Below are 56823 nucleotides of genomic sequence, written 5' to 3'. Positions count from 1 at the left end.
CCACGGCCGCGACGAAGCTGACCGTCCTCACCGACATCGACACCAAGGCCGACGCGATGCACCGCATCGTCGCGCCGTTCCTGATCATCTGGCTCTCGACGATGGTGCTGGCCCTGCTCGCGCTCTGGTGGAGCGTGCGGCGGGCCCGGCCGTGGAACCAACGCCTGACCCGTCAGCGCGGGCTCCGGCTCGTGCGCCTCGTCAGCATCACCGGCGCCGCGATGCCGGCCGCGACCTTCCTGGCCAACCTCGTGCCGTGGTGGCGCTGGTCGGAGAACACGATCGTGCTCACCGTCATGCTCCTCGGGCTCGTGCTCGTCATGAGCGCGGGGCTGGCGTTCATCTCCCTGAGCGGACCGTGGAGCAGCTCGGCGCTCGGCCCCCTCGCGACGATGTCGGCGCTCACGGCGGCCGTCATCGGCATCGACCTCATCACCGGCTCCCGGCTGCAGATCTCCTCGATCTTCGGGCTGCAGCCGCTCGTCGGCGGCCGCTTCTACGGCATGGGCAACGTCGCCTTCGCCCTCTACGCCTCGGCGGTACTCCTGCTCTGCGCCTCGATGGCGCACGCGCTCGTGCGGCGCGAGGCTCCCCGGCTAGCGGTCTTCGCCGTCGTCGTCATCGGCGGTGCGGCGCTCGCCGTCGACGTGCTGCCCGCCTGGGGCGCCGACTTCGGTGGCCCGATCGCCCTCGTCCCGGCGCTCGGCTTCCTCCTCATGGGCGTCCTCGGCTGGAAGACCTCGCTGCGCAACGTCGTGCTCGTGCTCGTCGTGGCCGGGCTCGTCGTCGGCGGCGTCTCCTACCTCGACTGGCGCCGCCCCGAGTCCGAGCGCTCGCACCCCGGCCGGTTCCTGCAGACCGTCATCGACGGCGGCGCGTGGGACGTCATGTCGCGCAAGCTGTGGGCCAACGTCGACCTCGCGATCCACCTGCCGCTGCTGCTCGTCGTCGTCGTGGCGATCACCGCCCTCGGCGTCTACGTCCTGGCTCGGCCGGGCGCGTTCGGCACCGAACCGCTGCGCCGCCTGCTCGAGGAGGCCCCCCTGCTGCACCGCGGCCTGTGGTCGATCGTCGTCATGGCCGTCATCGGCTTCCTCACCAACGACTCCGGCGCGGCCATCCCGCCCGTGGCCACGATCTTCACGGTGCCGCTCGTCATCTCGGCCGTCATGCACTTCCTGTCGATCGAGGCACGCAACGCCCCGGTCCGCCGACGCCGCGACCGCCACCACCTGTAGTTTTGGGCTCGCTCTGAGTTGTCTGGGCTCGCTCCGCTCGCCCGTGTTCGGCGCGCCTCTTCGTCACGCCTTCCCTCCTCGGCTCACTCGCTTCGCTCTGAGTTGTCTGGGCTCGCTCCGCTCGCCCGGGTTCGGCGCGCCTCTACGTCACGCCTTCCCTCCTCGGCTCACTCGCTTCGCTCGTTTCGCTCGTCAGTCCAGGCGCGACGCGCGCCGAACCTTCTCTCCGCCCGACCGACTGCTCTGTGCCCGGCCGAATGCCCTGGGACGCGTCGACTGCCCTGCTGTGCCGCCTAAGTCGGCACGTGACAGAGCAGTCACGGCCTCGGCGGGCCGTCAGTCGGTGCCGAGGCGGCGACGGAGGCGGCGGACGCCGATCGCGAGCGCGACGTCGCGGTACTGCGCGGCCCGGTGCACCTGCGAGCGCCAGTCGTGGCCGGTGACGCGGTGGTAGAGCTCGCACGGCACCTCGACGACGGTGAGGCCGGCGTCGATGACGTCGATCGTCATGCCGACCTCGACGCCCCAGCCCCGCGCGAACGGGGTGGCAGCGGCGATCGCGGCCGGTGACAGGCAGCGCATCCCCGACAGCGGCTGCTTCGGCTCCCAGCCGGTCAGCTCCTCGATGCCACGACGCGCCAGCCCGACGACGAGCCCGTGCCCGCCGCCGGACTGCTGCTGCTCGGGCAGCGTCGCGATGGTGAGGTCGGCCTCGCCGCGCGCCACCGGACCGACGAGGGCGCCGACGGCCTGCGCGGACGCCTCGAGGTCGGCGTCGACGAAGAGCACCGACGCTGAGGCGTCGACGCGTCCGACGCGGCGCAGCCCGGCGAGACGGCCCAGGCCGCTCATCATCGCGTCGGCCTTGCCGTGGTTGCGCACCAGCCGGACGACCTCGGCGCCCTCCTGGCTCGCCAGGACGGCGGTGCGGTCGGTCGATCCGTCGTCGACGACGATGACCGACACGACGCCGGGGATGGTGCGCACGCCGCGGATCGTCTCGACGATCCGGGCCGACTCGTCACGTGCCGGGATGACGACGACGACGGGCGGCTCGCCCGTGGGTCGCTGCGCGGTCACCGTCGGGGAGGCGCTCAGCGGAGGGTGACCTGACGGTTCGTCAGGCCCGCCTTGGCGCCCCGCTCCTCGGCGGTGAGCGGCTCGGTGGACGCGGCAGCGGCGTCGATCCGCTCCTTCATCGCCGCGACGGCGTCCTCGAACGCGGCGGCCTCGGCCGACGGGTCGACCTCCCACACGGGGATGAGCAGGCCGCTGGAGCGGAAGCAGCCGAGCAGCCGGCCCTCGCCGCCGAGCAGGCTGTCGCCGGCCGCGTGCAGGCGGGCCAGGGCGGTGGTGGCGGCGTCCTCGTCGAAGGGCAGCACCCAGCGGACGTAGGTGCGCTCGCCGATGCGGCACCAGTAGCAGGACGGGGCCGAGGTGAGCTTGACGGTCGGGATGGCCGACTCGTTGGCGCGCTGGAGCGACTCCTGGCCGTCGGCGTCGAGCTCGGCGTCGGCGACCCAGAAGTCGAAGCCGTCGTGCAGGTCGATCTCGAACGGGGCGTCGAGGTCGAGGAGGTCCTGCAGGCGGGCGGTGTCGACCGAGGAGACCGGGAGGGTCTGCACGGGCGTGCCGGCGTCGGCCTCGACGGCGAGCGCGATGGCCTGGGCGATGTCGCGGCTCGTGTCGCCGCTGGCGTTGCCGGACTGGATGCCGACGAGGACCTCGCCGTTCTCGCGGTGCAGGCCCGGCCACGCGAGCGGCAGGACCGTGGCGATGGTGACCTCGTCGGGCGCGCCCTCGGGGGCCTTGCCCTTGGCGAACCGCACGGTGGCCGTGGCCGCCGGGACGATCTCGCGCATCGCGACCCAGTCGGTCTCGCCGGGCAGGCCCTCGAAGGGCCGGGCGACGAAGGGGGCCGGTGCGGGACGAGTGGTGCGGTCGGCGCGGGCGCCGCGCGGACGACGAGATGCCTTACCCATGCGCGCCACCTTAGTGGCCGCACGCGCCGGGTCACGCCAGCGCGGTCGCGAGCGGGGCGAGGGCGAGCACGTCGTCCGGGCCCCGGAGGTCGAGCGGGGCGAGGAAGACGGTCGTGATGCCGGCGTCGGCGAGGCGGGCCAGACGCTCGCGGTGCGCCTCGGGCGGGCCGGCGTGGTGGCGCTCGGCGAAGGCCGCCGCCGGGGTGCGGCCGCGGTGGCGCTCGACCGCGGACCACGCGGCGTCGCGGTCGGCGCCGACGACGGGCAGGTCGAGGACCGTCGCGAGCGCGGCGTCGCGGTCGCGGCCGGCCGCGGCGACGTGGTTGAGGTAGCGCCCGACCTTCGCGAGCCCGGCCGCGTCGGAGGGCACGTTGCAGCCGTCGCCGAGGCGGGCCGCGACGCGCAGGGTGCGCTCGCCGCCCCCGCCGACGAGGACGGGCAGCTCGCCGACGGGCCGCGGGTAGAGCGTCGTCTCGGGCAGCGAGACACGGCGTCCGGCATACGGCTTGGTGCCCGGCGCCCAGAGGGCGCGCATCGTCTCGAGGCCTGCCTCGAGCAGGTCGACCCGTTGCGCCGCCGACGGGAACGGGAGCCCGTACGCGGCGTGCTCGCGCTCCCACCAGCCCGCGCCGACGCCGACGAACGCGCGGCCGCCGCTCAGCGCGTCGAGCGTCGCCGCGGCCTTGGCTGTGATCCCGGCCGGCCGGAACGTCACCGGCGAGACCAGGGTGCCCAGGTGCAGCCGGGTCGTCGACGCGGCGAGCGCACCGAGCGTCACCCACGGCTCGGGGATCGGGTCCCACGCCCGCCCGACCTGCGGGATCTGGATCAGGTGGTCCATGAGCGCGAGGCCGGCGAACCCGGCGTCCTCGGCGGCACCCGCGACGCCCCGCAACCAGTCGAGCAGGTCGGTGTCGGCGGGGAACCGCGACACCTGCAGCACGACACCGCGGCGCAGTCCCGCAGACCGTGCGGCAGCGGCGTCGGGCTCGCCGACGGGGCGGCGGTCTGCGTCGGCGCGCTCGCCAGGGGCGGCCGGTGTGACGACGTGGACGGCGTCCCAGCCCTCGGCGGCGAGGGTGTCGCGGACCGACGCCACGGCGGCGAGCTGCCCGGTGAGGACGCGTGCCGGCACGGCGCGCTCGCGGGCGCGGTTGCGCTCACGGCACAGTGCCGCCGGGCTGTCGAGGACGACGGCAACGGCAGGCAGCCCGGCGGCGCGGGCCGCGGCGAGCCAGCGGCTGCGGCGGGACGCGTCGGTGCCGAGGGTGTCGACGACGGTGGTGAGCCGGCGCCGCAGGCGGGCGTCGACGACCGCCTCGAGCACGGCGAAGGCGTCGGTCGATGCGTCGAGGTCGTGCTCACCGCTGCCGACGACGGCGCGCAGGGCGTCGGAGGAGACGACCTCGGCCGCCCGGTAGCGGGTCAGCGCCCACGTCGACTTGCCCGAGCCGGAGGCCCCGACGAGGACGACGAGGGCGGGGTCGGGCAGCGGCGCCGTCGGCTTCATGCCGACGCGTCGCTCAGTGCGAGCGGCGGCGGGAGGGTCCGCCGAGGGAGGCCCAGACCGTGCGGCCGTTGGGGTCGTCGATGACGCCCCACTCGTGGGCCAGGGAGCGCACGATGCGCAGGCCGCGGCCGCCGGGACCCCACGTGGTGGGCGGCGAGGGGCGCGGGACCGTCGGGCCCCCGCCGTCGGAGACCTCGACCTCGACGACGTTGTTCTTGACCTTCCAGTGGATCCGGATGGCGCCGTCGGTCATGGGCCGGGCGTGGCGCACGGCGTTGGCGACGAGCTCGCTGACGACGATCTCGGCCTCGTCGACGACCTCGGGGGTCACGCGGCGGGCGACGAGGTCGGCGACGATCTCGCGCCGGATCCGCGGGGCCGCGGACGGGGCCCACTGCAGGCGGATGGTGCGCTTCTCGCCCAGCGGCGCGGTAGCACCGTCCCCCATCGCGGGCCTCCTCGTGATCGGCGCGGGCCTGCCGGCCGTCATCGTCCTGCCGCTTGCTCCACCGTTCCTCTGGTTGGTCGCCACGTACAGCCTCCTCACGGCGAAGAAGTCACTCCGCCACCGTCGCACCGTAACCAAACCTGCTGCATACCTCAACGAACCATGAGAAATCTCCGACGACGAGCCGGTGACGACTCGGGGGTCCACGCGGGGCCCTGCCCGTCCAGAGACGCGTGCAGGGCCCCTGATACCCAGACGGCCGAAGATTCAACAGCCTCTCAGGAATTTCTCTTCTCTTCCGACCGTTCGCGATATATCGTCAACGTATCGCGACTGTTCGTGAGCCGCGATGGAAAGGAGAGTCCGATGCACGGACACCGACACACCCGACGCGAGTCCGGCTGGGACCAGGGCTGGGGCGGCTGGGGACCCGGTCCCGGCGGCCGAGGCCCGTGGGGCCCGCCCGGTGGGCCCGGCGGCCATGGCCGCGGACGCCCCGGCCCGCCCCCGTGGGTCGCCGACCTCGTCCGCCACTTCGGCGGGCCCGGCTTCGGTCCCGAGTTCGGCGGACGCCGCGGCCCCCGCGCCCGACGCGGCGACGTCCGCGCCGCCATCCTCGACGTCCTCGCGGGCGACGAGATGAACGGCTACCAGCTGATCCAGCAGATCTCCGAGCGCAGCGGCGGCGCGTGGAAGCCGAGCCCCGGCTCGGTCTACCCGACCGTCCAGCAGCTCGAGGACGAGGGCCTCGTCGAGGGCCGCGACGTCGAGGGCCGGCGGCTGCTGCGCCTCACCGACGCCGGGCGCGCCTACGTCGAGGAGAACGCCGAGGAGATGGCCGCCACCTGGCGCGCCTTCGAGGAGGCCGGCGACGAGGGACCCGAGGGCGGTCCGCGCGACCAGCGCTCCGGCACCGAGCTCATGCCGATCGTCGGCCAGGTCATGGGCGCCATGTGGCAGATCGTCACGACCGGCACTTCGCAGCAGCGGGCCGAGGCCGCGGAGATCCTCACGGAGACCCGCCGCAAGCTCTACCAGCTGCTCGCCGACGGCGACCCGGAGTAGACCGACGCCGGAGCCACCGTCCCGGCACCGCGCCGCACGAGTCGACGCCGGGCCACCCGCACACGGGTGGCCCGGCGTCATCGCGCTGGCTTCACGCCGACGCGGGTCCCGTCGGGCGCAGGACGAAGAAGCCGAGGTCGCGCCCGCCCGCGCGGTCCTCGTACACGGCATAGCCCGGGTAGATGGCGAGCGCGGCGCGGCGCACCCGCTCCCGGTCCGGACCGACGAGCTGCTCGGCGTGGACGGGGTGGGCGACCCCGGCCACCTCGAACGTCGCGCGTGGATCGGCGCGCAGGTTGAAGTACCAGGCCGGCGGCCGCTCGGACCCGAACCGCGAAGCGATGAGACCCCAGCCGTCCTCGAGTGGAACGGCGAGCAGCGGCACGGTGCGTGGCTGCCCGGACCTCGCTCCGGTGGTCGTGAGCAGGCCGACCGGGATGCCGGCGAGGACCGTGCTGACGGCCGGCCGGCCCGGTGCGACGCGGTGGCCGAGGAGGTCGAGGTGGTGCAGGACCCTCTTGAAGAACCACGATCCCGGCGCGGTCGCCGAGAACCGGCGCAGCCCCCGCTGGAGCACGTTCGCCTGGTCGAAGCTCGCGGCCATCCCCGCAGCGTAGGACCGTGTGCCCGCGACAGGGGCTGCTCCGGCAGGATGGGTAGGTGGTCGCCTCGCCCTCCCCGTCCCCGTCCGGCCTGCTCGTCGCCGGCACCTCCTCGGACGCCGGCAAGTCGGTGCTCGTCGCCGGCCTGTGCCGGGTGCTGGCGCGGCGTGGGCTGCGGGTGGCGCCGTTCAAGGCCCAGAACATGTCGAACAACTCGATGGTGTGCGCCGACGGCGGCGAGATCGGCCGGGCGCAGTACGTGCAGGCGCTGGCCGCCGGGCTCGTGCCGACGACGGCGATGAACCCGGTGCTGCTCAAGCCGGGCACCGACCGGCGCGCCTTCGTCGTCGTGCGCGGCGAGCCGGCCGGGACGCTCGAGGCCGGGCAGTACGCGACGGGGCGGGCCCACCTGCGCGAGGCCGCCTTCGCCGCCTACCGCGAGCTCGCCGACGCCTACGACCTCGTCGTCTGCGAGGGCGCCGGCTCCCCCGCCGAGGTCAACCTCCGCTCCGGCGACTACGTCAACATGGGCCTGGCGCGCGAGTTCGGCCTGCCCGTGGTCGTCGTCGGCGACATCGACCGCGGCGGCATCCTCGCGGCGCTCTACGGCACGTGGGCCCTGCTCGACGACGAGGACCGCGCGCTGCTGAAGTCGTTCGTCATCAACAAGTTCCGCGGCGACGTGTCGGTGCTCGAGCCGGGCCTCGAGGAGATCACCCGGCGCACCGGCGTACCGTTCCACGGCGTCGTGCCGTGGCTGCTCGACGTGTGGCTCGACAGCGAGGACACCCTCGAGGTCGGGCACTGGCGCGCCTCCACGGCGCTGTCCGCCCTGGCCCGCGACCGGCTCAAGGTGGCCGTCGTCCGACTGCCCCGCATCTCCAACGCCACCGACGTCGACGCCCTCGCGGCCGAGCCCGGGGTCGACGTCCTCGTCACCGTTGACCCGGCCGTCGTCGACGCCGCCGACCTCGTCGTGCTTCCCGGGTCCCGTTCCACCGCAAGCGATCTCGCCTGGCTCCGCGAGCGCGGCCTGGCCGACGTCGTGCTGCGCCGGGCGGCCGCCGGTCGACCCGTCCTCGGCATCTGCGGCGGTTACCAGATGCTCGCCCACGACATCGAGGACGACGTCGAGGGCCGGGTCGGCAGCGTCCCCGGGCTCGGACTGCTGCCGACGCAGGTCGTGTTCGGCGAGGCCAAGGTCCTGGCCCGCCCGACCGGTGCATGGGCGGGCCACCCCGTCGACGGTGCGTACGAGATCCACCACGGCGTCGCCTCGCGCCTGCCCGACGACGACCCCTCCCCCGGCGCCGAGCCCGAGCCGTTCCTCGACGGCTGGAGGTCCGGCTGCGTGTGGGGGACGATGTGGCACGGCGCCTTCGAGAGCGACGCGTTCCGACGCGCCTGGCTCTCCGGTGTCGCCCGGGCCGCCGGCTCGGAGTGGGAGCCCGACGCGTCGGCACCGGGGTTCGCCCAACGCCGTGAGCGGATGCTCGACACCCTCGCCGACGCGCTGGAGGAGCACGTCGACCTCGACGCGCTGCTGGCCCTGACGCGCGCCGGGGCCGACCTCGACGCCCACCTCGAGGAGGAGGTCTCGTGATCAAGCGGATCCGCATCATCGGCATCGGCATGGGCAGCCCCGGGCACGTGACGGGCGAGGCCGCCGAGGCGATCGCGTCGGTCGACGTCTTCCTCGTCGCCGACAAGGGCGACCGCGCCGCCGACCTCCTGGCGGCCCGACAGGGCGTCGTCGACGCGTTCGTGCCCGACCGGTCGTCCTACCGGTTCGTCCAGGTGTCCGACCCGAGTCGCGGCCCCGACGCCGAGCGCGACGCCGCCGGATACGACCGCGGTGTGCGCGACTGGCACGCGGCACGCGTCGACGCGTACGCGTCGGTGGTCGAGGGGCTCGGCGACGACGAGCAGACCGTCGGCTTCCTCGTGTGGGGCGACCCGGCGTTCTACGACTCGACGATCCGCGTCGTCGACGCCCTCGTCGCCCGGTGGTCCGCGCAGGGGGTGCACGTGGAGCACGACGTGCTGCCCGGCATCAGCGCCCCGCAGCTGCTCGCCGCGCGGCACCGGATCCCGTTGAACCGCATCGGCGCTCCCGTGCACGTCACGACCGGCCGGCGTCTCGTCGACGAGTACGACCCGTCGCTCGGTGACGTCGTCGTCATGCTCGACGGCGGTCTCGCGTGCGCCGGCCTGGTCGACCTCGCCCCCGACCTCGAGCTGTTCTGGGGCGCCTACCTCGGCACGCCCGACGAGCTGCTCGTGCGGGGCCGCCTCGCCGACGTCGTCGACGAGGTGCAGCGAGTGCGCGCCGAGGCCCGCGAGCGCCACGGCTGGGTCATGGACACCTACCTGCTGCGGGCCCCCGAGGGCACGCCGACGCCGGCGCACGCGGGCCCGGCCTTCCCGCCCTTCCCCGAGGTCGTGTCGCTGTCCGACGGCGAGCTGACCCTGCGGCCCATGACGGCCGCCGACTGGCCGGTCGTGCTCGGCGAGCACAACAACGACGAGCAGCTGCGCTGGGGCTTCACGAGCGACCGGCTGACCGAGGCCGACGCCCGGCGCAGCGCGGCCCAGGCGCCCCGCGACTGGCGTCGAGGGCGCGGCGCCCGGTTCGTCATGGTGGACGCCCCGACGGGCGAGGGGGCCGGGCTCATCGGCGTGCTCTCGCTCGGCCCGCCCGGGGTCGCGCTCATCGGCTACGGGGTGCTGCCGGAGTTCCGCGGCCGCGGGTTCACCACGCGGGCGCTCGTGCTCGTCACGGAGTGGGTCTTCGCCCAGACCGGGATCGCCCGCCTCGAGCTCGGCCATAAGGTCGGCAACGTCGCCTCGGGCCGTGCGGCCGAGAAGGCGGGGTTCACTCGTGAGGGTCTGCACGCCGCACGCCTCGTCAACCCCGACGGCTCGCGGTCCGACGAGTACTACTGGGCCAAGGTCCGCCCGACCTGACGGCGGGTGCGTAGCCTTCGCGCCATGGACGTGACAGGGGACGCCGTGGCGAGGCCGCTGGTGGGCGACGGCTACGTGGACGACCTGCCGTTCGCGCGGCAGCCTCGCGCGCTGCTCCGGCCCGCCGCCGTGGCCCTGACGGTCGGCGCGGTGTCGCTGCTGCCGGTGGCCGTGCGTGCCGGCAACGCCGCCGGCCTGCAGGCAGCGTGGGACGCGGCACCGCCCGCTCACGACCCGGGCCCGAGCCCGGTCCTCACCGTGGAGCAGGTGGCGGCCTGGCTCGGCCCGGCCACGTTCCTCCTCGCGGGCGTCTTCGCCTGCATCTGGCTCGTGCGCGTCCAACGCATCGTCGTGCGCGCCGACCTCGTCGACGTCTTCCACCCCGACAGCGCGCTCTGGATCATGTGGGCCGTCCCTCTCGCCAACCTCGTGCTGCCGGCGCGGCGCCTGGCGCGCTTCGACCGCGTGCTGCACGGGACCCGGCACGCGTCGTGGGCGGTGTTGGCGTGGACGGTCTGCTGGGTGCCCAACGCCAGCCCCGCACTCTGGCAGGCCCGCCTCACCCGTGACGACGTCAGCCCGCTCGTGCCGTTCGTCGACTGGCAGCCCGGCATCGTCGCGAGCGCCTGGTGGCGGCTCGGGGTGGGCGTCGTCGGGTTCGCCCTGTGGGCCGCGGTCGTCGTGCGCCTCACCCGCGCCGCCCGAAGCGTCGACGCCGACACCGCCTCCCGACTCGCTCGCAGCACCCCCGGTCTGCCGGCCGCCTCGTAGGTCGGCCGGGCACGGCGAGCCGTTCCGCGAAACGCCCGGGGCGGGGCCTCGTCCCGGCATACGCTCGTGCCCTTGCCGGAGCACGGAGGAGTCGCACATGAACGAGGGGCCTGCTGCGCCTGCGGGTTGGTACCCGGCGGGCGACGGGGAGCGGTACTGGGACGGGCAGGCCTGGACCCCGCACACGCGTCCGGCGATGGCGCCGCCCGTACCGACGGACTCCTACGGGCTCCCGCACCAGGGGGCGGGTCCCGGCCCGTTCCCCCGGCCGGCGTCGGGCCCGGCGCCGTGGGCCACCCCCGGCGCGCCGGTCTACCTCACCCAGGTCGCGCCGAAGAACCCGGCCCTGTCCGTGCTCGCATCGTTCTTCCTCCCGGGCCTGGGCAGCATGATCAACGGCGACGTCGGCAAGGGCGTCGGCATCCTCATCGGCTACTTCGTCAGCTGGGTCCTGACGATCGTGCTCGTCGGCTTCATCGGCATCCTCGGCTTCTGGGTCTGGGGGATGGTCGACGGCTACCAGGGCGCGCGCCTGTGGAACGCCCGGCACGGGATCGTCAGCTAGCGCCCGTCGCGTCGCGGCGCGCCAGGAATCACGCCTCGAGGTCGCCCTCGACGTCGAGGTAGACCTGCTGGAGGTCGGCGAGCAGCTGCGGGTCGGGCGACTCCCACAGGCCGCGGTCGACGGCCTCGTGGAGCCGCTCGACCATGCCGTTCAGCGCCCACGGGTTGGCGTGCCGGAGGAAGTCCTGGTTCTCCTTGTCGAGCACGTAGGTCTGCGCGAGCTGCTCGTACATCCAGTCGGTGACGACGCCGGCCGTCGCGTCGAACCCGAAGAGGTAGTCGACGGTGGCGGCCAGCTCGAAGGCGCCCTTGTAGCCGTGCCGTCGCATCGCCGCGATCCACCGCGGGTTGACGACGCGAGCACGGAAGACGCGCGCCGTCTCCTCGGTGAGGCTGCGGGTGCGGACGGCGTCGGGGGTCGTCGAGTCGCCGACGTACGCGCGGGGGGCCCGGCCGGTCAGCGCGCGGACGGTGGCGACCATGCCGCCGTGGTACTGGAAGTAGTCGTCGCTGTCGGCGATGTCGTGCTCGCGGGTGTCGACGTTCTTGGCGGCCACGTCGATGCGGCGGTATGAACGCTCCATGTCGCCGCGGGCCGGGGCGCCGTCGAGGTCGCGGCCGTAGGCGAACCCGCCCCACGTCGCGTACACCTCGGCGAGGTCGGCGTCGGTGCGCCAGCTGCCCGCCTCGATGAGGGGCAGGATGCCGGCGCCGTACGAGCCGGGCTTGCTGCCGAAGATGCGCGTCGTGGCCCGACGCTCGTCGCCGTGCTCGGCGAGGTCGGCCGACGCGTGGGCGCGGACGTAGTTGTCCGCGTCGGGCTCGTCGAGACCGGCGACGAGGCGCACGGCGTCGTCGAGCATCGCGATGACGTGCGGGAACGCGTCGCGGAAGAACCCGGAGATGCGCACGGTGACGTCGATGCGCGGGCGGCCGAGCTCGGCGAGCGGGATCGGGTCGAGGCCGACGACGCGGCGTGACATCTCGTCCCAGCGCGGCCGGACGCCGATCAGCGCGAGCACCTCGGCGACGTCGTCACCGGAGGTGCGCATCGCCGACGTGCCCCACACCGACAGCCCGACCGAGCGGGGCCACTCGCCGGTGTCGGCGCGGTGCCGCTCGAGGAGCGCGTCGGCGAGGGCCTGTCCGGTGTCCCAGGCGAGCCGGCTCGGGATCGCCTTGGGGTCGACGGAGTAGAAGTTGCGGCCGGTCGGCAGCACGTTGACGAGGCCACGCAGCGGGGAGCCGGACGGGCCGGCCGGCGTGTAGCCGCCGTCGAGGGCGTGGAGCACGGCGTCGATCTCGCCGCGCGTCGCGAGCAGGCGCGGCACGACCTCGCGGCAGGCGAACTCGAGCGACCGGCGCACGCCGTCGGAGTCGGCGACCTCCGCCGCGTCGAGCGTCGACGCCATCACGGCGGGCACTGCGTCGGCGTCCCAGCCGGCGTCGGCGAGAGCGTGCACGAGCGCGGAGGCCTGGGCCTCCACCCGGTCCACGGACGCACGGTCGGACTGCCCCTCACCCAGTCCGAGCGCGGTCCGCAGACCGGGCACCGCCCCCGTCGCCCCGGCGAACACCTGGTTGGCGCGCAGGATCGCGAGGGTGAGGTCGGCCAGGCCCTCCCCCGTGGGGGCCTGACCGAGAACGTGGAGGCCGTCCCTGATCTGGACGTCCTTGACCTCGCAGAGCCAGCCGTCGACGTGCATGACGAACTCGTCGAAGTCGTCGTCCTCGGGCCGGTCGGACAGGCCGAGGTCGTGGTGCATCTCGGCTGCCTTGATGAGCGACCAGATCTCGGCGCGCAGGGCCGGCGCCTTGGCCGGGTCCATGACCGAGACGTTGCCGTACTCGTCGAGCAGCTGCTCGAGCCGGGCGATGTCACCGTAGCTCTCGGCCCGCGCCATCGGCGGCACGAGGTGGTCGACGATCGTCGCGTGCGCGCGGCGCTTGGCCTGGGCGCCCTCGCCGGGGTCGTTGACGAGGAACGGGTAGACGAGCGGGATCGAGCCGATCGTCGCGTCCGGGCCGCATGCCGCAGAGAGGGCGAGGTTCTTGCCCGGCAGCCACTCGAGGTTGCCGTGCTTGCCCATGTGGACGATAGCGTGGGCGCCGAACTCCCTTGCGAGCCAGCCGTACACGGCGAGGTAGTGGTGCGTGGGCGGGAGGTCGGGGTCGTGGTAGATCGCGATCGGGTTCTCGCCGAAGCCGCGGGGCGGCTGGACGATGACGACGAGGTTGCCGGCGCGCAGGCTCGCGGCGACGATCTCGCCGTCGGGGTCGAGGTGGCGGTCGACGAAGACCTCGCCCGGCGCGTCGCCCCAGTGCGTCGTGACGGCCTCGCGCAGCTCGGCGGGCAGCTCGGCGAACCACTCGCGGTAGCGGGCGGTCGGGATGCGCACCGGCTGGCCGCTCAGCTGCTCCTGGGTGAGCCAGTCCTCGTCCTGCCCGCCGGCGGCGATGAGCGCGTGGATGAGGGCGTTGCCCGCGGTGGTGTCGGGCTCCTCGCCGTCGACGGGGTCGAGCGGGCCGGTGCCGGGGATCTCGCCCGGCGCGCCGAGGTCGTAGCCGGCCTCGCGCATCGCGCGAAGCAGCCGGATGACCGAGACCGGGGTGTCGAGGCCGACGGCGTTGCCGAGCCGCGAGTGCTTGCTCGGGTAGGCCGACAGGACGACAGCGACGCGGCGTCCGGCGGGCGGCACGTGACGCAGCCGGGCGTGGTTGACGACGAGGGCCGCGAGACGGGTGCACCGCTCGAGGTCGGGCGCGTAGTGCGGCAGGCCGTCGGCGTCGGTCTCCTTGAAGGAGAACACTCCCCCGATGATCCGGCCGTCGAACTCGGGCACCGCCACCTGCGTCGCGACATCGAGCGGGCTCATGCCGTCGTCGGAGGCCTCCCAGTCGGCACGGCTCCACGTCAGACACAGGCCCTGGACGATCGGCACGTCGAGGGCGGCGAGGGCCTGCACGTCCCACGCGTCGTCGTCCTCGCCCGCGCTCGCCGTCGCCGGACGCGTGCCGCCCGCGGCGAGGACCGTCGTGACGAGCGCGTCGTAACCGCGCAGGTGCTCGAGCAGGTCTGCGGGGGCGTCGCGCAGCGACGACACGAACACCGGGACGCCGACGCCGCCGGCCTCGTCCACCGCATCGGCGAGGGCGTGGACGTAGGCGGTGTTCTCGGCCGCGTGCTGGGCCCGGTAGAAGAGGATGCCGACGCGTGGGGCCGGCGCCCCCGGCGCCTCCGGCTTGGCCAGCCGGTCTAGGACACCCCACGTCGGCAGCGTGCGCGGCGGCTCGAAGGCCTCGCCCGTCAGCAGCAGCGTGTCGCCGAGGAACGCGTGCAGCTCGCGGAGGTTGTCGGCGCCACCCTCGGCGAGGTAGCGGTGCGCGTCGGCGACGATCCCCGGCGCGACGGTGGACAGCTCCATCAGCGCGGCGTTCGGCGTCTGCTCGCCGCCGAGCACGACGAGCGGGACACCGGTGGCGGCGATCCGGCGGAAGCCGTCGCAGAGGTCCTGCGGGCCGCCGAGGATGCGGGCCACGACGACGTCAGCACCCTCGATGGCCTCGGCCATCGACGTGTGGCCGGGCCGTGACGGGTTGGCCACGACGTAGTCGGCGCCGCTGCCGCGGGCGCAGAGCAGGTCGGTGTCAGACGTCGAGAGCAGCGCGATGCGCGTCACTGGAACTCCTCGGCGGGGTGTCCACGCCCCGCGGTCGAAAGGAAACGAAGCGCTGCCGGCAGTTCCTGACTCACCCTCCCCTCGCGGTTCGGGCTCACAGTGGCGGGACCGTCCCGGACTCTCACCGGGTTCCTGGTCGACGACGCTGGGGCCACCCTAGCCGCAGCCCGCCGGTCGCGCGCACCACGTCCGGCGGGCGCCGACCCCTGGCCTCGGGACATGCGCGTCCTCGACCTCACCGACCTGCCCCGACGTCCGGTCACCGACTTGGGCAGCGTCGGCGGCGTGACGGCCCTCGTCGCCGAGGGCGACCTCGAGGTCCCCTGAGCGCAGCCGGGCCCCTCCGGCGGCCCGGGACGGTGCGCTTGCCCGCTCGCGAGCCGGGCCTACGATGTGCCGCGTGACCGCCCCGGGGACCCGCGACCGACCGGCAGCCGACGCCTGCCCGGGCATCACGCGACCCTTCGCGGCGGCCGACGGCGCGATCGTGAGGGTCCGTCCGGGTGGTCGACCGGTGCCGGTTGCCGCCCTGCAAGGCCTGCTCGAAATCGTTGCAGGTCAAGAGGATCCGACACTTCAGCTGACCTCGCGCGCCGCCCTGCAGTTGCGCGGCCTGCCCGACCCCGTCCCGGCGGACGTGCGCGACGCGATCACGGCGACCGGCCTCGTGCCCTCACCGGCCCACGAGCTGGTCCGCAACGTCCTCGCCTCGCCGCTCAGCGGCCTGGACGGCGCCGGCCGGTGTGACGTGCGTCCCCTGGTCCGCGACCTCGACGCCGCGATCTGCGCCGACCCGGCCCTCGCCGCCCTGCCCGGACGCTTCCTCCTCGTCGTCGACGACGGGCGCGGCGACGTCGTGCGCGAGTCGTTCGACGTCGGCCTCCTGGCGCTCGACGCGGGTCGCGCGGCGCTGCTCGTCGGCTCGCCCGACCGGGGGTTCGTCGTCGACCTCGAGGACGCGGCGGCGGAGATGGTGGGCGTCGCGCGGCAGTTCCTCGCCGCCCGAGCGGCCTTGGCGCCCGCGGCCTGGCACGTCCGAGAAGTGCTCGAGCACCTCGACCCGCCGCGCCTCGACGTCACCCTCCCACCCGCGCCACCGCGACCTGTCGGGCCCGTCGCCGGCCACGCCGTGGTCGGCGTGCCGCTCGGGCTGCTGACGCGTCGGCACGTGGACACGCTGTCCCGACTGACGGACGAGGTCGTCGTGACGCCGTGGCGTTCGCTCGTCGTGCCGGGCGGGGCCGCCGCACTCGACCCGCTCGAGGACGCAGGGCTCGTCGTCGCGCCGGGCTCCCGGTGGCTGCGGCTGCACGCCTGCACCGGAGCACCCGGCTGCGCCCGCACCGCCGTCGACACCCGGAGGATCGCCCGGGCCCTCGCCCCGGCGCTCCCGCCGGGCACGCTCCCCGTTCACGTGAGCGGCTGCGAGCGACGCTGCGGCGCACCGGCGTCCGGCTTCGTCGACGTCCTCGCGCCCACCTCGGTCACGGAGGCGATCGCCGCCGCCAGCGACCCGACACCACCCTCGCCCGACCCCTCGGAGGACCGATGACCACCCCGACCCGCCCGACCCGGCGGTACGCCTACGTCGACGACGGCCAGGAGATCTACCGCCGGTCCTTCGCGACGATCCGCGCCGAGGCCCGGCTCGACCACCTCCCCGAGGACGCCCGCGTCGTGGCCGTGCGGATGGTCCACGCCAGCGGCGACGTCGACCTCACCGAGCACATCGCCGTGCACCACGACCTCGTGCGATCCGCCCGCGAGGCCCTCCGTGCCGGGGCGCCGATCCTCACCGACGCGCACATGATCGCCTCGGGCATCACCCGGGCCCGCCTGCCGCGCGACAACGAGGTCGTCTGCACGCTGCGCGACGAGCGCGTCCCGGCACTCGCCCGCGAGTGGGGGACGACGCGTTCCGCCGCCGCGGTCTCGCTCTGGGGCGACTGGCTCGAGGGGGCGGTCGTCGCGATCGGCAACGCGCCCACAGCCCTCTTCCACCTCCTCGAGCTCGTCGCCGACGGCGGGCCCCGCCCGGCCGCGGTCGTCGGCATCCCGGTTGGGTTCATCGGCTCGGCCGAGTCGAAGACGGCCCTGGCCGACAACCCGTACGGCATCCCGTGGCTCGTCGTCCACGGGCGGCGCGGAGGGTCCGCGCTCGCCGCGTCGGCCGTCAACGCCCTCGCCCGCGAGGAGGAGCTGTGACCGCGGGCCGGCTGCGCGGCGTCGGCGTCGGCCCCGGCGACCCGGAGCTCGTCACCGTCAAGGCCGCCCGGCTCATCGCGGAGGCGGACGTCGTCGCGTACCACAGCGGACCCCGGGGCGACTCGATCGCGCGACGCATCGCGACGCCGTACGTGCGTGACGGCGCCGTCGAGGAGCTGCTGGTCTACCCGGTGACGACGGGATCCACCGACCACCCGCTCGGCTACCACGGGCTCATGGCCGACTTCTACGACGCGTCAGCGGATCGCCTTGCGGCACATCTGGACTCGGGCTGCGACGTCGTCGTGCTCGCCGAGGGCGACCCGCTCTTCTACGGCACGTTCATGTACCTGCACGACCGCCTCGCCGACCGCTACGACACCGCGGTCGTGCCGGGCGTGACGTCGGTCAGCGGGTCGGCGGCGGCCGTCGCCACCGGCCTGTGCCGCCACGAGGACATCCTGACGATCCTGCCCGGCACCCTGCCCGTCCCCGAGCTCGCGCGTCGCCTCGCCGACACCGAGGCCGCCGTCGTCATGAAGCTCGGCCGCACCTTCGAGAACGTCCGCGAGGCGCTGCGCCAGGCCGGCCGCCTCGACGAGGCACGGTACGTGGAGCGGGCGAGCAGCGACGCAGAGCGCGTCCTGCCCGTCGCCGACGTCGACGCCTCGACCGTGCCGTACATGTCGATGGTCGTCGTCCCGGGCAAGGACCTCCGGGCCGACGCCGCCGGCCGGGCGGCATCATCGGCGGCGAAAGCGCTTGCGACGCAAACGATCCCGGCCGAACAGGCGGTCAACCAGCCGGCCGGAGAGGTCGTCGTCGTGGGCCTCGGACCAGGCCCCGAGCGGTGGCTCACGCCCGAGGCGTCCGCCGAGCTCGCCGGCGTCGGGCACGTCGTCGGCTACGCCCCGTACGTCGCGCGCGTGCCCCAGCGGGAGGGGCTGACGCGTCATGCGTCGGGCAACACCGTCGAGGTCGACCGCGCCCGGGACGCCCTCGAGCTGGCCCGCAAGGGCGAGCGCGTCGCCATGGTGTCCGGCGGTGACGCCGGCGTCTTCGGCATGGCCTCGGCCGTCTTCGAGGCCGCCGAGCAGCACGGGTACACCGACGTCCCGGTCCGCGTCGTCCCCGGCGTCACCGCCGCACAGGCCGTCGCGGCCCGCGCCGGTGCCCCGCTCGGCGGCGACTTCGCCGTCATCTCGCTGTCGGACCGGCTCAAGCCGTGGCACGTCGTCGCTGCGCGCCTGCGCGCCGCCGCCGAGGCCGACCTCGCCATCGCGATCTACAACCCGGCCTCGCGCAGCCGCACCGAGCAGGTGGCCCTCGCCCGCGACCTGCTGCTCGAGGTCCGCGGCGCCGACCAGGTCGTCGTCGTCGGGCGCGACGTCGGCCGGGCCGAGGAGTCGCTGACCGTCACGACCCTCGGCGACCTCGACCCGGCGTCGATCGACATGAAGTGCCTCGTGATGGTCGGCGCGACCCGCACCCGCGTGACGCCGTCCGGGCAGGTGTGGACGCCCCGCTTCGTCGACTGACGAGCGGGGCGGACCAGCCTGCGGCTCAGAGGAACTGGGTCGGGTCGAACTCGTCGATGGGGATGATCCTGACCCGCGGCAGGTGGGTGTTGAACGCCAGCACGTCGTACTCGAGGTCGAAGAGCTGCAGCCCGCGGTCGGTCAGGGCGTCAAAGCCCTTGTTGCGGAACTCGGTGAACCCGACCACCCCGGCCCGACGACCGTCGAGAACGTCACCGAGCTGCTCGAGGAAGTCGCCGTCGTTGCTGACGAGGACGACGTCGGACTCGCGGCTGCGCAGCTCGACGAGCGTGCGCTGGATGGCGATGTCGACGACCTTCTGGCCGGGCGCGCCCGACAGCGGCACGGGCCGGTACCCGATCGCGAGAAGGGCCTGGACGAACGCCATCGGCAGCTCGGTGTTGGCGGCGAGGAAGAAGAGGCCCTGTGCCGGCTGGCCCCACTCCTCCTCGGCGAACTGGAGCAGCCGCTCCCAGCGCGGGCGCTCCTCGGGGCGCGGACGCCGCCCGAGGATGGAGGTGCCGAGCGTGGCGTCGATGTTCTCACCGTCGACGAGCACGTACGTGGTGCGGGAGGCGTCCGTCATGGCCTCACCCTACGGCGCGGCCCGACGGTGGGGCTGCCACGATGGCCCGGTGCCGTCCTCGCCGATCGTCCTGCGCTCCACCGACCCCCGGGTGCCGACGCTGCTCGCGGAGGGCTGGGCCGTCAGCGCGCGGTCATGGGCGGCCCGGCTCGACCTCGCGGGACCCGACCACCTCGCGATGGAGGCGGCGGCCCGCCGCCTCGACGGACTGCTCGAGGTGAGACGCCTGGAGCAGGGCGACGTCCCGGCCGCCCTCGACCTCGACCGCGTGACGTGCGGCGACTACCCCGGCGACGTCGCCACCGCGCACCGCGCCCTCACGACCGGGACGGCGGCACCCTCGCCGGGTCGCCGGGCCTTCGGCGCCTTCGAGCCCGATGGGCGACTGGTGGGGATGACGTACGTCGACGTCGACGGCACCACGGCGGAGGTCGACTTCACGGTCGTGGCCGGGGAGCGCCGTGGCCGGGGCATCGGCACCGGGCTCAAGGCCGCGTCGATGCTCGCCCTCGCCCGAGACGGCGTCGCGACGGTCCGCACCGGCGGGTCGGACGACAACACCGCGATCGTCGCGGCCAACGAGGCCCTCGGGTTCGTCGTCGACGAGCGCTGGGTGACGCTGCGCCGGTGACCGTCGCGGGTCACGCCCCCGAGCCGACCGCCCCCAGGACCGCCACGGCCTCGACCGGGGCGTAGGTCACCGACAGGGCGTTCGGCGCGAACAGCGCCCCCGCGAGCTCCGCGGGCGGCGGCACAACTCCCGGACCCCCGCGGCGCACCCACAGCGCCACGGCGTCGACCGTCGCCTCGTCGAGCACCCGACGCAGCCACGTCGGACGCCCGCCCTGGCTGCGCCCGATCGGCGACGGCGTCACGACGACGACGTTCGACTCGTCGCAGGCGAGCAGGCACGCGCTGCGCAGCACGCGGGCGCGCCCCCGGGTGCCGACCTCGAGCCGGGCGAGGAGCCCGTCGTGGTCGACGCCCGGGTGCTTGGCCGATGAGCCGCAGCAGCAGTCACGGCAGGCGCGGACGATGCAGAGCCGCTCGCCGGTGCGGTTCACGCGGCGACCGGCTCGGGCCCGCGGCTGCGCTCCATGAGCAGGCCGAACGACACCCCGAGGACGAGCCACATCGTCGCGAGCTGGGCCAGCGACGCGAGGCGGAAGTCCCAGAGCAGGTCGGCCGGCACGTCGACCGGCACCACGTCGGGCGTACCCGGGACGAGGGCGAAGACGAGCCCGACACCGACGACGACGGCGAGCACGTCGAGGGCCCACCGGGTCGGGGCCTCGACGCGTCCGGCGAGCGCGCGGTCGAGCGTCGGCACCGCGAGCGCGAGCGCCACCCCGAGCAACAGGACGAGGACGTAGAGGGTCGTGCGCTGCCCGACGGTGTCGGGGTCGCCCACCGCCGGCGGGTTGGCCGGCATCTTCAGCCCGGGAAGGAGGCTGACCGCGGCGAACCCGACGGCGGTGAGCACGAGCGCGCGACCGAGGTCGCCGCGCCCGGGCAGGCGGTCGCGCATCCGCGCGAAGACGATCGCGAACACGACGCCGACGGCGAGGCCGACGAGCACGGCTGTGACGCCGCCCGCGACGACCTGGGCCGAGCGTGACACGAGCGGCTCGTCACCGCCGTGCGCGAGCAGCGAGGCAGGCAGCCCGAGACCGGACTGCCCTCCGCCGTGGGCGTGCTCGGCGCGAGCGTCCTCGATCGCGAGGGCACGACGGATGACCGGCTCGACGACGGTCCAGATGACGGCGGCGGACGCCAGGCCGGCGAGCACGCCGGAGAGGGCCCCGCGCCGGAGCACGGAGCCGAAGCTCACCCCCACCTCAGTGGCAGGGGACGCCGAGGGCGTGACGCGCGTCGTGCGTCAGCTCGTGCAGCGCCTGTGCAGCGGGCGTGCTGAGCAGCGCGCCGTTCTCCTGCGTGACGAGGTACAGCGTGAAGACGGCGAGCGCGAGCAGCGCCCACGCCCAGACGGGCACGTGGACGCGGGTGGTGGGGGTTGCGACGGCAGCAGTGGCCATGGTGGATGGACCCTTTCTTCCATGCCTCGTGGACAGATCACGCCGCAGCCGGTCTCCTGGCTTCCAGATCGACGCTCCTCCCCTGCCTTCCCGGCGACCCGGCGCGAACCTGCGGTCGTCAGTGGCGGTGGTGGGGACTTGCTCCCTGGTCACAGTGGCGAGGACCACGTCGGAATCACACCGACTTCCCGTGCACTGCGGCAGTCGCATCCTGACACACGAGCCGTCGCGGCGCCATCAGGGCACCCGAACACTCACTGCCGGTTGGTGATTCGCGTGCCGTACAGGTGCGACTCGACGAAGTCGTCGGCGTCGCGGGCGCCGAGTGCGTGCCCGACGAGGATGACGGCGGCCTGCCGCAGGCCGGCCTCCTCGACCGCGTCGGCGATGTCGGACAGGGTGCCGCGCAGGACGAGCTGGTCGGGCTGCTCGGCGTTCGCGACGACGACCACGGGGCAGTCGGAGCCGTAGTCGTCGACGAGCTCGGCGGCGAGGCGCCGCACGTGCCGGATCGCGAGGTGCAGCACGAGCGTCGCGCGGGTGCGGGCGAAGTTCGTGAGCGCCTCGGTGGGCGGCATCGCCGTCGAGTCGCGGTGGGCCCGGGTCAGCACGACCGACTGGGTCACCTCGGGCACGGTCAGCTCGCGGCCGACGAGCGCGGCGGCCGCGGCGTAGGCCGGGACACCGGGCGTGACGTCCCAGGGCACGCCCGCGCGGTCGAGGCGTCGGGTCTGCTCGGCGACGGCGGAGTAGATCGACGGGTCGCCGGAGCAGAGGCGGGCGACGTCGTGGCCCGCCTCATGGGCCTCGACGCAGCGCTCGACGATCTCGTCGAGCGACAGGTGCTGGGTGTCGACGAGGGTCGCGCCGTCGGGACAGTGCGCGAGCACCTCGGCGCCGATGTACGTGCCGGCGTAGAGGCACACGGGCGAGGCGGCCATGAGCCGGGTGGCCCGGAGGGTGAGCAGGTCGGCCGCGCCGGGGCCGGCGCCGATGAAGTGGACGGTCACGCAGGCTCCTCGGTGGTGGGGTCCGGTTTCGTGGCGGACCACTGGACGACGGCCCGGGCGGGCTTCCACCCGCTGAGCGAGCCGAGCGGCTCGAGGTCCTCGACGGCGATGCGGGTCAGCGCGCCACCGAGGCGGGCGCGGGCGTCGTGCAGGAGCAGCTCGGTCTCGACGGTGACGCCGTGGACGACGATGCGGCCCCCGGGCCCGAGCGCGGCCCAGGCCCGGTCGAGCAGGTCTGCGCTCGCCCCGCCGCCGACGAACACGGCGTCGGGCGTGGGCAGGTCGTCGAGGACGTCGGCCGAGCGCGCCTCGACGACCTCGAGGCCGGGCACGCCCAGGCGTCGGGCGTTGGCGCGCACCCGCTCGGCGCGGACCGGGTCGCGCTCGACGGCGACGACGTGGTTGCGCGGGTGCTGTCGGGCGAGCTCGATGCCGACCGACCCGGCGCCGGCCCCGAGGTCCCACAGGACGTCGCCGGGCTGCGGGGCCAGGTGGGCGAGGGCGGCGGCCCGCACGACGCGCTTGGTCAGCTGCCCGTCGTGGTCGAAGGCGTCGTCGGGCAGGCCCGGCGCGAGCGAACGGGGCCGGGCACCGGGGTCGCGCACGCACTCGACGCAGACGAGGTGCAGCGCCGGAGCGGGGCCGTCCGGCCACGTGCCGGCGACGCCGTCGGTGCGCGTCTCGTCGTCGGCGCCGAGGTGGCCGAGCACCGTGACGCGGCTCGACGCGTACCCCTCCTCCGTGAGCAGCGCGCAGAGGCGCCCGGGGGCGTCGGGCCCGCTCGTCAGCACGACGAGGCGCCGGCGAGGGGCGAGCTCGCGACGGAGGCGGTCGAGGTCCCGGCCGACGAGCGTCACGGCGTCCGACTCCTCGGCCGACCAGCCCATCCGGGCGCGGGCGAGCGCCACCGACGAGACACCCGGGTGGACCCGGACCGCGTCGGGGCCGAGCGCCGACACGAGGGTCGAGCCGATGCCGGAGACGAGGGGGTCACCGCTCGCCAGCACGACGACGCGACGACCACGGACGCGGTCGAGCACCCCGCGCAGCCCTGGTAGCAGCGGCGAGGGCCACGGGACGCGCTCGGCGGCGGGGGCCAGCCCCGCGCACAGCTCGAGGTGGCGCGCCCCGCCCACGAGCACCTCGGCGCCGTCGACGACCCGACGCGCGTCGGCCCCGAGCGACGCCGGCCCGGCGGCACCCACCCCCACCACCTCGACGATGACCTCGACGCTCTCCTCGACCACGCGGGTGACCCTAGCGCCGACCGAGGGCATCCCACGGAATCGGTGGTGCGGCGCAGATTCGACGGCGCTAACCGTCCATTTGAGGAGGATTTGCCTCATCATTGCTTCGCACGGCACTCGCGGGGGCGAGTTCATCGCACGGGGCCACGCCCCAGGGGGACAAGGGTAGGCGGCAGCATGCACACGGACGACCAGCAGGCAGCAGGACCGATCGGCACGCTCGAGTTCGACGCCTCGACCGCGCGGCTGCGCGCCGACGCGGACACCTTCTTCGCCCTCGTCGACCACGTCGGCCGCTCGGGCGACGCCGTCGCCGAGGTGCCGTTCGCGGCGTCGGGCGTCGCCGTCGAGGGGCGCGCGCACCCGTCGGTCCGGGCCGGGCTCGGCACGGTCGAGGAGCCGTGCGCCCGCCTCGAGGTCGAGGTCGCGACGCCGGAGGGCACCCGGCTGCACGAGGGCTGGCTCGACCGCGTGTCCGCGCTGCTGCTCGACCGGGGCGACGGCACGCACGACTTCCTCGAGGTCGACGCGGAGTTCCTCGCCGTGACGCTCGTGCGCCTCACCGACCTCCAGTCGCGGCCGCGTCTCGAGGGCCGCGGCGGGCGCGTCCACGCCGACGTCCTCGACGCCCTCCTGTCGTGCGACCCCCTCACCCGCGAGGACGCCGCCGAGGAGCTGGCCGGCGCCGCGTCCGCGTGGCCGGTCGTCGCGGCGTCGCTGCGTACGGGCCGGTGGCAGGTGTGCGGCATCGACGTCGCCCAGGCCGTCGGTCCGACCACGGTGACCCGACGCGTCGCGTGGCTCGACACCCCGGCCGGGGTGCTGCGCATCGACGCCGACGCCGAGGGCCAGTTCCTCGCCGGCGCCTCGGCCGGTCAGGTCTGGCGCTCCATCGTCGGCGCGCTGCCCACCGACGTCGGTCTCGGCCTGCTGCCCCGCATCGCCTGACGCCTCCCCGCGGGCTCGGCACGTCGGGCGCGCGGGGTTCTGGCAGACTGCCCGGTGGCGACGGGAGAGGAATCCGGTGAGAGTCCGGAGCGGTCCCGCCACTGTGAACCCCGCCCTGCGGGGAAGCCAGGACGTCCTCCGTCGCCGACCGTGCCCGTCCGGGCCGGTCCTGGACGACCACGCGGGCGAGGCACCCGCAGGAGGCCACGCATGCGCGACGGTTCGACCGACCCCGCCAGCCCCTCACGGGGTGCGGCACCCACGCTGACGCCGACGTTCCCGTTCTCGGCCGTCGTCGGCTCCGACGACCTCGCCCTCGCGCTCGTCCTGACGGCGGTCTCGCCGGAGGTCGGCGGCGTCCTGGTGCGCGGCGAGAAGGGCACCGCCAAGTCGACGATGGTCCGCGGCCTGGCCGCCGTGCTGCCCTCGCTCGGCGTGGTGCCGGGCTGCCGCTTCGGCTGCGACCCCGCCGACCCCGACGCGTCGTGCCCCGACGGCCCGCACCCGGCCGACGCCACCGGCGCCGACGTGCGCCCGGCCCGGCTCGTCGAGCTGCCGATCGGCGCCACGGAGGACCGCGTCGTCGGCTCCCTCGACCTTGAGCGCGCGCTCGGCCGCGGCGAGGCCGCCTACCAGCCGGGCCTGCTCGCCGCCGCGCACCGCGGCATCCTCTACGTCGACGAGGTCAACCTGCTGCACGACCACCTCGTCGACCTCCTGCTCGACGCCGCCGCGATGGGCCGCAGCACCGTCGAGCGCGACGGCGTCTCGGTGTCGCACGCGGCCCGGATCGTCCTCGTCGGCACGATGAACCCGGAGGAGGGCGAGCTGCGACCGCAGCTCCTCGACCGGTTCGGGCTGACCGTCGAGGTGGCCGCCCCGCGCGAGCCGGCCCTGCGGGCCGAGGTGGTCCGGCGGCGGATGGCCTTCGACGCCGACCCCGCCGGGTTCACGCACCACTGGGAGGCCGAGCAGGACGCACTGAGGGGCCGGGTGGCCGACGCCCGTGAGCGGGTCCGCGAGGTCGTGCTGCCCGACGCCGAGCTCGCCCGCATCGCCGAGGTGTGCGCCGGGTTCGAGGTCGACGGGCTGCGCGCCGACATCGTCACGGCCCGCGCCGCCGTGGCCCACGCCGCGTGGAGCGGGCGCACGGTCGTGACCCGCGACGACGTGCGCGCCGCGGCCCGCCTCGCCCTACCGCACCGCCGGCGCCGCAACCCCTTCGACGCCCCCGGCCTCGACGAGGACCTCCTCGACCAGCTCCTCGGCGACGACGAGCCGGAGGACCCAGGGGACGGCGACGGCGGCGGCCCGGGAAACGACGGCGGACCCCCGGAGGCGCAGCGGGAGGGGAGCGCGCCGGACGGTGACGCGTCCGAGCACGGTGACCCCGGCGAGCCCAGCGAGGGGGAAGAGCGTCCGGCCGGCGGCGGCAGCGCGCCCGCGCGGTCGGCGTCGGTGCCCGACCGAGCACCACGCGCGCGCCTGCTCACCGCCCGCGGCCTCGGCCACGGCTCCGCCGGCCGGAGGTCGGCCGCCGTCACGACGACCGGCCGACGCGTCCGGGAGACGACCGCGCCCACCGGCCCGCTCCACCTGCCGGCGACCGTCCGGGCCGCCGCGGCCGACCGGGCGAACGATGCCCCGGCCACCACCACGCGGCTCCACGTGCGCCCGGCCCACCTGCGCCGGGCGGTGCTCCAGGGCCGCGAGTCCAACCTCGTTCTGCTCTGCGTCGACGCGTCCGGCTCGATGGCCGCGCGGCGCCGCCTCGAGGCCGTCACGTCGGCCGTTCTGTCGCTGTTGCTCGACGCCTACCAGCGGCGCGACAAGGTCGGCCTCGTCACCTTCCGCGACGCCGGGGCCGAGCTCGTCCTGCCGCCGACGGGGTCGGTCGACGTCGCCGCCGCGCGGTTGCGCGACCTCCCGTTCGGGGGCCGGACGCCGCTCGCCGAGGGCCTGCTCGCGGCGCGCGAGACCCTCCGCGTCGAGCGCCTGCGCGACCCGAGCCGGCGCCCGCTGCTCGTCGTCGTCACCGACGGGCGTGCCACTGCCGGGCCCGACGCCGTCGCCCGGGCCACCCGCGTCGCCCAACAGCTGCACCACGAGGGCGTCGACGCCGTCGTCGTCGACTGCGAGGCGGGCCGGATGCGCCTCGGCCTCGCCGCGCGCCTCGCCACCGACCTCGGGGCGGAGCACCTGCCTGTCGGCGAGGTCGCCGCCCAGACGATCCTCGACGCCGCCCGCACCTCCACCCAGCGAAGGAGCGCCGCCTGATGCGCGGACAGCCGACCACCGTCCCCGACGACGGCCTGACGACCCGCCAGCGGCGCAACCGTCCGCTCGTCGTCGTCCACACCGGCGACGGCAAGGGCAAGTCGACCGCCGCGTTCGGCCTGGCCCTGCGCGGCTGGAACCAGGGCTGGTCGGTCGGGGTGTTCCAGTTCGTCAAGAGCGCCAAGTGGCGCATCGGTGAGCAGACCGCCGTCGAGACCCTCGGGCAGCTGCACCGCGACGCCGGGGTCGGCGGCCCGATGGAGTGGCACAAGATGGGCAGCGGCTGGTCGTGGACCCGCAAGGAGGGCACCGACGACGACCACGCCGCCGCGGCCCGTGAGGGCTGGGAGGAGGTCAAGCGCCGCCTCGCCGCGCAGACCCACGGCCTCTACGTGCTCGACGAGTTCACCTACCCGATGAACTGGGGCTGGGTCGACGTCGACGACGTCGTGCGCACCCTCGCCGAGCGGCCGGGGCACCAGCACGTCGTCATCACCGGCCGGCGCTGCCCGGAGGCCCTCGTCGACCTCGCCGACCTCGTCACGGAGATGACGAAGGTCAAGCACCCGTTCGACGACGGCCAGAAGGGCCAGCGGGGGATCGAGTGGTGAGCGCCCTCGACGCCGCGCTCGGACGGCTCCAGACCGCCGACCCGACGCCGCCCCCGACCGCGACGCGGCTGCCGCGGCTCGTCGTCGCCGCCCCCGGGTCGGGGCACGGCAAGACGACGGTCGCGACCGGCCTCATGGCGGCGCTGCGGGGTCGCGGGCTCGGCGTCGCCGGGCTCAAGGTCGGCCCCGACTACATCGACCCGGGCTACCACGAGCTCGCCACCGGCCGCCCCGGGCGCAACCTCGACCCGTTCCTCTGCGGCGAGCACCGGGTCGAGCCGCTGCTGCTGCACGCCGGACGGGGCGCCGACGTCGCCGTCGTCGAGGGCGTCATGGGCCTGTTCGACGGTCGGCTCGGCACCGAGGGGTTCGCCTCGACGGCGCACGTCGCCGCCCTGACCTCCTCCCCGCTCGTCCTCGCCGTCGACGTGTCGAACACGACGCGGACCGCGGCCGCGATCGTCCACGGCCTCGCGACCTTCGACCCGCGGATCCGGGTCGCCGGCGTCGTGCTCAACAAGGCGGCGTCGGGCCGGCACCTGCGCGAGGTGTGGTCGGCGGTCGAGACCTCGGGCGTCGCGGTCCTCGGCGTGCTGCCACGTGACGCCGGGATCGAGGCGCCGTCGCGCCATCTCGGCCTCGTGCCCGCGGCCGAACGCGACGAGGCCGCGGCCGCGGTGGAGCGGCTCGGGGAGCGGGTCGCCTCGCACGTCGACCTCGACGCGGTCCTGTCGATCGCCCGGTCCGCCCCGGACCTCACGGGCACGCCGTGGGACGCCGCCGCCGAGGTCGGGGCACCCGCGACCGACGGCCCGCGCCCCGTCGTCGCCGTGGCCGGCGGCCGCGCCTTCACCTTCCGCTACGCCGAGACCGAGGAGCTGCTCCGCGCGGCGGGCCTCGAGCCGGTCGTCGTCGACCCGACGCGCGACGCGTCGCTCCCCGCCGGAACCGCTGGGCTCTTCCTCGGCGGCGGCTTCCCCGAGGTGCACGCCGAGGCGCTCGCGGCCAACACCTCACTGCTCGAGCAGGTGCGCGACGCCGTGCTCGGCGGCCTGCCCACCGTGGCCGAGTGCGCGGGCCTGCTCTACCTGTGCGAGAGCCTCGACGGCGACCGGATGGCCGGCGTCCTGCCCGCCGTCGCCTCGATGGGCCCGCGCCTGACGATGGGCTACCGGTCGGCCGTCGCGCCGGTGGGGTCGGTCGTCGCCGAGCCCGGCCACCGCGTCACGGGCCACGAGTTCCACCGCACGACGGTGACGACCGACGCGGGTGACGTGGCCGCCGGCGAGGCGGCCTGGCTCCTCGACGGGCAGCCCGAGGGGTTCGCCCTCGACCCCGCCGGCACGGGGCGGGCGACACTGCACGCGTCGTACCTGCACACGCACTGGGCCGGGCACCCCGGCCTCGCGGCGAGGTTCGCCGCGTCGGTGCACGAGTTCGCCAGCCTGCGCGCGCCGGTCGCCGCGGGGAGCCGGCGGTGAGCGTCGACCTGCACCACCACGGCGACCGCGACGTAGCGGCCGGCCTCGTCGACCTCGCCGTCAACGTGCGGCTGCCCGCTCCCCCGCCGTGGCTGGCCGACGTCGTGGCCCGCTCGCTCGCCGACCTCGGCCGCTACCCCGACGCCACCGCCGCCACCGAGGCGGTCGCCGCCCGGCACGGTGTGCCCGTCGAGGCCGTCCTGCCCACCGCCGGCGGCGCCGAGGCGTTCACGCTCGTGGCCCGGGCCCTCGACGTGCGTCGACCGTCGGTCGTGCACCCGCAGTTCACCGAGCCGGAGGCGGCGCTGCGAGCCGCGGGCCACGACGTGCACCGGCACGTGCTCGACGCCGCGGACGGCTTCCGCCTCGACCCGGCCGCGTACCGCGCGGGCGGCCGGTCGCGGACCGGGGCCGGCGCCGCCGATCTCGTCGTCGTCGGCAACCCGACGAACCCGACGGGCGTTCTGCACCCCCGCGCCGACGTCCTCGCGTTGCGCGCGCCGGGCCGCACGCTCGTCGTCGACGAGGCCTTCATGGACGCCGTGCCCGGCGAGGCCGAGTCGGTGCTCGGTCACGGCGAGGACCTCGACGGCGTCCTCGTGCTCCGCTCGCTGACCAAGACGTGGGGCCTGGCCGGGCTGCGCACCGGCTACGTCGTCGGCGACCCGGCCCTCGTGGCGCGGCTGCGCGCCGTGCAGCCGCCGTGGTCGGTCTCGACGCCCGCGCTGGCCGCCACGGTCGCCTGCACGTCCGACCGGGCGAGCGCCGAGGCCGAGGCGGCCGCGCTCGCGTTCCGCCGCGACCGGGCCGTCCTCGTGGCCGAACTCGACGCGGCGGGCTTCGCCGTCGCCGGCACACCAGCCACTCCGTTCGTCCTCGTCGACACCTCGCCGCTCGGACCGGCGTCCGTCCGCGAGGACCTCGCGGCGCGGGGCTTCGCGGTGCGGCGCGGCGAGACCTTCCCGGGGCTGGGCCCCACGTGGATCCGCGTCGCGGTCAGGGACGTCGCGACGTCGCGGGCTTTCGTGTCCGCGCTGTCCGAGCTGAGGAGTCGTCGTGTCGCCTGAGTCGATGTTCCGCGGTCGCCGCCTCCTGCTCGTGGGCACCGATCCGTCCACGGCGGCAACGGTGTCCACGCTCCTGCGTGAGGGCGCCACGGTCACCGTGGCCGCTCCCGGCGAGGCCCTCGAGGCGACCCTGCGCGACCTCGTCGACCGCGGCCTCGTCACCCTCGACCCCGCGGCCGACCCTGCCGGGTTCGACGTCGTCGTGCGCGCGCGACCCGCGGTGTCGTCGACGCCGACCAGGGAGCAGGCCGCGCCCGGACGCGTCGGCACCGTGACCCTCGTCGGCGGCGGACTCGGTGACCCCGGGCTGCTCACCGTGGCTGGTCTCGAGGCCGTGCGCGCCGCGGACGTCGTCGTCCACGACCGCCTGGCGCCCCTCGACGCGCTGCGCCACGCCCGCCCCGACGCCGTCCTCATCGACGTCGGCAAGATCCCGCGCGGGGCCTTCACGCCGCAGGAGCGGATCAACGAGGTCATCGTCGAGCACGCGCTCGCGGGCCGGGACGTCGTGCGCCTCAAGGGCGGCGACAACTTCGTCTTCGGCCGCGGCGGCGAGGAGGCGGAGGCCTGCGCGGTGGCCGGCGTACCGGTCGTCGTCGTGCCCGGGGTGTCCTCGAGCATCGCGGCCCCGGCCCTCGCCGGCATCCCCGTGACCCACCGCGCGCTCGTGCAAGGTTTCACCGTCGTCAGCGGGCACGTGCCGCCCGGCGACCCGCGCAGCACCCTCGACTGGGGCGCGGTGGCCCGGAGCAACACGACCGTCGTCGTGCTCATGGGCGTCGCCACGCTCGGGGCCATCGCCGACACCCTCGTGCAGGAGGGGCTGCCCGCCGACACGCCCGCCGCCGTCGTCGCCGACGCCGGCCTGCCGAGCATGCGGTCGGTGCGGGCGCCCCTGTCCGGGATCGACGCCGCCGCGCGGGAGGCCGGGCTCGGCGCGCCGGCGGTCGCCGTCGTCGGCGCCGTGGCCGCTCTCGACGTGCTCGCACCGCGGTGAGCGCCCGGGCCCTCGGCCTGGCCCTCGGCTGGCTCGCCGACCAGGCCCTCGGCGACCCGCGTCGGTGGCACCCGGTGGCCGGGTTCGGTTCCGCCGCAGCGGCGCTCGAGCGACGCACGTACGCCCGGAGCCGCGCCCGCGGCGTCGCCCACGTAGCCGTCCTCGCCGGCCTGACGGCGGCGGCAGGGGCGGCCGTGGAGCGGGCGGGCCGACGGCATCGCGCCGTGCAGGTCCTCACCACCGCCGCCGCCACGTGGGTCGTCCTCGGCGGCCGGTCCCTGTCCCGCGAGGCGACGACGATCGAGGGACAGCTGCGCGCCGGCGACCTGCCGGCGGCCCGCGTCCAGGTGCGCAACCTCGTCGGTCGCGACCCGTCGGCCCTCGACGCGGACGGAGTCGCCCGAGCCTGCGTCGAGTCGCTCGCCGAGAACACGTCGGACGCCGTCGTGGCGCCCCTGCTGTGGGGCGGCCTGCTCGGCGTCCCGGGCCTGCTGGCGTACCGGGCCGTCAACACCCTCGACGCGATGGTCGGCCACCGGTCCGAGCGATACCGCGAGTTCGGCTGGGCCGCAGCCCGGCTCGACGACGCCGCCAACTGGGTGCCCGCCCGCGTCGCCGGAGCCCTGACTCTCGCGTCAGCACCGACACCGGCGCATGCCCATGCCGGCTGGAGAGCCGTCCAGCGGGACGCCCCGGCTCACCCGAGCCCGAACGGCGGCGTCGTGGAGGCCGCGTTCGCGGGCGTCCTCGGCGTGCAGCTCGGCGGGTCGAACTCCTACGAGGGACGCGTCGAGGACCGCGGCACGCTCGGCACCGGCCCCGCGGCGTCGGAGGGCGACATCGCCCCCGCCGTGCGCCTGGCCCGACGCGTGTCGGCCGGCGCCCTCGCCACCGCCGTGCTGCTGGCGCTGGTGACCGCGCGCTCGCGTCAGTCCGGCTCCGGCGCCGCAGGGTCGGGCTGAGCCGGCACCGGCGGGATGCGCAGCCCGGGCGGCGGCGCGCCGTGCTCGGCGGTGTAGGCGGCGACGTAGCCCGCGACCGCTGTCGGCAGGGTCGGGTAGATGGCGTCGGCGCCGATGCGGTCGATGAAACCGGCTGCCGCCAGCGAGGCCCGGAGGTCCTCCTTGACCCGCGCCATGACGAACCGGATCCTCTTGTCCTCCAGTCGGGCCCGCAGGAAGTCGAGGGCGTCGACGGCGGTGAGGTCGATCTCGGTGTTGGCCTCGGCGTTGAGCAGGAACCACTCGACCCGGCCCCGTGACTGCGCGTCCGTGACGACGGCGAGCGCCCGTTTGACGAAGTCGTCGGAGTTGGCGAAGAACAGCGGGGAGTCGTAGCGGTACACGACGAGCCCCGGCACCTGGACCGCGTCGGGGTGGTCGTCGATGTCGTGCATCCCGGCATAGTTCGGCACGTAGCCGAGGACGCCGTCGTGCGGGTGGACGATGCGACGCACCAGGTCGAGCACCGACAGGGCCACCGCGGCGCCGATGCCCGGCAGCACGCCGAAGAGCAGCACCGCCGCCGTCGTGGACAGCGCGAGGACGAGCTCGCTGCGGCGGAACCGGGCGATGCGGCGCAGCTCGGCGACGTCGACGAGCCGGATGGCGGCGTACACGACGACACCGCCGAGCGCGGCGAGGGGGAAGGCCGCGATGACGGGCCCGAGGAAGAGCAGCGTCGCCACGACGAGGACGAGCGACACGAGCGAGTGCAGCTGGGTGCGCGCGCCCATGGCGTCGGCGATGACCGTGCGGCTGCCGCTCGAGCTGATCGGGAAGCCCTGCAGCAGGCCGGTGGCCACGTTGGCGCCGCCGAGCGCGAGGAACTCCTGGTTGCTGTCGATGGACTCGCGGTGCCGGGTCGCGAACGCCCGGCCGGTGAGGACGTTGTCGGAGTAGGCGACGACCGCGACGCCGAGGGCGGCCGGCAGCAGCGTCCACACGTCGATGTCGGCGAGGGAGGGCAGGCGGAAGCCGGGCATCCCCTGCGGGATGGGCCCGACGACCTTGATGCCGAACCGGTCGACCCACCCGAGGACCTGCACGAGCACGGTGGCCCCGAGCATCGCGATGAGCGGGCCGGGCCACAGCGGCCGCCACCACCGCAGGAGCAGCAGGGTCGCCAACACCCCGAGCGACAGCAGCAGGGTCGGCAGGTGGATGTCGCCGAGGTGGGTCAGCACGTAGCCGACCTCCTGGGTGAACGAGGCGCCCTCCACGTGCAGCCCGGTGACCTTCTCCATCTGGCTGACGACCATGAGCGCCGCGATGCCGGCCATGTAGCCGACGAGCACCGGCTTGGACAGCAGGTCGGCCAGGAACCCGAGCCGCGCCACCCAGCCGACGACGCAGATGAGGCCCACCGCGACCGCCATCACCGCGGCCGCGTTCTCGCGCGCGAGGACCCCGCCGGCGGCCGTGACGAGGGCACCGACCCCGGCCGCCGTCATGAGCGCGGTCGTGGACTCGGGCCCGACGGACAGCTGCCGCGACGAGCCGAGGACGGCGTACACGAGCAGGCCCGGACCCGCGGCCCAGAGCCCCGTGACGGCCGGCAGGCCCGCGACCTCGGCGTAGGCGAGGACCTGAGGCACGAGGTAGGCCGCGACGGTGATGCCGCCGAGGACGTCGCCGCGCAGCCAGACCCGTTCGTACCGGCGCAGCACGGCGATCCCGGGGAGCACGCGCTCCCACGTGGGCTGCTCGCGCTGCTGGCCCGCCGTCACGTTCCGAACGTACCGGCGCGCCGCCGTCGCCGGGTCAGGTCCGGGAGGATGCGCCCAGGACCCAGCGGGCGGCCGCGGCGACGTCGTCGACGACCTCGACGCCGTCCGGCGCCGGCGGGCGTCTGACGACGACGACGGGCACGCCGAGCGCGTCCGCCGCGTCGAGCTTGGCCTCGGTGAGCGAGCCGCCGGAGTCCTTCGTCAGCAGCACGTCGACGCGCCGCGAGGTGAGCAGCCGCGTCTCGGCCTCGAGCGTGAAGGGTCCGCGGGTCAGGAGCACCTCCCACGAGGCGGGCACGGTCCACTCCGGAGGGTCGACGACGCGGGCCAGCACGTAGCGGTCGTCCCACCGGGCGTACGCCTCGAGCTGCTGGCGGCCGGTCGTGACGAAGGGGCGCGAACCGATTTCTTCTGCCGCGTCCCGGGCGGCCTCGACGTCGTCGACCCAGGTGTAGGCGCCGGCGCCGGGCCGCTCGGACCAGCCGGCGCGCTGCAGCCGGACCAGGGGGACGCCGGTGGCGTGGCACGCCGCGGCGGCGTTGCCGCTGATGCCGGCGGCGAAGGGGTGGGTGGCGTCGACGACGGCGCCGAAGCCCCCGTCGGTGAGGTGGGCGGCCAGCCCGTCGATGCCGCCGAACCCTCCGGTGCGCACCGGCCCGACCGGCAGCGCCGGCCGGCTGACGCGTCCGGCGAGGCTCGACTCGACGTCGAGGCCCGCGCCGACGAGCACGGCGGCGAGGGCGCGGGCCTCGCCCGTGCCCCCGAGGAGCAGGACCCGCATCAGGCGGAGATGCGCAGGTGCCGCGTCATCTCGCCGACGGCGACGGTGATCGAGTGCCCGAGGTGCACGACGCCGTCCTCGATGGCCTCCTGCTCGCTGCCGCCGAGGCCGACGACGACCTCGGGGTGGCGGGCGTGGACGGCCTCGACGATGGCGCGCGCGGCGTTGATGTCGTCGGCGCGCGGCACCGCCATGACGATGCCGGCGGCGTGGCGCAGCTCGACGGCGCGCACCCACTCGTCGGCCGGTAGGTCGGCGCCGACGTACGCGGTGGCGAAACCGGCCCGGCGCGCCGCGACGGCGAACGCGAGCAGGCCCAGCTCGTGGCGCGCACCGGTGGGCAGCCCGATGAGCAGGCCGGGGCCGTCGGAGCGGCCGGACGCGGCCTCGTACGCGGCGGCGAGGCGGCGCTGGACGGCGTAGGACACGAGGTGCTCGCCGGCGACCGTGAGCCGGCCGTGGGCCCAGGCCTCCCCGACGAGCCGGAGGGTCGGCATGAGCCAGTCGTCGACGACGTGCTCGAAGGTGCCGAGGGCGAAGCGGGCGTCGAGGACGGCCGTGGCCGACGCGGCGTCGAGGCGCTCGGCGGCGCGCAGGAACGCCTCGGCGTCCTCGGACTGCGGCCCGCGCGAGGGGCCGTGCGGCCGGATCGGGGAGACCCGGGCGGAGCGGCCCGCGCCCGCGCGGCCGGCAGGCTCGGGGGCGGAGAGGCGGCGGAGCGTCTCGGCGGCGGCCTCGCGGGCCGACCAGCCGTCGGTGACGAGGGAGTTCATGATGGCGAGGGCGCGCACGTCCTCGGGTCCGTAGAGGCGGTACCCGCCGTCGGACCGCTTCGGCGACACGACGCCGTAGCGACGCTCCCACGCGCGCAGGGTCGCGACGCTGATCCCGGTCAGCTCTGCAGCTCGTTTGATGGTGTACACGACGTTCTACTCCAGACGCTCGAGCGCCTCACGCATGCCCTTCTCGGCGTCGTCGCCGAGCCTCTTGAGGGCGGGGGCGAGAAGCGGCGCGACGAGTCGCGCGATGCCCTTGAACTCGAAGTCTGCCCGGTACGTGACGGTCGTGCTGCCGTTCTGGCCCACGAAGGTCATCGTGTCGTGCGCGACGACGGTGGGGTTCTCGCCGCGCAGCGCGAAACGCTGCCCGGGAACCCGCTCGGTGACGAGGTAGTCGAGCTGGGTCCTGCGCCCCATGAAGGATGAGGTGTTCCGGTACCGGGTGCCGACGTCGCCGTCGCCCGAGACGCGCTCGGTGCTGACGGTCCCGGGGTCCCACTCGGTCGTCGTCGTGAAGTCGCTGAGGTAGGCGAACACGACGTCGACGGGCCGGTCGACCGTCACCGATCGCTCGATGTCCATACCCTCTCCAAACCTTTGACATACCTTCGACAACCACCATACGGTGTGGACGAAGGATGGACAACGTATCGGGGAGAACCCGCGAGTCCGACCCCATCCCCCCATCCGGTCGGGGCCTCGCACCGAACCACCCGGGACCACGACTCATGCAGGAGGCCCTCGGTGACCCGTTCGCCCCACGGATCCCCCCGTCCCACCGCCGCCGTCATCGGCGCCGGGGTGTCGGGACTGACCGCCGCTCACGTGCTGTCGGCCACCCACGACGTCACGCTCTTCGAGTCCGACGAGCGCTTCGGCGGCCACGCGCACACCCACGACGTCCGCGGCGCCGACGGCCCGCTGCGCATCGACTCCGGCTTCATCGTCCACAACGAGCGCACCTACCCGCACCTGCTGCGCCTCTTCCGCGAGCTCGACGTGCCGACCCAGGCCACCGAGATGAGCATGAGCATCACGTGCGAGGGGTGCGGGCTGTCCTACGCCGGGGGCCGCGGCGCCAAGGGCATGTTCGCCCAGCCCTGGCGCGTCGCCGACCCGCGGTTCGTGCGGATGCTCGCCGACGTGCCGCGCTTCCACCGGGCCGCCCGGGCCCTGCTCGCCGACGACGGGGCCGGCGGCGACCCCACGTGGGGCGAGTTCCTCGAGGCGAGCGGCTTCTCCCCGTACTTCGTGCGCCACTTCGCCATCCCGCTCGTCTCGTGCGTGTGGTCCTGCGGCGACCTCGACGCGACCGCCTACCCGGCGCGCCACCTCTTCCGGTTCCTCGACCACCACGGGATGCTCACCGTCACCGGGTCGCCGCAGTGGCGCACCGTCACCGGCGGGTCGCGCACCTACGTCGACGCTCTCGTCGCGCGGCTCGGCGACGCCCGCACCGGGGCCACGGTCACGGCGCTGTCGCGCCACGACGACGGCGTCGACGTCGTCGTCGACGGTGGGCGGGTGCAGACCTTCGACCGGGCCGTCGTCGCGACGCACGCCGACCAGGCCCTCGACCTGCTCGCCGATGCGACGCCCGACGAGAAGCGCGACCTCGCCTCGATCCGCTACTCCCGCAACGAGACCTGGCTGCACCGCGACCCCTCGGTCCTCCCCCGGCGCCGCGAGGCCCGGGCCTCGTGGAACTACCGGATGCGCTCGTGCGAGGCCCCGGCGTCGGAGGTCCTCGTCAGCTACTGGATGAACCGGCTGCACGACCTGCACGACGGCGACGACCACGTCGTCACGCTCAACCCCGGCGCGCACGTCGACGGCTCGACCGTCACGGCCCGGATGGAGTACGAGCACCCGATCTTCACCCGCGAGGCCGTCGAGGCCGCGGCCCGCCTCCGCGAGAGCGGCGGCGACCGCCTCGCCTTCGCCGGAGCGCACCTCGGCTGGGGCTTCCACGAGGACGGCTGCCGCTCCGGGGTCGAGGCCGCCCAGCGCCTGGGGGCGCACTGGTGACCCAGGTCGTCACCCCTCCCCCGGTGCCGGCCCTCGTCGACGGCACGGTCAGCCACACGCGGCGCGCCCCGCTGCACCACGCCTTCACCCACGACGCGTACCAGTGGCTCGTCGACGTCGACGCCATCCCCCGGTACCGCTGGCCCGCAAGCCTGTTCGCGGGCTTCCGGGCCGAGGACCACCTCGACGGCGGACGCCTCGGCGGCGGCCTGCGCGGCGACGTCGAGCGCTTCCTGGCCCACCGCGGCGTCGGGCTCGACCCGGCCGACCGCGTCCTCATGCTCGCGAACGCGCGGGTGCTCGGGCACGTCTTCGACCCGCTGTCGGTCTTCTGGTGCCTGCGCCCCGACGGTGCCGTGCGCGCCGTGGTCTTCGAGGTGCACAACACCTACGGCGAGCGCCATGCCTACCTGCTCGACGTCGACGACGCCGGCGCCGCTGGCGTCGACAAGGAGTTCTACGTCTCGCCGTTCAACGACGTCAGCGGCCGGTACGCCATCCGGCTGCGGCTCGACCCCGGCCACGTCGCCGTCACCGTCCGGCTCGACCGCGACGGCGAGACCGTCCTCACCGCCGTCACGCGGGGTACGCCACAACCGGCCACCCCGGCCGCCCTGTTCCGACTCGTCCGCCGCCACGGCCTGATGACCCAGCGGGTGACGGCCCTGATCCGCGCCCACGGCATCCGGCTCTGGCTGCGCCGCCTGCCCGTGATGCCCCGACCCAGCCACCCGAAGGAGGCCGTCCGATGACCGCCGCGCCCGCCCCCGTGAGCCAGCCCGTCTGCCTGCGCCGCCCCGTGCTGCGCCCGTTCTGCCTGCGCGGCAAGCTCGCCCGCAACATCGTGGCCCAGGTGGCCGGACGAGTCCCGGTCGACCTCGTGCTCCCCGACGGCACGCTCCTCGGCGGCGGCACCCGCGACGGCTCGCGACCCGGCCTGCGCATCGTGCGGCCCGACGCGGTCTTCGAGCGCCTCGCCCACCACCCGAAGATCGGCATCGGCGAGGCCTACATGGCCGGCGACTGGACGGCCGCCGAGGGCACCGACCTCGCCGACGTGCTGCGCCCGTTCGCCGAACGGATGACCACGGCGGTGCCGCCGTTCTGGCTGCGGCTGCGCGGCTTCGTCGACCGGCGCATCCCGGCGATGCAGCGCAACTCGCTGCTCGGCTCGCGGCGCAACATCGAGGCGCACTACGACCTGTCCAACGCGATGTTCGAGACCTTCCTCGACGACACGCTGACGTACTCGTCGGCGCTCTTCGACCACGCGTCCTCGACGCCGCTGCCCGAGCAGGGCTTCGAGGAGGCCCAGCTGCGCAAGGTCGACGCCATCCTCGACGCCGCGCGCGTCACCGAGGGCAGCCGCGTCCTCGAGATCGGCACGGGCTGGGGCACGCTCGCCCTGCAGGCCGCGCGGCGCGGCGCGCAGGTGACGACCGTCACCCTGTCGAAGGAGCAGGCGGCGCTCGCGCGCGAGCGGATCGCGGCGGCCGGGCTCGCCGACCGCGTCGACGTGCGCATCCAGGACTACCGCGAGGTCGAGGGCAGCTACGACGCCGTCGTCAGCGTCGAGATGATCGAGGCCGTCGGCGAGGAGTACTGGGACACCTACTTCCGCACCATCGACGAGCGGCTCGCCCCCGGTGGCATCGCCGCCGTCCAGGCGATCCTCATGTCGCACGAGCGCCTGCTCGCCACGAAGCACAGCTACGGCTGGATCCAGAAGCACATCTTCCCCGGCGGCCTCATCCCGAGCGTCGAGGCGATCCGCTCCACGACGGCCGCGAGCACCACGCTGCGGTTCACCGACGTCCACGCGTTCGGCACCGACTACGCCGAGACCCTGCGACGCTGGCGGGAGCGGTTCACGGCGCGCTGGGACGACGTGCGGGCCCTCGGCTTCGACGAGACGTTCCGGCGCAAGTGGGAGTTCTACCTCGCCTACTGCGAGGCCGGGTTCTCGACCGGGTACCTCGACGTCGCACAGATCCGGTTCGAGCGGCCGGGCCGGTCGGTCCCGGCCTGAGGAGGCAGGCGCATGGCGAGCGAGCGGACGACGGCGATCCTCTGGTTCCGCCGTGACCTGCGGCTGCACGACCACCCGGCCCTGCTCGCGGCGCTGGAGGCGGCCGACGAGGTGCTGCCGGTGTTCGTGCTCGATCCGCGCCTGCTCGACACCGCGGTGCCGCGGTCGCAGCGGCTCGTGGCGTCGCTGCGCTCTCTTGCGTCCGACACCCGCGACGCGCTCGTGGTGAGGAAGGGCGACCCCGTCGACGTCATCCCGCGCCTCGCGCGCCAGGTCGGCGCCGCCCAGGTGCACGTGACCCGTGAGACCACGCCGTACGGCCGGCGCCGTGACGAGGCGGTGGAGAAGGCGCTCGCCGACGACGACCGCGAGCTCGTCGCCACGGGGACGCCGTACGCCGTCGGGCCCGGCATCGTCGTCAACGGGTCCGGCTCGCCGTACAAGGTCTTCACGCCGTTCTCCAAGGCCTGGCGACAGCACGGCTGGCCCGACCCGGCCGAGCGCCCGGCGCGCATCCCGTGGGCCCGCCCGCGCGTCGCGTCCGACGACCTCCCCGCGCTGCCCGACGGCGTCCGGCTCGAGGCCGGTGAGGCCGCCGCGCGCAAGCGGTGGGAGGAGTTCGTCGCCGACGGGCTCGACGCGTACGCCGACGAGCGCGACCGCCCCGACCTCGACACGACGAGCCGGATGTCGGCGCCCCTCAAGTACGGCGAGATCCACCCGCGCACCATGCTCGCCGACATCGCCGCCCACGGCAGCGGCCGGACGAAGGGCGCGACGACCTACGCCACCGAGCTGGCCTGGCGCGAGTTCTACGCCGACGTGCTCTGGCACCAGCCGCGCTCGGCGTGGCACGACCTGCGGCCCGAGCTCGCGAAGCTGCCCTACGACTCCGGCGCCGAGACCGACCGGCTCGTCGACGCCTGGCGCGAGGGCCGAACCGGCTACCCGGTCGTCGACGCCGGGATGCGCCAACTGCTCGCCGAGGGCTGGATGCACAACCGGGTGCGGATGATCACCGCGAGCTTCCTCACCAAGGACCTCCACGTCTGGTGGCCCGTCGGAGCCCGGCACTTCCTCGACCACCTCGTCGACGGCGACGTCGCCTCGAACAACCACGGCTGGCAGTGGGTCGCCGGCACCGGCACCGACGCGTCGCCGTACTTCCGCGTCTTCAACCCGGTGACGCAGGGGCGCAAGTTCGACCCCGACGGCGAGTACGTGCGCCGCTGGGTCCCCGAGCTGCGGCACCTGCACGGTGGCGCCGCCCACGAGCCCTGGAAGCACGAGGACGGGTATGCGCAGGGGTATCCGGAGCCGATCGTCGACCACGACGAGGAGCGCAAGGAGACCCTGGCCCGCTACGAGCGGGCGCGACGCTAGGCGAGGAGAGGGACAGATGCGGGGCCCCGTGGGCGAGCTGCGCGCCTTCGTCAACGCCGCGCTCATCCAGAAGGTCGAGCGCGACCACCGCGACCCCGACGACGTCTTCCGTCGCCGGCAGGTCGTGGCCGCCGTGACGTTCGTCGTCGGCAGCGCCGTGCTCGCGTGGGCGCTGCGGATCACGCCCGGCGACCCGCTCTTCTACGTGGCGACGCTCGCCCTGGCGGCGGTCTGGCTCGTCGGCGCGCTCGTGTCGGGGCCGCTGCACGCCGGGATGGGTCACACCCGACGCGGCGAGACGGCCCGGCCGATCGTCCAGTCGCTCGTCCTCGGGGTGCTGCTGCTCGTCGTGTTCCTCGTCGGGGCGCTCGTCGTCGCGCGCATCCCGGTGCTGCGCGAGCCCGTGGACCAGCTGCTCGACCACGCCCGGTTCGGCGCCTTCGCGGCGGTGCTGGCCATCACCTTCGTCAACGGCGTCGTCGAGGAGCTGTACTTCCGCGGCGCCCTCTACGCCGCCCTCCCCCGCCACCAGGTGACCCTGACGACGCTGCTCTACGCCCTGACCACGGTCGGCAGCGGTGTGCCTCTCCTCGTGCTCGCCGCCGGCGCGCTCGGCCTCGTGACCGGCCTGCAGCGCCGCGTCACCGGCGGCTTCCTCGGACCGATCATCACGCACGTCGTGTGGTCCACGGGGATGCTCGTCCTCCTCCCGCCCGCCCTCTCGCTCACGAGGTGATTCCCGTGTCCACGCCCCGCACCGCCCTCGTCACCGGCGCCTCCGGCTACATCGGCGGCCACCTCGTGCCCCGGCTGCTCGACGCCGGCTGGACCGTCCGCGTCCTGACCCGGCACCGCTCGTCCGTGCAGGACCGGCCGTGGCGCTCACGCGTCGAGGTCGCCGAGGGGGACGTGTCCTCGGCCCGCGACATGCGCGCGGCGCTCGAGGGTGTCGACGCGGCCTGGTACCTCGTGCACTCGATGGACGACCGGCCCGACTTCGAGCAGCGCGACCGCGACGCCGCGACGACCTTCGCGGAGGCCGCGGAGGCCACGGGGGTCTCACGCATCGTCTACCTCGGCGGGCTGCACCCCGGCGGCGAGGAGCTCTCGCCGCACCTGGCCTCGCGGGTCGAGGTGGGCCGGATCCTGCTCGACTCCCGCGTGCCCACGGCGGTGCTGCAGGCCGCCGTCGTCATCGGCGACGGGTCGGCCTCCTTCGACATGCTGCGCTACCTGACGACGCGACTGCCGGCGATGGTCGCCCCGAAGTGGCTCGACAACCGGATCCAGCCGATCGCGATCGACGACGTCGTGACGCTGCTGGCGGGCGCGGGTTCCCTTCCGCCCGAGGTGAACCGGACCTTCGACATCGGCGGCCCGGACGTGCTGACCTACCGGGAGATGATCGCGCGGTTCGCCGACGTCACGGGGCGCCGGCGTCCGGTCGTCGTCACCGTGCCGGTGCTGACGCCGCGGCTCGCGAGCCACTGGGTCGGGCTCGTCACGCCGATCTCGGCCGGGCTGGCCAAGCCGCTCGTCGGCAGCCTCGTGCACGAGGTCGTGGCCAAGGAGCGCGACCTCGAGGGCTACGTCGAGATGCCCGGCGGCCCGACGCCGTTCGACGACGCCGTGCGGTCGGCGATGCGGACCGTGCCCCGCGACACGGCGGTGCGCAACGCCGTCGTCGCGGGCGCGGCCGTCGTGGCCTGCGCGGTGGTCGGGTCGGTGGCCACCAAGCCCGAGTCCCGGTGGTACCGGTCGCTGGACAAGCCGTCGTGGCAGCCGCCGCCGCTTGCGTTCCCGCTCGTGTGGACGGCGCTCTACGCCGACGTCGCGGCCAGCGCGGCCTCGACGCTGACGGCCTTCGACCGCGCCGGTGACGCGTCAGGGCGGTCGCAGTTCCTCAAGGCGTTCGGCACCAACCTCGCGCTCAACGCCGGGTGGAGCTGGGTGTTCTGGCCGGCCCGGCGGCCGGGCCTGGCGGCGCTCGAGTCGGCGGTGCTGACGGCGAGCGGTCTCGACCTCGCGCGGCGCGCGGCGCAGGTCAGGCGTCCGGCCGGCGCAGCCCTGCTCCCGTACGCGGCGTGGTGCGGGTTCGCGACGGTGCTCTCGGCCGCGATCGCCCGGCGCAACCGGCGTCGGTGAGGCGCCGGCGTCAGAGCCACCAGCAGTCGGAGGGCTGGGGCAGCCCCGCCACCCGCGCCTCGAGGAAGGCGAACTCCTTGGCGAACGAGGGCACCGCACCGCCGACGTGGGTCGGCGTGAGGTTCGCCGAGAAGGCGACGTCCGCGCCGAGACGGCACCAGTCGTGCGCCAGGCCGCGCCCGACCGCGTAGGGGATGACGTCGTCGGCGAGCGAGTGGGTCACGAGCACGGGGACGGTGGGGCGGATCCGGCCGAGGCGCTGCTCGTCGAGGATCGTGCGGAACGGCTCGGCCTGGGCGAGGTCGTGCAGCGTGCGCCCGTCGGAGGTGAGGTCGGAGGAGCGGGTGAACGCGTGCGCGGCGACCGACTCCACGACGCACTCCCCCTCCACGTCGGCGATGACCTGACGCCCGTGGGGGTTGAGGTAGGCGTCGAGGGGCAGGTCGTAGGCGGCACCGAGGCCGGCGACCGCGTAGAGGGCGAAGGCGGCGTAGAGCCCGCCGTCGAGGTGGTCGGCGACCGCGACGAGGTCGGCCGGGACCGCGCCCGCCACGGCACCGCGGACCCGCAGCTCGGGCGCGTACGCGGGGGCCAGCTCGACGGCCGCGGCGGTGGCGCCGCCGCCCTGGCTGTAGCCGGCGAGGAGCACCGGCCCGTCGGTCGGCAGCCCCGTGCCCGGAAGGCGCTGCGCCGCGCGGACCATGTCGAGCACGGCGTGGGCCTGCGAGACCCGGGTCATGTACGTGTGGGTGCCGGGCGTGCCGAGGCCCTCGTAGTCGGTGAGGGCGACCGCGTAGCCGCGGGCGAGCAGCCCGCTGACGAAGGCGCCCTCGTACTCGGAGCCGGCCGCGAGCTGGCGACTCGGGGCGCAGCGGTCGGCGAGCCCCTGGGTGCCCACGGCGTAGCCGACGACCGGGCGACGGCCCGGGCCGACCCACGCCGCGGGCGGCACGAGCACGGTGCCGGTGACGGCGTCGGGGAGCCCGGCGCGGTCGCGCGAGACGTACATGACGCGCGTCGCGCGGGCCGCCGAGGGCACGAGCCGCAGGGGGTCGAGGTAGAAGGTCATCGCCTCGGACCGGATGACGGTTCCGGGAGACCCGGTGACGGTGGCCGGCGGGTCGTAGAAGCCGCCACCCACCGCGGTGGAGGACGCGCTGGGTGGCGGCGGCGTCGCATCGGGCGCGGCCGAGGCCGGTGCGGCACCGCCGGTCACTCCCCCGAGGAGGACGAGGACGGCAGCAGTGGTGCGGACCGGTAGGAGGCGGGCGGCACGGCTCACGGCGAGGCTCCTTCGCGTCGACCGCAGACAACCTACTGGCAGTAACCGCCACTGTCCTGTCGAACCGACGCTGCCCTCGTATCAGGGCTTCTAGCCATGAGGACATACAGCCGAAGACAGCCCCATCGGGGCCAGTCGCCGGGATCATCCGTGACCGGACACACGCGGGACCCGCCCGGTTCATGAGGCCGGCTGCGACACCGAGGCGTCGGGAAGACCACCATCTCGACAACGGGACCGGCAAGATGTGCCGGGCGCGCATCGTCACCTGCACCGAAAGGGTGGGATGTACGTCCGGGGTCGTCCACGACAACCCGTACAGCCAACTCGAAGGACTCGAAGCTCTTGAGCGTTTCCCTGTGGCTCGCAGTCGTCGTGCTGGCATGGGGCGGGTGGGCACTCTGGCTGGTCCAGAGTTTCCACCCGCTCAGCCCACACCGCACGACGACCCTCGTCGGCCTGTTCATCGCAGGCCTTGCCATCGCGGTCTGGCAGGACATGCCAGCGAACGTCAACCGCTGGCTGGCCAGCAACGACCACGTGATGCCCGTCGTCCTGCTTGTGGCGACGGTGCTGGTCATCGTGGTGCTGCGCCGTCGTCGCTGGCCGCTTCGGCTGGTCAGCTGGCAGGCAGTTGCCCTGCTCCTTGTCGGATTCGTGAGCTTGACGGAGCGCTGGCACAATCCGAGCTTTCAGGGCCTTGGCAACATCACGTCGTGCGTTGCGGAGGCGCAACGATGGCTGCCAGGCACCCTGGCCGACCTCCCCACAGACCTGTTGCCGAATGCCTTCCTCTTCGCGCCCGTCGGCCTCGGTCTGGCTCTCATGGGGCTGCCATGGACGCGAATCCTCGGCTACATCATGGCCGCCTCGGTCACGATCGAGCTCTACCAAGCCCTCTTCACGACTCGTGTGTGCGCGCCCCGTGACGTCGTCTGCAATCTGGCCGGCGCAGCGCTGGGGGCCCTCACTGTGAGGTTCCTGGTCCAGGCGGCCACGTCGACCCGTCCGGTGCCCGACGAGCGCAGCCATTCCGACAGACCCACGTCGGACGACGTGGCCATGCGATAGCCCAGCTGGTCAGCCATGACCTGCGGCTACGGTCAGGACATGCCATCGATGAGCGAGCTGGTCGGAGCGGCGACACACGAGCTGCGAGGCGCCCTGGCGCCGGTCGCGGGCGCCGACTGGTCGGTGCCCGCCGGCGACGTCGAGTGGTCGTGCCGGCGCACCGCGGCCCACGTCGCCGACGACCTCTTCTCCTACGCCTCGCAGGTGCTGGCCCGGCCAGCGGCCGGCTACCTGCCGGTCGAGGCCGTCGTCGAGGACCGCGGCAGCAACGCCGAGGTCCTCGACGTCGTCGTCATGTGCGGCGACCTGCTGCGGCTGGCCGTCGACGCGGCGCCCCGCGAGGCCCGGGCGTGGCACCCGTGCGGCGTCTCGGACGCCGACGGGTTCGCCGCGATGGGCGCCCTCGAGACGCTCGTGCACGGCTACGACATCGCACAGGGCATTGGCGTCGGGTGGCTGCCGCCCGACGAGCTGTGCGCGCCGGTCATCGCCCGGCTCTTCCCGGACGCGCCCGCAGGTCGCCCGGCCGAGGTGCTGTTGTACTGCACCGGGCGACTCCCCCTCGGCGACCGCCCCCGGCTCACCGAGTGGGCCTGGGACTCGACGGTGCGCGACGAGGCCTAGGCCGGCTCGCGGGTGAAGGTCCGCCGGTAGGACACCGGTGGGACGCCGAGGCGCCGCTGGAAGTGGTGGCGCAGGATCGCCGCGGTGCCGAACCCGCACTCGCGAGCGATCCGCTCGACGTCGAGGTCGGTCGTCTCGAGCAGGTAGCGGGCGCGGAGCACCCGCTGGCCGGTGAGCCACTGGTGCGGCGAGGTGCCGACCTCCGCGGCGAACCGCCGCGCGAAGGTGCGCTCGGACATCGCGGCGCGACGCGCGAGCGAGGGCACCGAGTGCTCCTCGTCGAGGTGCTCGAGCACCCAGTCGAGGACGTCCTGCAGGGAGTCGCACGACTGCTCGGGCACGGGCGTCTCGACGTACTGGCGCTGGCCGCCGGAACGGTGCGGCGGCACGACCATCCGGCGGGCGATGCGGGTCGCGACCTCGGAGCCGAGCTCGGTGCGCACGAGGTGGAGGCACGCGTCGATGCCGGCGGCGGTGCCGGCGCTCGTGATGACGCGGCCGTCCTCCACGTAGAGGACGTCGAGGTCGACCTTGGCGCTGGGACAGACCTCCGCGAGCTTCGACGCGTAGCGCCAGTGCGTCGCGGCCTCGCGGCCGTCGAGGATGCCTGCCGCGGCGAGGGAGAACGCGCCGGAGCACACCGAAAGGACCCAGGCGTCGCGGTCGACGGCGTCGCGGAGCACGTCGAGGACGGCGGGGTCGAAGGGGCCGGTGACGGTGCCGGCCGGGACCGCGACGAGGTCGGCGTCGCGGGCGGCCTCGAGTGGGTGGGTCGGCACGACGCCGATGCCGCTCGTCGTGCGGTGGACCTCACCGGGGCGCGAGGAGCAGACCCGGAAGTCGAAGGCGGGCACGCCGTCGTCGGTGCGGTCGATGCCGAAGACCTCGCAGAGGACGCCGAGCTCGAACGCGGCGACGGGCTCCTGGACGACGACGGCGATGGTGCGCAGCATCCGACGAGTCTGGCACGGATCTGGCAGGAAATGAATGAGGGACGACAGTTCTGCCACTCGTGGCGGTTTCTTCAGAAGCGCAGACTTTCTGCCATGGACATCATCATCGTCATCGCCCTGATCGCCCTTCTCGCCGCCGCCCTCGAGCCGGCCCACCGCCGCACCCGCGGCCTGCCCCGCGCACCGATGGGAGCGGACGCGGACGTCGACCTCGACACCCGCATCGTCCTGCACGACGCCTTCCCGCAGCGCTGGTGAGCCCGCCCCCTCCTCGCCACGCCGACCCCTGACGCGCCCCCGTCCGCACCGGACCGGGGCGCGTCGTCATGCGTCGTCATGCGTCATGGCGCAGGCGGGTCCTGACGCGAGATCCGGTCGAGGTCCCGCACGCAGAACCCGTGGTGGGCCCACTCCTCCTCCAGCACGGTGCCGAGGCACCGGCGCACCGTGCGCCCGCGGGCGTACGGGGGCCACCGGTCGTCGCCCGGCACCGGGGCTACGCGCTCGAGCAGGTCGGGCGTCGCCGCGGCCAGCCACTGCTGCACCTCCGACGCCTGCGCCTCCCGCACCGCGAGAACCTCGTCCAGGCTCGGGCGGGCCGAAGGGTCGAGCTCGGGCTCCCGGTCCATGACGTCAGCCGGCCCGAGCCCGAGTGACGTGAACGGCTCGGTGCGGCCCAGCACGCAGCGCCTGGCCCACGAGTCGTGGACGAAGACGAGGTGCCGCAGGGTCTCGACCGTCGACCACTCGCCGTCGACGCTGCGGTGCTCGCTGCCATCGGGCATCGAGCGCACCCGCTCGACCGTCGCGGCCCAGTCGTCCCGCAGGCGCCGCCAGGCCTCGAGCAGGTCCTCGGGCCGGTCCGAACGCATGAGCAGCCGCACCGGGTGCCGACGGTCGAGCTCGGCCTCGACGTACGGCATCACGTCGACCCCGTTGACGACCAGACCGGTGACCAGCCCGTCGATCTCGGCATCCTGCATCACCACGCCGACCATGCGGGTCCTGCTGAGGTCGCACTCACGGAACTCCGCGCCGGACAGGTCCTCGTCGAGGAAGCGTCGCATGCGCACAGGCTAGGCCGCACCGCCGACGCCACACTGGGCCCGGCGGCCGCCCCTCAGAACGGTGGTGGTTCGGGTTCCGTGGCTAGCTCCGGTTCGGGAGGGCCCGCCCTGGGCGGAGTCGTGCCCGATCCGGATCCGGCGCCGGGGTCGGCGAGGCCTTCGCGCCAGTTCCTGGGATAGGTGACGTAGTCGCGGCCGGCGAGCGTGGTCCAGTGCACGGCGCCGCTGACGCCGTCGGGGCCAGCGCCGCTCGGGCTGGTGTGGTCTGGGCCTTCGGGACGGTGGGCGGTCCAGGCTCGGGCGGTCTTGGGGTGGTGGCAGCCGCGGGACAGGGACTGCAGGTTGTCCACGTCGGTGGGGCCGGCGGGCCAGGGGGTGATGTGGTCGAGGTCGCAGCGCTCGGCGGGGACGGTGCAGCCCGGGGCGCGGCAGACCCCGTCGAGGGCGCGGACGTGCTCGGCCATGGCGCGGGTCGGGGTGTACCGGTCGGTGGACAGCTGCAGGGCGGTGCCGGTGTCGACCGCGACGGCCAGGCGCTGCCAGGTCGAGCCGGGCGCGGTCATGATCTGACGGGCGTGGGCGGCGGTGACCCAGCCGTGCCCGGGCAGCTCGCACGCCGCGTCGGAGACCCCGGCTGCGACCTCGAACGGGACGACGATGCGCACCACGGCCGGCGGCGCGGTGGCGGTGGGGCCATCGGGCGTGGTGCCGAAGAGGGCGAGGTCGGTGAGCAGGTCGCTGCGCAGCTGGTCCAGAGTGCGCTCGTCGCCGCTGGCGCGGGCCGCGCGGGCCAGGGCCTGGACGCGGTCCAGGACCCCGACGACGCGTTCGGCGGTCGCGGTGATGCTGATGACACCCATCCCGTCCTCGACCAGGCGCCCGAACACGCCCCGGCGGCGCATGGCAGTGATGTGGCGCTCGTCGGTGCCGCGATGGTCGGCGGCGGTCACACAGCGGCGCAGCCGGGCCCGGAACAGCCGCTGCGAGGCGCAGGTCCCGTCCGGGGCCGGCGCCAGCACGGTGGCCGTCACGTCGGGCAGCACCTCGTCGGGGAGCAGCCGGGTCTCGGCGACGACGGTCAGGGCCCGGTACAGGCTGACCCGGCCGTGGCGCAGCGCGTCGCGCAGGACCCGGTGGCGGCGTGTCGCCAGGGCCAGCTCGAGCCGGCGGGACACCTCGGCCTCCCCGACCCCGGTCGCGCACGCGATCTCAGCCGCGACGACCCGCTCGGTCGAGACCGGCACGGGCGCGGCGGTGGCCAGCCGGGCCAGCTGCTGCTCCTGGATCGCGTGCAGCGCCGCATAGGCCTCCAGCAGCCGCGCCTCCAGGCGTGCCTTGGTCCGCTCCAGCGCCTCGACCTGGGCCAGCACCCGGTCACCGGCAGCATCGAGCCGCACATCACGGAACCCGTCCGGAGCAACCGGTTCGAGCCGCGCCACCGCGTCGAGGTGCTCGGAAGCGTTCGCGTCGACGTCGACAGCGAGGCCGACAGCGTTCGGCACCCCTTCGCGCCGGGCCCGGTCAGCAGTGAGGATGCGCCGCACGCGGGCGAGACCACCAGCCGCTGCGGCCGGCTGCGCGTCGAGGTAGGGCATCGCTGCTCTCCTCTCGCCGGGCGATCACCTACCTCAATCAGAACACATGTTCGAACCTGATGGAAGGCTTGTCCACAGGACAGAAGCTCGCGAGCCCCGTTCTTGCACAGTCCGATTCAGCAGGCGGACCGACCGCGACCAGGCCCCGGAGGCGAAAGCCCCCGAGCGGCGCTGGGCTACGACGCGGCCGACTTCGGGCGGGACTTGCGGCGAGTCAGCAGCACGCCGGCGATGCAGAGCCCACCTCCGACGAAGGTCAGCGCCGGCGGCACCTCATCGAGCAGGACCCACGCGATGAGGGTCGCGATGAACGGCACGAGGAACGTCGTCAGCGTGACCGTGCCGGCATTCCCCCGCGCGAGCACGTAGGCCCAGGTGGAGAAGGCGATCGCCGTCGGGAAGACGCCGAGGTAGACGATCCAGAGGAGCGAGGACGCGTCGCTCGTGCGGACGACGTCGACGAGCTGGCCGGTCCACGGCAGGCACGTGACGGCCCCGACGACGCAGGCGATCCAGGTGACCTCGGGCCCGGGCAGCCGCCCGAGCAGCGGCTTCTGCGCGAGCACGCCGACGGCGTACGTCACCGCTGCGAGGACCGCGAGCCACACGCCCACGAGGTCGCCGGACCCGCCGGAGGAGAACCCTCGGGCGATGACGACGACCCCGGCGAACCCGACCGCCATGCCGATGAGGAGCCACCGCGACATCGCCTCGCCGAGGAACACCGTGGCGAGCAGGGCCACGATGATCGGGCCGATCTGGACGATGAGGGCCGAGGTGCCGGCGTCGATGCGCCGCTCGGCCTCGTTGAGCGCCAGGTTGTAGATGCCGAACCACGCGACGCCGCAGAGCAGCAGGAGCGGCCAGTCACGACGGGACGGCCACGTGCGGGGCCGGCGGAACACGAGGACCGCGAGCGCCACCGACGCCACGAGGAGCCGGCCGAGTGACAGCGCACCCGCCGGCACGTCGCGGCCGAGGTGTCGGATGGCGACGAACGCCGAGGCCCAGAGCACGAGCGTCAGGCTCATCGCCCCGAGGACGAGCCAGCGGTTCGACGCGGGCTCGCCGGCCGGGACCCCGTCGGCGGGGCGGGACGACGCCGGTCGCTGGGCGTCGCGGTCGGACTGCGCTTCGAGGCTCACCAGAGAAACCTAGGCCCCGGCACCGACAGCGCGCCGCCCCATTTCCGGCCAGGCGTGCGCAGCATGCCGCCACATCCCGGACACCAATTCCTACCGATCCACTTCCATAAGTTAGAGTTCGTCACATGGAAACGTGCAGTTATGTGATGCGTAGCGCCTGGGAGCGATGTCGGCCGGTCGCCTGAGCCGAGGACCCTCCCGGTCCCGACCCATCCCGCACCCGCCACCCCCTTCGCCACATCCACCGCACGCCTGAGAGGTCCCGCCATGTCCCGTCACGCCCCGCGCACCGCCGTCCAGCTCGCCGACACGGCTCGCCGGCTCGCCCGCCAGCAGACCCTCTGGTCGCGGCTCGTCGACTTCGACCCGGTCACCCGCTACTACGCCCGCCTCCACGCCGACGACGCCCACGAGGCCTGGCTGCTGACCTGGCTGCCCGGGCAGGGCACGCCATGGCACGACCACGGCGGCAGCTCCGGCTCGTTCGTCGTGCTCCAGGGCGTCCTCACCGAGGAGGTCGCCGGCTACCGCAGCGCCGTCGACCTCGACGACGTCCGACGCGTCACCGGCCCGGGCGTCCGGCTCACCCCTGGCGACCAGCGCACCTTCGGCCGGCGCCACCTGCACCGGGTCACCAACCTCGGCCCCGACCCGGCCGTCAGCCTCCACGTCTACGCCCCGAAGCTGACGCTCATGACGAGCTACCGTGAGCTCGACGGCGCGCTCGTCGTCGAGGAGGAGCAGGCGGCAGGAGTGGACTGGTGAGCCGAACCATCGACGAGGTCCTCGCGGAGGCCCGCTCCCGCCTGCACCGCGTGACGCCCGAGGAGGCCGATCAGGCCCGGCATCGCGGCGCCGTCGTCGTCGACATCCGCCCCGAGGCCCAGCGTCGGGCCAACGGCGAGCTGCCCTTCGCGGTCGTCATCGAGCGCAACGTCCTCGAGTGGCGCCTCGACCCGAGCAGCGAGGCCGCCCTCCCGATCGCGAGCCACGACCTCGAGGTCGTCGTCCTGTGCCAGGAGGGCTACACCTCGAGCCTCGCCGCCGCGTCGCTGCAGGACCTCGGCATCCACCGGGCCACCGACGTCATCGGCGGGTACGCCGCCTGGCGCGACTGGCTGGCCGGGCGGCCCGCCGACGCGACGCCACCCGCCTGACGGCGCGATCCGCGCGCCCGACCGCGATGCTCAGTGCCCCGGTCCGACGACCATCTTGGCCCGCTCGGACGGGTGGGCGCCGCCCTTGGCCGCGAGCGTCGCGCAGGCGTCCTCGATGTCGCGGGCGAGGGTGTCGACGTGCTCGCGGCTCATCGTCTCCTTGACGAGGGCGCGCATGATCGTCACGTCCTGCGCGTCGGGCGGCATCGTGTACGCCGGCACCATCCAGCCCCGCTCGGCCGACAGCTGCCAGGCGATGTCGAACTCGTTGTAGTCGTGCTCACCGGCCAACCGGAAGGCCACGAGCGGCAGCTGCTCCTCGTCGCGCCCGATCAGCTCGAAACGCCCCATCGCGTCGAGCTCCTGCGCGAGCATCCGGGCGTTCTCCTGCATGTTGCGCATGACGTAGGTGTAGCCCTGGCGGCCGAGGCGGACGAAGTTGTAGTACTGCGCGAGCACCATCGCCGACCCGGTCGAGAAGTTCAGGGTGAAGGTCGAGTCGGTCTTGCCGAGGTAGTTCTCCATGAAGACCAGGTCGGGCGCCAGATCGGCGACCTCGCGGAAGACCAGCCACCCGATGCCCGGGTAGACGAGGCCGAACTTGTGCCCCGACACGTTGATCGAGCGCACCTGCTCGAGCCGGAAGTCCCACGGCGAGTCGGGGTAGAGGAAGGGCCACACGAAGCCCCCGCTCGCCCCGTCGACGTGCAGCGGCACGTCGAGGCCGCGCTCCTGCTTGAGCCCCACGAGCAGGTCGTTGATGCCCACGACGTCGTCCTTGTGGCCGGTGAAGGTCGTGCCGAGCACGGCGGCGACGCCGATGGTGTTCTCGTCGACGTGGGGCGCCACGTCGTCCGGCCCGATCGTGTACTTGCCCGGCCGCAGCGGCACGATGCGCGGCTCGACGTCGAAGTACCGGCAGAACTTCTCCCAGACGACGTGCACGTCGCCGCCGAAGACGAGGTTCGGCCGCTCCGTCGAGGCGCCCTCGGCCTGGCGCCGGGTGCGCCAGTTCCACTTCAGCGACAGGCCGCCCAGCATGATCGCCTCCGACGAGCCCTGGGTCCGCGCGCCCGTCGTCGGGCCGGGGGCGTGGAAGAGGTCGGCGAGCATGCGGATGCAGCGCTGCTCGATCTCGGCCGTGCGCGGGTACTCCGCGTGGTCGATGAAGTTGCGGTGCAGGTTCTCGGCGATGATCCGCTGCGCCTCCGGTTCCATCCACGTCGTCACGAAGGTCGCGAGGTTGCGGTTCGGGTCTCCCTCGAGGGCGAGGTCCTCACCGACGAGGCGCATGGCGTCGACGGCGCTCATCCCCGTGTCGGGGAACTCGCGGCTCGGCACCTCCTGCGTGACGAAACGGTTGCCGTAGAGGGCGGCGACGGCGTCGAGCTCGGACGGGGTGCTCATCGGTTTCTCCTTCGCTCGGCGACGGGTTGTGGGGGTGTCACATCCCGGCGCCAGGCCGGGAGCATGAGGGCGGCGCCGACGAAGAAGCACGCGGCGCCGAAGAAGGTGCCGGCCACGGCGATACGGGTGTCGAGCACCTCGTCGCTGCTCGGTACGACGTAGCTGGCGACCGCCGAGGCCATGAAGAGCACCGAGCCGAGCATGTTGACCCACGCGATCCGCCACGCCGGGGACGCCGGCTCGAGGCTGAGGAAGCGGCGCGAGACGGCCAGCACGGCGAAGGTGCTCGACACGAGGAAGAGCACCGACCCGTACAGGTCCGGTCGCCACACGTAGCGGTTCGACTCGGCGGCGGTCGCGTTGTGCGTGAGGGCGGCCGTGGTGCTGATGTTGAAGAACAGCGTGCCGGGGAACTGGGTGGCCGCGGCCAGCCACGCGCGGTCGTGCGGCAGCCAGCCGGCCAGGTGCGCCCGGACGCGCCGGCGCTGGGAGACCTCGTCGACGCCGGTGGCCCCGGGGGTCTGCGCCTGGACGAGCTGGGCGTAGGAGGCGGTCGTGAAGAAGACCGACCCGACGACGTAGGTGACGCCGTCGACCCAGCCCCCGGTGGCCGCCAGGTACGCCGGCACCGACCCGACCACGAAGCACGCCGACCCGGCCATGAAGAGCCAGGCGATCGTCGTGTTGAGGCGATCCGGTCGCACCTGCATCCTTTCGGCCCCTCTCGACGACGGCTCGGTCGCTCCACTATCGACGGATCGCGGACGCGGCGACTCACACCCTCGGGATGAGTCAGGCGACGGTCGTCTCGACCGGCTCTTCCGGCTGCGGCGGCCCCGGAGTGGGCAGCACCGCCGTGAGGACGAACGACACGACGACGGCGACGACGACCTCCGGGGTGATGCTGAGCCCGTCCGCGCCCATGAGCAGGGTCGCGAGCAGCACCGACGTCAGCGGCAGCCGCAGCATCGCGCAGCACATCGCGCCGATGCCGGTGCCGATGGCCGCCGCGAGCTGCATCCCGGGCAGCCCGCTCACGGCGATGCCGAGCACCGCCCCGACGAACATCGCCGGGAACACCGGACCGCCCCGGAAGGCGCTGAGCGACAGCCCGTAGGCGACGCTCTTGAACAGCGCGAGCAGCAGGAGTGCACCGAGCGAGTAGTCGGCGGCGTGCGCGACGAGGCCGGGCAGCTGGTCCTGACCGGAGAAGAGCACCTGGCCGAAGCCCCGCCCCGTGGACACCTGGTACGCGGTGGCGCACAGCCCGACGAGCAGGCCCAGGCCCACAGTGACCGGCACCCGGCTGCGGTGCACGTGCGGGCGCACCGACAGGGCGAGCCACCGGATGCCCCAGCCGAGGAGCGCCCCGAGGATGCCCACCGGCACGGCCCACAACAGCGACGCGACGGTGGGCGTCGCCGCCTGCGGCACGGTGGTCAGGGCCAGCGAGAACGTGCCGAGGCCGGTCCAGTGGTCGAGGCCGACGAAGACGAGGGCGCCGATGCCGGACGCCAGCAGGCCGGGCAGCGCGACGAGGCTCAGGGTCGCCCCGGCGATGCCGGCGGCCTCCATGATGAGGAACGCGCCGAGCAGCGGCGACCCGAGCAGCGTGCTGACGGCGGCGAAGCTGCCGGCCGAGGCCATGATCGTCACGGCCATCGGCGGCGCGTCACGCCTGGCCAGGCGCACCGTGAGCGCCGCGAGCCCACCACCGAGGGCGATGAGCGGCGCCTCGGGGCCCAGCACCGCCCCGAGACCGAGGGTCGTCAGGGCGGCGAGGGCGACACCGGGCAGCTCACGGCCTTGGACCGGTCCCGTGCCGGTGTGGAAGCCCAGTGCAGGCGAGTGGCCCGCGGTGCCCGGCAGGTACCGGATGGTGAGGGCGACGAGCAGGCCGCAGAGCGTCAGCCACGGCACCGGCCACCACGCCGGGGGGCCGCCGGAGAAGAGCGACGTGGGCAGGTCGTCGAAGAGGTAGGTCTGCAGCGCCGAGACGAGGGCGAGGAAGCCGTACGCGACGGCGGAGACGGGGATGCCGAGCAGCGCCGCGAGCACCAGCGCGGACACGTAGGCCCGGGACCGGACGATGCTCGCCGGGTCGAGGGCGCCCGGTGGTCCGGGTGGCGTGCCCGCGTCGGTCACTCGGTCTGCCTCCTCGCCCGAGGTCCCGCCCGGCGGCGGGACCGTCCGTGCGTCCGTGCGTCCCAAGGTAGCCCCGGCCCCGGGTCCGGCGTGGGCGATCGGCCGGTTCCCCGAGTCGCGCTCAAGGACCCGCCGGCGCCCGGGTTCCCTTCCGCGCGGCGCGAACCGGACGAATGCCACCACGCGCCGAGCCACGGCGTACGGCGTCGGTGAGCCGGTCGAGGTGGCTCGACCCCAGTCGCCACCGCTGCCAGTAGAGCGGCACGTCGACGTGGTCGCGGCGACCGAGACGCACCACCTCGCCGGCCGCGACAGCGGGTTCCAGCTGCGACTCGAGCAGCACGCCCCACCCGAGCCCCGAGCGCACCGCCGTGACGAAGCCGGCCCCGTCGGGCACCTCGTGCGTCGGTGGAGGGGACGTGACGCCGTGCCGCTCGAGGACCCGCTGCTGGAGGTCGTCCTTGGCGTTGAAGCGCACCACGGGCATCGCCGACCAGTCGACGCCGCGGCCGCGGGCGTGGCGCTCGACGAGCAGCGGCGAGGCTGCCGGGACGTATCGCAACGTCGCGAGGGGCTCGGTCGAGCACCCTTGCACCGGAGCGGGATCCGAGGTCACGGCGGCCAGCACGTGGCCGGCGCGCAGCAGCGACGCCGAGTGGTCCTGGTCCTCGACGCGCAGCCGCAGCACGACACCGTCCCACGTGGCGGCCTCGCGCAGCACCGCGCCGAACCACGTCGCCATCGAGTCGGCGTTGACGGCGACGCTCAGCTCGACCACCGCGCCGGCCTCCGGCGCCAGCTCGCGGACCGCCTCGTCCTCGAGCAGGCGCTGCTGGCGCGCGAGCCGCACGAGCGACTCCCCCGCGACGGTGGCCCGGCAGGGCGTGGCCCGGACCAGCACGACCTGGCCGATCTCGTTCTCCAGCGAGCGGATCCGCTGGCTCACCGCGGACGCCGTGACGTGCAGCTGGCGCGCGGCCGCCTCGAAGGTGCCGGTCTCGACGATGGCGAGCAGGGCGGCGAGCTGGTCGGGCTGCAGGCGCATGAAGCCATGCTAAGGATCGACAAGGAACATTCGCTTCACTGTCGCGATCACGACGCCTACCGTCGACACCATGACCGTCGCGCTCACCGGCTTCCTCACCATGGCGGGCCTCATCGTCGCCATCGGTGCGCAGAACGCCTACGTCCTGCGGACCGGCCTGACGCGTCGGCACGTCGGCGTCGTCGTGACGGTGTGCGCGGTGTCGGACGCCGTGCTCGTGGTCCTGGGCGTGCTCGGCGTCGGACGCGTCGTCACCGACCACCCCGCCGTGCTGACGTGGGTGCGCTGGCTCGGCGCCGCCTACCTCGTCGCGTTCGGCCTCCGGTCGCTGTGGAGCGCCCGCCACCCAGCCGCCCTGCGCGCCGACGACGAGGGGCCGGGGCGCCGCGGCGTCCTCGCCACGGTCCTGGCGCTGACGTGGCTCAACCCGCACGTCTACCTCGACACGGTGCTGCTCGTCGGCTCCCTCGCCAACCAGCACGGGTCGGCCGGACGCTGGTGGTTCGTCGCGGGCGCCGTCACCGCGAGCGTCGCGTGGTTCACCGGCCTCGGCTACGGCGCGCGGCTGCTCGCCCCGCTCTTCGCCCGGCCGGTGACGTGGCGCGTGCTCGACGTCGTCGTCGCGCTCG

The 56823-nt window shown here is 74.5% G+C and carries 54 protein-coding genes and 3 riboswitches (1 of these 57 only partly in view); of the genes, 29 read left to right on the top strand and 25 right to left on the bottom strand.

Translation table 11 applies throughout. The features are described 5' to 3' along the window. A protein-coding gene (locus BIV28_RS09355) for a hypothetical protein (RefSeq protein ID WP_083707192.1) crosses the window boundary here: on the top strand, nucleotides 1-1238 show its 3' portion. It extends 955 nt beyond the left edge of the window; only the last 1238 of its 2193 coding nucleotides appear in the window; its start codon lies beyond the left edge, outside the window; it ends in the stop codon at nucleotides 1236-1238. Nucleotides 1239-1574: 336 nt separating this feature from the next. Here the strand turns inward: BIV28_RS09355 and BIV28_RS09350 are convergent, their stop codons facing one another. From BIV28_RS09350 to BIV28_RS09335, 4 genes are read right to left on the bottom strand one after another with little or no spacing between them, the layout of a single operon-like run. Next, a complete protein-coding gene (locus BIV28_RS09350) occupies nucleotides 1575-2318 on the bottom strand; it encodes a glycosyltransferase (RefSeq protein WP_083707191.1) in 744 nt (247 codons plus the stop codon). 14 nt (nucleotides 2319-2332) lie between these two features. Beyond that, complete coding sequence (locus BIV28_RS09345) at nucleotides 2333-3220, bottom strand: DUF5926 family protein (RefSeq protein WP_076261250.1); 888 nt, start codon at nucleotides 3218-3220, stop codon at nucleotides 2333-2335. Nucleotides 3221-3251: 31 nt separating this feature from the next. Further along, a complete protein-coding gene (locus BIV28_RS09340; protein WP_076261248.1) occupies nucleotides 3252-4730 on the bottom strand; it encodes an LLM class flavin-dependent oxidoreductase in 1479 nt (492 codons plus the stop codon). Nucleotides 4731-4743: 13 nt separating this feature from the next. Then, the gene (locus BIV28_RS09335) at nucleotides 4744-5178 is read right to left on the bottom strand and encodes an ATP-binding protein (protein ID WP_076261246.1); all 435 of its coding nucleotides are present in this window, start codon (nucleotides 5176-5178) and stop codon (nucleotides 4744-4746) included. Between the two features lie 366 nt (nucleotides 5179-5544). Between BIV28_RS09335 and BIV28_RS09330 the strand changes: the two genes are divergently transcribed. Then, entirely contained in the window at nucleotides 5545-6243 is a 699-nt protein-coding gene (locus BIV28_RS09330) for a PadR family transcriptional regulator (protein WP_076261245.1), read from the top strand. Between the two features lie 91 nt (nucleotides 6244-6334). Here BIV28_RS09330 and BIV28_RS09325 read toward each other — a convergent pair whose 3' ends face one another. Further along, nucleotides 6335-6847 (bottom strand): nitroreductase/quinone reductase family protein, encoded by a 513-nt coding sequence (locus BIV28_RS09325; RefSeq protein ID WP_076261243.1) that lies wholly within the window; start codon nucleotides 6845-6847, stop codon nucleotides 6335-6337. Between the two features lie 56 nt (nucleotides 6848-6903). On the opposite strand from BIV28_RS09325, the gene BIV28_RS09320 reads away from it, so the two are divergent. The 4 genes from BIV28_RS09320 (at nucleotide 6904) to BIV28_RS09300 (ending at nucleotide 11148) form a co-directional block, all read left to right on the top strand. Beyond that, nucleotides 6904-8448, top strand: a complete 1545-nt coding sequence (locus BIV28_RS09320; RefSeq protein WP_076261241.1) for a cobyric acid synthase — start codon at nucleotides 6904-6906, stop codon at nucleotides 8446-8448. Then, entirely contained in the window at nucleotides 8445-9812 is a 1368-nt protein-coding gene (gene cobF / locus BIV28_RS19725) for a precorrin-6A synthase (deacetylating) (RefSeq protein WP_083707190.1), read from the top strand. The genes BIV28_RS09320 and cobF overlap by 4 nt, the downstream gene beginning before the upstream one ends. A gap of 24 nt (nucleotides 9813-9836) precedes the next feature. Then, nucleotides 9837-10583 (top strand): hypothetical protein, encoded by a 747-nt coding sequence (locus BIV28_RS09305; protein ID WP_207555876.1) that lies wholly within the window; start codon nucleotides 9837-9839, stop codon nucleotides 10581-10583. A 97-nt stretch (nucleotides 10584-10680) separates the two neighbouring features. After that, nucleotides 10681-11148, top strand: coding sequence for a DUF2510 domain-containing protein (locus BIV28_RS09300; RefSeq protein WP_076261237.1), 468 nt, complete (start codon nucleotides 10681-10683; stop codon nucleotides 11146-11148). A 28-nt stretch (nucleotides 11149-11176) separates the two neighbouring features. Here BIV28_RS09300 and cobN read toward each other — a convergent pair whose 3' ends face one another. Further along, nucleotides 11177-14827 (bottom strand): cobaltochelatase subunit CobN, encoded by a 3651-nt coding sequence (gene cobN, locus BIV28_RS09295; RefSeq protein WP_076261235.1) that lies wholly within the window; start codon nucleotides 14825-14827, stop codon nucleotides 11177-11179. A gap of 37 nt (nucleotides 14828-14864) precedes the next feature. Beyond that, a riboswitch (cobalamin riboswitch) is annotated at nucleotides 14865-15006 on the bottom strand. Nucleotides 15007-15227: 221 nt separating this feature from the next. Here cobN and BIV28_RS09290 point away from each other — a divergent pair. From BIV28_RS09290 to BIV28_RS09280, 3 genes are read left to right on the top strand one after another with little or no spacing between them, the layout of a single operon-like run. Then, nucleotides 15228-16379 carry a precorrin-3B synthase gene (locus BIV28_RS09290; RefSeq protein ID WP_242652872.1) on the top strand — a complete coding sequence of 384 codons (1152 nt, stop codon included), beginning with the start codon at nucleotides 15228-15230 and terminating at the stop codon, nucleotides 16377-16379. Then, nucleotides 16376-17032, top strand: a complete 657-nt coding sequence (locus BIV28_RS09285) for a precorrin-8X methylmutase (RefSeq protein ID WP_076261231.1) — start codon at nucleotides 16376-16378, stop codon at nucleotides 17030-17032. The genes BIV28_RS09290 and BIV28_RS09285 overlap by 4 nt, the downstream gene beginning before the upstream one ends. Next, complete coding sequence (locus BIV28_RS09280) at nucleotides 17029-18570, top strand: precorrin-2 C(20)-methyltransferase (RefSeq protein ID WP_076261229.1); 1542 nt, start codon at nucleotides 17029-17031, stop codon at nucleotides 18568-18570. The genes BIV28_RS09285 and BIV28_RS09280 overlap by 4 nt, the downstream gene beginning before the upstream one ends. Before the next feature lie 25 nt (nucleotides 18571-18595). Here the strand turns inward: BIV28_RS09280 and BIV28_RS09275 are convergent, their stop codons facing one another. After that, complete coding sequence (locus tag BIV28_RS09275) at nucleotides 18596-19156, bottom strand: NYN domain-containing protein (RefSeq protein WP_076261227.1); 561 nt, start codon at nucleotides 19154-19156, stop codon at nucleotides 18596-18598. Between BIV28_RS09275 and BIV28_RS09270 the strand changes: the two genes are divergently transcribed. Beyond that, nucleotides 19155-19787, top strand: coding sequence for a GNAT family N-acetyltransferase (locus BIV28_RS09270; RefSeq protein WP_242652870.1), 633 nt, complete (start codon nucleotides 19155-19157; stop codon nucleotides 19785-19787). The genes BIV28_RS09275 and BIV28_RS09270 overlap by 2 nt on opposite strands. Before the next feature lie 10 nt (nucleotides 19788-19797). Here the strand turns inward: BIV28_RS09270 and BIV28_RS09265 are convergent, their stop codons facing one another. From BIV28_RS09265 to cbiE, 5 genes are all read right to left on the bottom strand, one after another. After that, on the bottom strand, nucleotides 19798-20220 hold the full coding sequence (locus BIV28_RS09265) for a hypothetical protein (RefSeq protein WP_076261226.1): 423 nt from the start codon (nucleotides 20218-20220) through the stop codon (nucleotides 19798-19800). Further along, nucleotides 20217-20987: a CbtA family protein gene (locus BIV28_RS09260; RefSeq protein ID WP_242652869.1), complete on the bottom strand. Its 771-nt coding sequence runs from the start codon at nucleotides 20985-20987 to the stop codon at nucleotides 20217-20219. Before BIV28_RS09260 ends, BIV28_RS09265 begins: the two co-directional genes overlap by 4 nt. A gap of 7 nt (nucleotides 20988-20994) precedes the next feature. Then, complete coding sequence (locus BIV28_RS09255; RefSeq protein WP_076261222.1) at nucleotides 20995-21192, bottom strand: CbtB domain-containing protein; 198 nt, start codon at nucleotides 21190-21192, stop codon at nucleotides 20995-20997. A 29-nt stretch (nucleotides 21193-21221) separates the two neighbouring features. After that, a riboswitch (cobalamin riboswitch) is annotated at nucleotides 21222-21407 on the bottom strand. Between the two features lie 39 nt (nucleotides 21408-21446). Continuing rightward, nucleotides 21447-22202 carry a precorrin-4 C(11)-methyltransferase gene (gene cobM, locus BIV28_RS09250; protein ID WP_076261220.1) on the bottom strand — a complete coding sequence of 252 codons (756 nt, stop codon included), beginning with the start codon at nucleotides 22200-22202 and terminating at the stop codon, nucleotides 21447-21449. Then, nucleotides 22199-23449 (bottom strand): precorrin-6y C5,15-methyltransferase (decarboxylating) subunit CbiE, encoded by a 1251-nt coding sequence (gene cbiE, locus BIV28_RS09245; RefSeq protein ID WP_242652867.1) that lies wholly within the window; start codon nucleotides 23447-23449, stop codon nucleotides 22199-22201. Before cbiE ends, cobM begins: the two co-directional genes overlap by 4 nt. A 177-nt stretch (nucleotides 23450-23626) precedes the next feature. On the opposite strand from cbiE, the gene BIV28_RS09240 reads away from it, so the two are divergent. The 7 genes from BIV28_RS09240 to BIV28_RS09210 all read left to right on the top strand — a co-directional run bounded on the left by BIV28_RS09240 (nucleotide 23627) and on the right by BIV28_RS09210 (nucleotide 31792). Then, the gene (locus BIV28_RS09240) at nucleotides 23627-24397 is read left to right on the top strand and encodes a hypothetical protein (RefSeq protein WP_076261216.1); all 771 of its coding nucleotides are present in this window, start codon (nucleotides 23627-23629) and stop codon (nucleotides 24395-24397) included. A 56-nt stretch (nucleotides 24398-24453) separates the two neighbouring features. Next, nucleotides 24454-24543, top strand: a riboswitch (adenosylcobalamin (AdoCbl) riboswitch). Between the two features lie 64 nt (nucleotides 24544-24607). Beyond that, nucleotides 24608-26674 (top strand): VWA domain-containing protein, encoded by a 2067-nt coding sequence (locus tag BIV28_RS09235; RefSeq protein ID WP_083707189.1) that lies wholly within the window; start codon nucleotides 24608-24610, stop codon nucleotides 26672-26674. After that, nucleotides 26674-27285, top strand: coding sequence for a cob(I)yrinic acid a,c-diamide adenosyltransferase (gene cobO, locus BIV28_RS09230; protein ID WP_207555875.1), 612 nt, complete (start codon nucleotides 26674-26676; stop codon nucleotides 27283-27285). Before BIV28_RS09235 ends, cobO begins: the two co-directional genes overlap by 1 nt. Next, nucleotides 27282-28766, top strand: a complete 1485-nt coding sequence (locus tag BIV28_RS20255; protein ID WP_242652866.1) for a cobyrinic acid a,c-diamide synthase CobB — start codon at nucleotides 27282-27284, stop codon at nucleotides 28764-28766. The genes cobO and BIV28_RS20255 overlap by 4 nt, the downstream gene beginning before the upstream one ends. Continuing rightward, nucleotides 28763-29833, top strand: a complete 1071-nt coding sequence (gene cobC / locus BIV28_RS20250) for an Rv2231c family histidinol phosphate aminotransferase CobC (RefSeq protein ID WP_076261212.1) — start codon at nucleotides 28763-28765, stop codon at nucleotides 29831-29833. Before BIV28_RS20255 ends, cobC begins: the two co-directional genes overlap by 4 nt. Beyond that, complete coding sequence (gene cobA, locus BIV28_RS09215) at nucleotides 29823-30830, top strand: uroporphyrinogen-III C-methyltransferase (protein ID WP_242652865.1); 1008 nt, start codon at nucleotides 29823-29825, stop codon at nucleotides 30828-30830. The genes cobC and cobA overlap by 11 nt, the downstream gene beginning before the upstream one ends. After that, nucleotides 30827-31792 carry a cobalamin biosynthesis protein gene (locus BIV28_RS09210; protein WP_076261210.1) on the top strand — a complete coding sequence of 322 codons (966 nt, stop codon included), beginning with the start codon at nucleotides 30827-30829 and terminating at the stop codon, nucleotides 31790-31792. The genes cobA and BIV28_RS09210 overlap by 4 nt, the downstream gene beginning before the upstream one ends. Here the strand turns inward: BIV28_RS09210 and BIV28_RS09205 are convergent. Genes BIV28_RS09205 through BIV28_RS09190 form a run of 4 tightly spaced genes read right to left on the bottom strand, consistent with a single transcriptional unit; the run spans nucleotide 31759 to nucleotide 35700 of the window. Then, nucleotides 31759-33558: a SulP family inorganic anion transporter gene (locus BIV28_RS09205; protein WP_076261209.1), complete on the bottom strand. Its 1800-nt coding sequence runs from the start codon at nucleotides 33556-33558 to the stop codon at nucleotides 31759-31761. The two genes, BIV28_RS09210 and BIV28_RS09205, sit on opposite strands and share 34 nt — an antisense overlap. Nucleotides 33559-33592: 34 nt before the next feature. Beyond that, on the bottom strand, nucleotides 33593-34339 hold the full coding sequence (locus BIV28_RS09200) for a cobalt-precorrin-6A reductase (protein WP_076261207.1): 747 nt from the start codon (nucleotides 34337-34339) through the stop codon (nucleotides 33593-33595). Then, nucleotides 34339-35262, bottom strand: coding sequence for a MerR family transcriptional regulator (locus BIV28_RS09195; protein WP_076261206.1), 924 nt, complete (start codon nucleotides 35260-35262; stop codon nucleotides 34339-34341). The genes BIV28_RS09200 and BIV28_RS09195 overlap by 1 nt, the downstream gene beginning before the upstream one ends. A 6-nt stretch (nucleotides 35263-35268) precedes the next feature. Beyond that, nucleotides 35269-35700, bottom strand: a complete 432-nt coding sequence (locus tag BIV28_RS09190; protein WP_076261204.1) for an SRPBCC family protein — start codon at nucleotides 35698-35700, stop codon at nucleotides 35269-35271. A gap of 162 nt (nucleotides 35701-35862) precedes the next feature. Between BIV28_RS09190 and BIV28_RS09185 the strand changes: the two genes are divergently transcribed. From BIV28_RS09185 to BIV28_RS09160, 6 genes are read left to right on the top strand one after another with little or no spacing between them, the layout of a single operon-like run. Then, nucleotides 35863-37146 (top strand): NAD(P)/FAD-dependent oxidoreductase, encoded by a 1284-nt coding sequence (locus BIV28_RS09185; protein ID WP_076261203.1) that lies wholly within the window; start codon nucleotides 35863-35865, stop codon nucleotides 37144-37146. Then, complete coding sequence (locus tag BIV28_RS09180) at nucleotides 37143-37898, top strand: DUF1365 domain-containing protein (RefSeq protein WP_242652864.1); 756 nt, start codon at nucleotides 37143-37145, stop codon at nucleotides 37896-37898. Before BIV28_RS09185 ends, BIV28_RS09180 begins: the two co-directional genes overlap by 4 nt. Continuing rightward, complete coding sequence (locus tag BIV28_RS09175) at nucleotides 37895-39175, top strand: SAM-dependent methyltransferase (RefSeq protein WP_076261201.1); 1281 nt, start codon at nucleotides 37895-37897, stop codon at nucleotides 39173-39175. Before BIV28_RS09180 ends, BIV28_RS09175 begins: the two co-directional genes overlap by 4 nt. Nucleotides 39176-39187: 12 nt before the next feature. After that, complete coding sequence (locus BIV28_RS09170; protein WP_076261199.1) at nucleotides 39188-40558, top strand: cryptochrome/photolyase family protein; 1371 nt, start codon at nucleotides 39188-39190, stop codon at nucleotides 40556-40558. Between the two features lie 16 nt (nucleotides 40559-40574). Next, entirely contained in the window at nucleotides 40575-41294 is a 720-nt protein-coding gene (locus BIV28_RS09165; protein ID WP_076261198.1) for a CPBP family intramembrane glutamic endopeptidase, read from the top strand. Nucleotides 41295-41299: 5 nt separating this feature from the next. After that, on the top strand, nucleotides 41300-42703 hold the full coding sequence (locus BIV28_RS09160; RefSeq protein WP_076261196.1) for a tryptophan-rich sensory protein: 1404 nt from the start codon (nucleotides 41300-41302) through the stop codon (nucleotides 42701-42703). Nucleotides 42704-42713: 10 nt separating this feature from the next. Here BIV28_RS09160 and BIV28_RS09155 read toward each other — a convergent pair whose 3' ends face one another. Continuing rightward, a complete protein-coding gene (locus BIV28_RS09155) occupies nucleotides 42714-43985 on the bottom strand; it encodes a lipase family protein (RefSeq protein WP_242652863.1) in 1272 nt (423 codons plus the stop codon). A 345-nt stretch (nucleotides 43986-44330) separates the two neighbouring features. Here BIV28_RS09155 and BIV28_RS09150 point away from each other — a divergent pair, with 345 nt between their 5' ends. Continuing rightward, nucleotides 44331-45056 (top strand): VanZ family protein, encoded by a 726-nt coding sequence (locus tag BIV28_RS09150; protein WP_076261194.1) that lies wholly within the window; start codon nucleotides 44331-44333, stop codon nucleotides 45054-45056. A 39-nt stretch (nucleotides 45057-45095) separates the two neighbouring features. After that, a complete protein-coding gene (locus BIV28_RS09145) occupies nucleotides 45096-45680 on the top strand; it encodes a maleylpyruvate isomerase N-terminal domain-containing protein (protein ID WP_076261394.1) in 585 nt (194 codons plus the stop codon). On the opposite strand, the gene BIV28_RS09140 is transcribed toward BIV28_RS09145, so the two are convergent. Continuing rightward, a complete protein-coding gene (locus BIV28_RS09140) occupies nucleotides 45677-46633 on the bottom strand; it encodes a GlxA family transcriptional regulator (RefSeq protein WP_076261192.1) in 957 nt (318 codons plus the stop codon). The genes BIV28_RS09145 and BIV28_RS09140 overlap by 4 nt on opposite strands. Before the next feature lie 93 nt (nucleotides 46634-46726). Between BIV28_RS09140 and BIV28_RS19995 the strand changes: the two genes are divergently transcribed. Beyond that, a complete protein-coding gene (locus BIV28_RS19995) occupies nucleotides 46727-46891 on the top strand; it encodes a hypothetical protein (protein ID WP_207555874.1) in 165 nt (54 codons plus the stop codon). A gap of 83 nt (nucleotides 46892-46974) precedes the next feature. Here BIV28_RS19995 and BIV28_RS09135 read toward each other — a convergent pair whose 3' ends face one another. The 3 genes from BIV28_RS09135 to BIV28_RS09125 form a co-directional block, all read right to left on the bottom strand. Then, complete coding sequence (locus BIV28_RS09135; RefSeq protein WP_076261392.1) at nucleotides 46975-47700, bottom strand: DinB family protein; 726 nt, start codon at nucleotides 47698-47700, stop codon at nucleotides 46975-46977. A 53-nt stretch (nucleotides 47701-47753) separates the two neighbouring features. After that, entirely contained in the window at nucleotides 47754-49295 is a 1542-nt protein-coding gene (locus BIV28_RS09130; protein WP_076261191.1) for an HNH endonuclease signature motif containing protein, read from the bottom strand. Between the two features lie 176 nt (nucleotides 49296-49471). Further along, entirely contained in the window at nucleotides 49472-50440 is a 969-nt protein-coding gene (locus BIV28_RS09125; RefSeq protein WP_242652862.1) for a DMT family transporter, read from the bottom strand. Nucleotides 50441-50707: 267 nt separating this feature from the next. Here BIV28_RS09125 and BIV28_RS09120 point away from each other — a divergent pair, with 267 nt between their 5' ends. Together BIV28_RS09120 and BIV28_RS09115 are read left to right on the top strand one after the other, a co-directional pair. Then, the gene (locus BIV28_RS09120) at nucleotides 50708-51205 is read left to right on the top strand and encodes a cysteine dioxygenase (protein WP_076261189.1); all 498 of its coding nucleotides are present in this window, start codon (nucleotides 50708-50710) and stop codon (nucleotides 51203-51205) included. Then, nucleotides 51202-51597: a rhodanese-like domain-containing protein gene (locus BIV28_RS09115; RefSeq protein WP_076261188.1), complete on the top strand. Its 396-nt coding sequence runs from the start codon at nucleotides 51202-51204 to the stop codon at nucleotides 51595-51597. The genes BIV28_RS09120 and BIV28_RS09115 overlap by 4 nt, the downstream gene beginning before the upstream one ends. Before the next feature lie 30 nt (nucleotides 51598-51627). Here the strand turns inward: BIV28_RS09115 and gad are convergent, their stop codons facing one another. From gad to BIV28_RS09095, 4 genes are all read right to left on the bottom strand, one after another. After that, nucleotides 51628-53004 carry a glutamate decarboxylase gene (gad, locus tag BIV28_RS09110; protein WP_076261186.1) on the bottom strand — a complete coding sequence of 459 codons (1377 nt, stop codon included), beginning with the start codon at nucleotides 53002-53004 and terminating at the stop codon, nucleotides 51628-51630. Continuing rightward, on the bottom strand, nucleotides 53001-53708 hold the full coding sequence (locus tag BIV28_RS09105; RefSeq protein ID WP_242652861.1) for a hypothetical protein: 708 nt from the start codon (nucleotides 53706-53708) through the stop codon (nucleotides 53001-53003). The genes gad and BIV28_RS09105 overlap by 4 nt, the downstream gene beginning before the upstream one ends. Before the next feature lie 88 nt (nucleotides 53709-53796). Next, entirely contained in the window at nucleotides 53797-55149 is a 1353-nt protein-coding gene (locus BIV28_RS09100) for a chloride channel protein (RefSeq protein ID WP_076261183.1), read from the bottom strand. Between the two features lie 121 nt (nucleotides 55150-55270). Continuing rightward, nucleotides 55271-56194, bottom strand: coding sequence for a LysR family transcriptional regulator ArgP (locus BIV28_RS09095; protein ID WP_076261181.1), 924 nt, complete (start codon nucleotides 56192-56194; stop codon nucleotides 55271-55273). 70 nt (nucleotides 56195-56264) lie between these two features. Here BIV28_RS09095 and BIV28_RS09090 point away from each other — a divergent pair. Further along, on the top strand, nucleotides 56265-56823 hold a 559-nt coding region (locus BIV28_RS09090), incomplete at its 3' end, for a LysE/ArgO family amino acid transporter (RefSeq protein ID WP_076261180.1).

The sequence above is a fragment of the Intrasporangium flavum genome (assembly GCF_001956915.1).
Lineage (GTDB): Bacteria > Actinomycetota > Actinomycetes > Actinomycetales > Dermatophilaceae > Monashia > Monashia flava.
The sequence above is the reverse complement of the archived record's forward strand: the minus strand, read 5'-3'. Positions and strand labels throughout refer to the sequence as shown.

Coding starts and splice junctions, on each gene's coding strand:
- BIV28_RS09305 (WP_207555876.1), top strand. CDS start 9,837: ATGGACGTGACAGGGGACGCCGTGGCGAGGCCGCTGGTGGGCGACGGC.
- BIV28_RS09255 (WP_076261222.1), bottom strand. CDS start 21,192: ATGGCCACTGCTGCCGTCGCAACCCCCACCACCCGCGTCCACGTGCCC.
- BIV28_RS09240 (WP_076261216.1), top strand. CDS start 23,627: ATGCACACGGACGACCAGCAGGCAGCAGGACCGATCGGCACGCTCGAG.
- BIV28_RS09325 (WP_076261243.1), bottom strand. CDS start 6,847: ATGGCCGCGAGCTTCGACCAGGCGAACGTGCTCCAGCGGGGGCTGCGC.
- BIV28_RS09270 (WP_242652870.1), top strand. CDS start 19,155: ATGGCCTCACCCTACGGCGCGGCCCGACGGTGGGGCTGCCACGATGGC.
- BIV28_RS09330 (WP_076261245.1), top strand. CDS start 5,545: ATGCACGGACACCGACACACCCGACGCGAGTCCGGCTGGGACCAGGGC.
- BIV28_RS09120 (WP_076261189.1), top strand. CDS start 50,708: ATGTCCCGTCACGCCCCGCGCACCGCCGTCCAGCTCGCCGACACGGCT.
- BIV28_RS09345 (WP_076261250.1), bottom strand. CDS start 3,220: ATGGGTAAGGCATCTCGTCGTCCGCGCGGCGCCCGCGCCGACCGCACC.
- BIV28_RS09135 (WP_076261392.1), bottom strand. CDS start 47,700: ATGCGACGCTTCCTCGACGAGGACCTGTCCGGCGCGGAGTTCCGTGAG.
- BIV28_RS19995 (WP_207555874.1), top strand. CDS start 46,727: ATGGACATCATCATCGTCATCGCCCTGATCGCCCTTCTCGCCGCCGCC.
- BIV28_RS09335 (WP_076261246.1), bottom strand. CDS start 5,178: ATGGGGGACGGTGCTACCGCGCCGCTGGGCGAGAAGCGCACCATCCGC.
- cobO (WP_207555875.1), top strand. CDS start 26,674: ATGCGCGGACAGCCGACCACCGTCCCCGACGACGGCCTGACGACCCGC.
- BIV28_RS09170 (WP_076261199.1), top strand. CDS start 39,188: ATGGCGAGCGAGCGGACGACGGCGATCCTCTGGTTCCGCCGTGACCTG.
- BIV28_RS09140 (WP_076261192.1), bottom strand. CDS start 46,633: ATGCTGCGCACCATCGCCGTCGTCGTCCAGGAGCCCGTCGCCGCGTTC.
- BIV28_RS09340 (WP_076261248.1), bottom strand. CDS start 4,730: ATGAAGCCGACGGCGCCGCTGCCCGACCCCGCCCTCGTCGTCCTCGTC.
- BIV28_RS09190 (WP_076261204.1), bottom strand. CDS start 35,700: ATGGACATCGAGCGATCGGTGACGGTCGACCGGCCCGTCGACGTCGTG.
- BIV28_RS09275 (WP_076261227.1), bottom strand. CDS start 19,156: ATGACGGACGCCTCCCGCACCACGTACGTGCTCGTCGACGGTGAGAAC.
- BIV28_RS09235 (WP_083707189.1), top strand. CDS start 24,608: ATGCGCGACGGTTCGACCGACCCCGCCAGCCCCTCACGGGGTGCGGCA.
- BIV28_RS09145 (WP_076261394.1), top strand. CDS start 45,096: ATGCCATCGATGAGCGAGCTGGTCGGAGCGGCGACACACGAGCTGCGA.
- BIV28_RS09165 (WP_076261198.1), top strand. CDS start 40,575: ATGCGGGGCCCCGTGGGCGAGCTGCGCGCCTTCGTCAACGCCGCGCTC.
- BIV28_RS09130 (WP_076261191.1), bottom strand. CDS start 49,295: ATGCCCTACCTCGACGCGCAGCCGGCCGCAGCGGCTGGTGGTCTCGCC.
- BIV28_RS09095 (WP_076261181.1), bottom strand. CDS start 56,194: ATGCGCCTGCAGCCCGACCAGCTCGCCGCCCTGCTCGCCATCGTCGAG.
- BIV28_RS09200 (WP_076261207.1), bottom strand. CDS start 34,339: ATGCGGGTCCTGCTCCTCGGGGGCACGGGCGAGGCCCGCGCCCTCGCC.
- gad (WP_076261186.1), bottom strand. CDS start 53,004: ATGAGCACCCCGTCCGAGCTCGACGCCGTCGCCGCCCTCTACGGCAAC.
- BIV28_RS09175 (WP_076261201.1), top strand. CDS start 37,895: ATGACCGCCGCGCCCGCCCCCGTGAGCCAGCCCGTCTGCCTGCGCCGC.
- BIV28_RS09300 (WP_076261237.1), top strand. CDS start 10,681: ATGAACGAGGGGCCTGCTGCGCCTGCGGGTTGGTACCCGGCGGGCGAC.
- BIV28_RS09285 (WP_076261231.1), top strand. CDS start 16,376: ATGACCACCCCGACCCGCCCGACCCGGCGGTACGCCTACGTCGACGAC.